Annotated in this window: 44 protein-coding genes and 2 pseudogenes; 24 read left to right on the forward strand and 22 right to left on the reverse strand. The window is 60.5% G+C overall.

The window, feature by feature from the left end; all coding sequences use genetic code 11:
• Positions 1–196: hypothetical protein (locus tag SPHN_RS17415; RefSeq protein WP_248525095.1), on the forward strand; the 196-nt coding region annotated here is incomplete at its 5' end.
• Complete coding sequence (locus tag SPHN_RS17420) at positions 196–1245, forward strand: PepSY-associated TM helix domain-containing protein (protein WP_248525096.1); 1050 nt, start codon at positions 196–198, stop codon at positions 1243–1245. The genes SPHN_RS17415 and SPHN_RS17420, both read left to right, overlap by 1 nt.
• A 215-nt stretch (positions 1246–1460) precedes the next feature.
• On the opposite strand, the gene SPHN_RS17425 is transcribed toward SPHN_RS17420, so the two are convergent.
• Both SPHN_RS17425 and SPHN_RS17430 read right to left on the reverse strand, forming a co-directional pair.
• On the reverse strand, positions 1461–2291 hold the full coding sequence (locus tag SPHN_RS17425) for a 23S rRNA (adenine(2030)-N(6))-methyltransferase RlmJ (RefSeq protein ID WP_248525097.1): 831 nt from the start codon (positions 2289–2291) through the stop codon (positions 1461–1463).
• Positions 2292–3073: 782 nt separating this feature from the next.
• Positions 3074–3438 (reverse strand): annotated as a pseudogene (locus tag SPHN_RS17430) (DDE-type integrase/transposase/recombinase); the annotation flags it as partial.
• A 933-nt stretch (positions 3439–4371) separates the two neighbouring features.
• On the opposite strand from SPHN_RS17430, the gene SPHN_RS17435 reads away from it, so the two are divergent.
• The 4 genes from SPHN_RS17435 to SPHN_RS17450 all read left to right on the forward strand — a co-directional run bounded on the left by SPHN_RS17435 (position 4372) and on the right by SPHN_RS17450 (position 10490).
• Entirely contained in the window at positions 4372–5148 is a 777-nt protein-coding gene (locus tag SPHN_RS17435; protein WP_248525101.1) for a hypothetical protein, read from the forward strand.
• A gap of 452 nt (positions 5149–5600) precedes the next feature.
• Positions 5601–9458 carry a PAS domain S-box protein gene (locus tag SPHN_RS17440; protein WP_248525102.1) on the forward strand — a complete coding sequence of 1286 codons (3858 nt, stop codon included), beginning with the start codon at positions 5601–5603 and terminating at the stop codon, positions 9456–9458.
• Positions 9459–9608: 150 nt separating this feature from the next.
• On the forward strand, positions 9609–10004 hold the full coding sequence (locus SPHN_RS17445; RefSeq protein WP_248525103.1) for a response regulator transcription factor: 396 nt from the start codon (positions 9609–9611) through the stop codon (positions 10002–10004).
• A 54-nt stretch (positions 10005–10058) separates the two neighbouring features.
• On the forward strand, positions 10059–10490 hold the full coding sequence (locus tag SPHN_RS17450) for a response regulator transcription factor (protein ID WP_248525104.1): 432 nt from the start codon (positions 10059–10061) through the stop codon (positions 10488–10490).
• Between the two features lie 172 nt (positions 10491–10662).
• On the opposite strand, the gene SPHN_RS17455 is transcribed toward SPHN_RS17450, so the two are convergent.
• From SPHN_RS17455 to SPHN_RS17475, 6 genes and pseudogenes are all read right to left on the reverse strand, one after another.
• Positions 10663–10932, reverse strand: a complete 270-nt coding sequence (locus SPHN_RS17455) for a hypothetical protein (protein ID WP_248525105.1) — start codon at positions 10930–10932, stop codon at positions 10663–10665.
• A gap of 151 nt (positions 10933–11083) precedes the next feature.
• Positions 11084–11269 carry a hypothetical protein gene (locus SPHN_RS17460; protein ID WP_248525106.1) on the reverse strand — a complete coding sequence of 62 codons (186 nt, stop codon included), beginning with the start codon at positions 11267–11269 and terminating at the stop codon, positions 11084–11086.
• Between the two features lie 14 nt (positions 11270–11283).
• Positions 11284–11511: a hypothetical protein gene (locus tag SPHN_RS17465; protein ID WP_248525107.1), complete on the reverse strand. Its 228-nt coding sequence runs from the start codon at positions 11509–11511 to the stop codon at positions 11284–11286.
• 195 nt (positions 11512–11706) lie between these two features.
• Positions 11707–11865 (reverse strand): annotated as a pseudogene (locus SPHN_RS18635) (IS6 family transposase); the annotation flags it as partial.
• A gap of 146 nt (positions 11866–12011) precedes the next feature.
• A complete protein-coding gene (locus SPHN_RS17470) occupies positions 12012–12821 on the reverse strand; it encodes a hypothetical protein (protein ID WP_248525108.1) in 810 nt (269 codons plus the stop codon).
• 63 nt (positions 12822–12884) lie between these two features.
• Entirely contained in the window at positions 12885–13388 is a 504-nt protein-coding gene (locus tag SPHN_RS17475; protein ID WP_248525110.1) for a TIGR02594 family protein, read from the reverse strand.
• Positions 13389–13692: 304 nt separating this feature from the next.
• Here SPHN_RS17475 and SPHN_RS17480 point away from each other — a divergent pair, with 304 nt between their 5' ends.
• Both SPHN_RS17480 and SPHN_RS17485 read left to right on the forward strand, forming a co-directional pair.
• Entirely contained in the window at positions 13693–13911 is a 219-nt protein-coding gene (locus SPHN_RS17480) for a hypothetical protein (protein WP_248525112.1), read from the forward strand.
• Between the two features lie 108 nt (positions 13912–14019).
• On the forward strand, positions 14020–14469 hold the full coding sequence (locus SPHN_RS17485; protein WP_248525114.1) for a GNAT family N-acetyltransferase: 450 nt from the start codon (positions 14020–14022) through the stop codon (positions 14467–14469).
• Positions 14470–14752: 283 nt separating this feature from the next.
• On the opposite strand, the gene SPHN_RS17490 is transcribed toward SPHN_RS17485, so the two are convergent.
• The 5 genes from SPHN_RS17490 to SPHN_RS17510 all read right to left on the reverse strand — a co-directional run bounded on the left by SPHN_RS17490 (position 14753) and on the right by SPHN_RS17510 (position 17561).
• Positions 14753–14911 (reverse strand): hypothetical protein, encoded by a 159-nt coding sequence (locus SPHN_RS17490; protein ID WP_248525115.1) that lies wholly within the window; start codon positions 14909–14911, stop codon positions 14753–14755.
• A gap of 289 nt (positions 14912–15200) precedes the next feature.
• Complete coding sequence (locus SPHN_RS17495; RefSeq protein ID WP_248525116.1) at positions 15201–15386, reverse strand: hypothetical protein; 186 nt, start codon at positions 15384–15386, stop codon at positions 15201–15203.
• A 127-nt stretch (positions 15387–15513) separates the two neighbouring features.
• Positions 15514–16071 carry a GDSL-type esterase/lipase family protein gene (locus tag SPHN_RS17500; protein WP_248525118.1) on the reverse strand — a complete coding sequence of 186 codons (558 nt, stop codon included), beginning with the start codon at positions 16069–16071 and terminating at the stop codon, positions 15514–15516.
• Between the two features lie 60 nt (positions 16072–16131).
• Positions 16132–16698, reverse strand: a complete 567-nt coding sequence (locus SPHN_RS17505; protein ID WP_248525120.1) for a hypothetical protein — start codon at positions 16696–16698, stop codon at positions 16132–16134.
• A gap of 626 nt (positions 16699–17324) precedes the next feature.
• Positions 17325–17561 carry a YozE family protein gene (locus SPHN_RS17510; protein ID WP_248525122.1) on the reverse strand — a complete coding sequence of 79 codons (237 nt, stop codon included), beginning with the start codon at positions 17559–17561 and terminating at the stop codon, positions 17325–17327.
• Positions 17562–17696: 135 nt separating this feature from the next.
• Here SPHN_RS17510 and SPHN_RS17515 point away from each other — a divergent pair, with 135 nt between their 5' ends.
• Genes SPHN_RS17515 through SPHN_RS17525 form a run of 3 tightly spaced genes read left to right on the forward strand, consistent with a single transcriptional unit; the run spans position 17697 to position 19645 of the window.
• On the forward strand, positions 17697–17900 hold the full coding sequence (locus SPHN_RS17515) for a hypothetical protein (protein ID WP_248525124.1): 204 nt from the start codon (positions 17697–17699) through the stop codon (positions 17898–17900).
• 3 nt (positions 17901–17903) lie between these two features.
• Positions 17904–18380, forward strand: a complete 477-nt coding sequence (locus SPHN_RS17520) for a LexA family protein (RefSeq protein ID WP_248525126.1) — start codon at positions 17904–17906, stop codon at positions 18378–18380.
• Positions 18377–19645, forward strand: a complete 1269-nt coding sequence (locus SPHN_RS17525; RefSeq protein ID WP_248525128.1) for a Y-family DNA polymerase — start codon at positions 18377–18379, stop codon at positions 19643–19645. Before SPHN_RS17520 ends, SPHN_RS17525 begins: the two co-directional genes overlap by 4 nt.
• A gap of 64 nt (positions 19646–19709) precedes the next feature.
• Here the strand turns inward: SPHN_RS17525 and SPHN_RS17530 are convergent, their stop codons facing one another.
• Positions 19710–20369 (reverse strand): SOS response-associated peptidase family protein, encoded by a 660-nt coding sequence (locus SPHN_RS17530; RefSeq protein ID WP_248525130.1) that lies wholly within the window; start codon positions 20367–20369, stop codon positions 19710–19712.
• On the opposite strand from SPHN_RS17530, the gene SPHN_RS17535 reads away from it, so the two are divergent.
• The 6 genes from SPHN_RS17535 (at position 20354) to katG (ending at position 27668) form a co-directional block, all read left to right on the forward strand.
• Entirely contained in the window at positions 20354–20938 is a 585-nt protein-coding gene (locus SPHN_RS17535; protein WP_248525132.1) for a hypothetical protein, read from the forward strand. The genes SPHN_RS17530 and SPHN_RS17535 overlap by 16 nt on opposite strands.
• A 410-nt stretch (positions 20939–21348) precedes the next feature.
• Positions 21349–21864 carry a DUF3489 domain-containing protein gene (locus SPHN_RS17540; protein ID WP_248525134.1) on the forward strand — a complete coding sequence of 172 codons (516 nt, stop codon included), beginning with the start codon at positions 21349–21351 and terminating at the stop codon, positions 21862–21864.
• Positions 21861–22274: a DUF2924 domain-containing protein gene (locus SPHN_RS17545; RefSeq protein ID WP_248525136.1), complete on the forward strand. Its 414-nt coding sequence runs from the start codon at positions 21861–21863 to the stop codon at positions 22272–22274. The genes SPHN_RS17540 and SPHN_RS17545 overlap by 4 nt, the downstream gene beginning before the upstream one ends.
• The gene (locus tag SPHN_RS17550; protein ID WP_248525138.1) at positions 22271–23950 is read left to right on the forward strand and encodes a recombinase family protein; all 1680 of its coding nucleotides are present in this window, start codon (positions 22271–22273) and stop codon (positions 23948–23950) included. The genes SPHN_RS17545 and SPHN_RS17550 overlap by 4 nt, the downstream gene beginning before the upstream one ends.
• 287 nt (positions 23951–24237) lie before the next feature.
• A complete protein-coding gene (locus SPHN_RS17555) occupies positions 24238–25128 on the forward strand; it encodes a hydrogen peroxide-inducible genes activator (protein ID WP_248525140.1) in 891 nt (296 codons plus the stop codon).
• A 314-nt stretch (positions 25129–25442) separates the two neighbouring features.
• A complete protein-coding gene (gene katG / locus SPHN_RS17560) occupies positions 25443–27668 on the forward strand; it encodes a catalase/peroxidase HPI (RefSeq protein WP_432715112.1) in 2226 nt (741 codons plus the stop codon).
• Between the two features lie 623 nt (positions 27669–28291).
• Here katG and SPHN_RS17565 read toward each other — a convergent pair.
• From SPHN_RS17565 to SPHN_RS17580, 4 genes are all read right to left on the reverse strand, one after another.
• Positions 28292–28558, reverse strand: coding sequence for a hypothetical protein (locus SPHN_RS17565; RefSeq protein ID WP_248525141.1), 267 nt, complete (start codon positions 28556–28558; stop codon positions 28292–28294).
• 65 nt (positions 28559–28623) lie between these two features.
• Positions 28624–29139 (reverse strand): ferritin-like domain-containing protein, encoded by a 516-nt coding sequence (locus SPHN_RS17570; RefSeq protein ID WP_248525143.1) that lies wholly within the window; start codon positions 29137–29139, stop codon positions 28624–28626.
• 282 nt (positions 29140–29421) lie between these two features.
• Complete coding sequence (locus tag SPHN_RS17575; protein ID WP_248525145.1) at positions 29422–29913, reverse strand: nucleoside deaminase; 492 nt, start codon at positions 29911–29913, stop codon at positions 29422–29424.
• Positions 29914–30318: 405 nt separating this feature from the next.
• A complete protein-coding gene (locus tag SPHN_RS17580) occupies positions 30319–31296 on the reverse strand; it encodes a bifunctional methionine sulfoxide reductase B/A protein (RefSeq protein WP_248525158.1) in 978 nt (325 codons plus the stop codon).
• 221 nt (positions 31297–31517) lie between these two features.
• Here SPHN_RS17580 and SPHN_RS18640 point away from each other — a divergent pair, with 221 nt between their 5' ends.
• The 4 genes from SPHN_RS18640 to SPHN_RS17595 all read left to right on the forward strand — a co-directional run bounded on the left by SPHN_RS18640 (position 31518) and on the right by SPHN_RS17595 (position 35909).
• A complete protein-coding gene (locus SPHN_RS18640; RefSeq protein ID WP_353461454.1) occupies positions 31518–31874 on the forward strand; it encodes a transposase in 357 nt (118 codons plus the stop codon).
• 257 nt (positions 31875–32131) lie between these two features.
• On the forward strand, positions 32132–32740 hold the full coding sequence (locus SPHN_RS17585; RefSeq protein ID WP_248525147.1) for a (2Fe-2S)-binding protein: 609 nt from the start codon (positions 32132–32134) through the stop codon (positions 32738–32740).
• Positions 32740–33759 (forward strand): FAD binding domain-containing protein, encoded by a 1020-nt coding sequence (locus tag SPHN_RS17590; RefSeq protein ID WP_248525149.1) that lies wholly within the window; start codon positions 32740–32742, stop codon positions 33757–33759. Before SPHN_RS17585 ends, SPHN_RS17590 begins: the two co-directional genes overlap by 1 nt.
• Positions 33756–35909, forward strand: a complete 2154-nt coding sequence (locus SPHN_RS17595; protein ID WP_248525150.1) for a xanthine dehydrogenase family protein molybdopterin-binding subunit — start codon at positions 33756–33758, stop codon at positions 35907–35909. Before SPHN_RS17590 ends, SPHN_RS17595 begins: the two co-directional genes overlap by 4 nt.
• 756 nt (positions 35910–36665) lie before the next feature.
• On the opposite strand, the gene SPHN_RS17600 is transcribed toward SPHN_RS17595, so the two are convergent.
• The gene (locus tag SPHN_RS17600) at positions 36666–38546 is read right to left on the reverse strand and encodes a sensor domain-containing phosphodiesterase (protein WP_248525151.1); all 1881 of its coding nucleotides are present in this window, start codon (positions 38544–38546) and stop codon (positions 36666–36668) included.
• A gap of 651 nt (positions 38547–39197) precedes the next feature.
• Here SPHN_RS17600 and SPHN_RS17605 point away from each other — a divergent pair.
• Both SPHN_RS17605 and SPHN_RS17610 read left to right on the forward strand, forming a co-directional pair.
• A complete protein-coding gene (locus SPHN_RS17605; RefSeq protein ID WP_248525152.1) occupies positions 39198–39515 on the forward strand; it encodes an antibiotic biosynthesis monooxygenase family protein in 318 nt (105 codons plus the stop codon).
• Positions 39512–40978, forward strand: coding sequence for a carotenoid oxygenase family protein (locus tag SPHN_RS17610; protein ID WP_248525153.1), 1467 nt, complete (start codon positions 39512–39514; stop codon positions 40976–40978). The genes SPHN_RS17605 and SPHN_RS17610 overlap by 4 nt, the downstream gene beginning before the upstream one ends.
• 231 nt (positions 40979–41209) lie before the next feature.
• On the opposite strand, the gene SPHN_RS17615 is transcribed toward SPHN_RS17610, so the two are convergent.
• The 3 genes from SPHN_RS17615 to SPHN_RS17625 all read right to left on the reverse strand — a co-directional run bounded on the left by SPHN_RS17615 (position 41210) and on the right by SPHN_RS17625 (position 44732).
• Positions 41210–43240: a putative bifunctional diguanylate cyclase/phosphodiesterase gene (locus tag SPHN_RS17615; RefSeq protein ID WP_248525160.1), complete on the reverse strand. Its 2031-nt coding sequence runs from the start codon at positions 43238–43240 to the stop codon at positions 41210–41212.
• Positions 43241–43505: 265 nt separating this feature from the next.
• Positions 43506–44042, reverse strand: a complete 537-nt coding sequence (locus tag SPHN_RS17620; protein ID WP_248525154.1) for a J domain-containing protein — start codon at positions 44040–44042, stop codon at positions 43506–43508.
• 246 nt (positions 44043–44288) lie between these two features.
• Entirely contained in the window at positions 44289–44732 is a 444-nt protein-coding gene (locus SPHN_RS17625; protein ID WP_248525155.1) for a GNAT family N-acetyltransferase, read from the reverse strand.
• A 936-nt stretch (positions 44733–45668) separates the two neighbouring features.
• On the opposite strand from SPHN_RS17625, the gene SPHN_RS17630 reads away from it, so the two are divergent.
• Complete coding sequence (locus SPHN_RS17630) at positions 45669–46124, forward strand: hypothetical protein (protein ID WP_248525156.1); 456 nt, start codon at positions 45669–45671, stop codon at positions 46122–46124.
• Positions 46125–46383 lie beyond the last annotated feature (259 nt).

Here is a 46383-nt window from a genome sequence, read left to right on the forward strand (position 1 = left end):
GCTCGTGATCGAAAACCATCCGTACCGCCCGCTCGCGGACTTCGGGCGCAAACTTGTTCGTCGTCTTGCTCGTCATGGCTCCACCTTCTCAGGAGTTGGAGCCTCCGACAAACCCGGCGCGGTTCAGACCGACAATGCGCGCTTTTATACCGGGCGGGGCCGCAATTTCACGTTGAGCTGGCAGGCCGGCTTCTGATGCGCATCCTGTCCCTGCTGCATCGCTGGATCGGCGCGATCGGCGGTCTGCTGCTCGCGGTACTGGGGCTCACGGGTACGCTGCTCGTCTGGCGCAACGAGCTGACCTTCGTGGCGCACGTCGGCGATCCAGTACGGGCCGATCCGGTATCGCTGGCCTTGGCGGTCGGCGCAGTAGCGGACGCGTCGTCCCCGATCGACCGCATCACCTTCGCAGGCGACGGTCTGGGCGTTCATCAGGCCATCTTCGCAGACGGCAGCGGTGCCTATATTAGCCAGGCCGGCGTGACGGTCGACCGCTGGTCCTCGTCATGGCAGCGACCGGAATTGTGGGTGTTCGACCTTCATCATCGCCTTCTGGTGGGCGATGCCGGCGAGACAATTACCGGGGGCGCCGGGCTTATAGGCCTGTTTTTCCTCATTACGGGGATGATACTGTGGTGGCGGATGCGCAGCCGCTTTCGGCTGCGGTTATGGCCCGCTACGATGAGGCCCGGCGCAATCGTCCATCACCACCGGGACATGGGCGTCGTGACGGCGCCGTTGCTGCTCGTGTCACTGGTAACGGGCATTCTGATGATTTTTCCCGCGTTGGGTGGTCCCTTGCTTGCCGAAACACGCGCGGTCACACCCAAAGTTCACAGTGTCAGAGAAACGCGATCCGCGCATGACCTGAAGCCGCTTTTCAAGGCTGCTGCCACAATGTTTCCGGGTGCCGAATTTCGCCGTCTGCAAATGCCGCGGAAGGCCGGCACTCCCATCGTCCTGCGCCTCCGCCAATCTTTCGAATGGACCCCGAACGGACGGACGTTCGTGTACGCCGATCCGGTTACGCTGACGATCATGGCCGATGACGATCCGGCGACCCGGGGAAAGGCGGCATCGATCCGCGAGAAACTCTATCCCGTGCACGCTGCCAAGACGGGCGGCATTGCATGGAAGCTCGCCATGACCGTGTCGGGCATCGTACTGACGCTGCTTGGCAGTCTAGCGGTGTACGGCTTCTGGCGGACGAAGTGGAACATGGGACAGAGCAAGCGGAGAAAGTGAAAATTCGTTTAAACCATGACGCTCGCCAGAATGTTTGAGGCTCGAATGACCGGCTGATTACGGCGCTAGAGACCCATAGCCGGACATTCCAGGAATGCCGACCACCGCGGGAATGGCATCGACTACGTCCAGCGCGACCTTTGCGCCCTCGCGAACGAAGATGGCGTGGCGCGACCGATACGGCGTGTCGGCTGGCTGGGCGGTGCGGCTTTACTTTAGCCCCCCAACCAATCGGTTGTGATTTCGCCCCTATGCCCCTCCGGCGCCAGCACGGCGCGCAGGGCTTCCAGCAAAGGCGGTAGCGCCTGTATGAAGGCGTAGGGCGGGTTGACGATATAAAGGCCCGCGCCATTATAGATGCCGAGTTGATCGTCATCGTACAACCAATGCTCCACCACCAGCAATTTCGGGATGCCGAGCTTACGTAACTGCTCCTTCCACCGCCAATGCGTCGCGCGGTCTTTCAGCGGATACCAGATCACCGTCACGCCATGCGCCCATTTGCGGTAAGCAGCCGCGAGGGTGGCCGTGATACGTGCGCGGTCGTCGGGCTGCTCGTACGGCGGGTCGACCACCACCACGCCGCGCGCGGTTCGGGGCGGCACCATCGCCAGCCAAAGCTCGTAGGCGTCGCGCTCGTGCACGGCAGCGGATGTGTCGCGCATCACGCCGCGCAAGGTATAGGCGTCCTCGGGATGTTTTTCGTTCAGGATCAGACAATCCTGCGGGCGCAGAAGCTGCGCCAGGATCCGCGGCGAGCCGGGGTAGAAGAGCGGCTCGGCCCCCGCATTCACCGCTTGTACGATGTCACGGTAGTCGTTCAGCAAGGGGTTCGGGTCGGCAAAGGCCCGCAGCACGCCCTGCGTGGACTCGCCGGTGCGTTGGGCGTCCTCGCCATCAAGATCGTACAGCCCGCAGCCGGCATGGGTGTCGATCAGGGTCAGCGCGCCCTGCTTTTGCTGCAACGCCCGCACGAGGGCGATCAATAGGCTGTGCTTCACGACATCGGCGCTGTTGCCGGCATGGAAGGAATGGCGATAATTCATTGCGACGCAAAATCCCGACGATCTACCTTCGTACCTGGCGCTGGCGCGGTTGCCGAGCGCGAGGCGATTAAAGGCATAAACCCGGTGCTGGTATAAAGTCGGGCGGAAACCTTCAACGCCGTTCTGCGCAAGGCGCCAAGCGCGCGTTGGCGCTCGTCGTCAGCCGCGGAGACACACGGGTTCGGGTACATGGGAATGTTCGATCATCGACGAGCAAGACGCGACTGGCATTCCCGCGATGCGCCCGCCGCGCGCGAACAAGAGGTAACGTAGACTGCGCGATTTCAGACCGTTCGATGGCAGCGGTCGCACGAAACAACTCGGCTTTAGAGAGACCGACACATCGCTATCTGTGGTGCAATGCTAGTATATGTGGTCTTGTATCCATTGAACGCCTCCCGACGAGGTTTATCCCTCGGGAAGATCGCTCACCGATAAGCCGGCTCCAGTCGCAGCTTTGATAAGCCCGTTTCTGGAGGGCCGGACAGTTTCGCGGCATTTCGATCTGAATCCTATATCGAGCACATCCCAATGCCATGATGCGGCAGGCCATTGCGATTGTGCAGCGGAGGGCGAAATGATGAGTGCAGACGCAATGAGACGCAGCGACACCATCTTGCGCCGACAGCAGTGTCCATAGACGAGCTCGGCGGGCGGTAACGCACTCATATCGAACGATATTTTCTTGCTTACTGCAAGCACCGCGGGACGGTGTGGCGGTGCTGTCAGTCTAACGCGAACCGTTCTCCACACGATGCAGTTCGGGCTTTGAGCGCAGCGGCCTAGCTCGCGAGGATCTGCCACTCCGCCAGGGCGGCGGAACGTCGTTCCTTGTAGGTCTGGCGGTCGACGAGGTGGCGTTCGAGATTGAAGTGGTTGTGGACGTTGGCATGGACCGAAGCGAACTTTTGCAGGGTCTTCATTCGCCTGAAACGCAACATCGCGCGCTCCCTTCGCCGGAACGACAGGTGGCTGTTCTCGACCCGGTTGTTGGCCCAGCGTCCAATCTCCTGCTTATCGGTATTGCCCAGTTCCTTCATCGCGGCACCGTACGAGCGCAGTCCGTCAGTGGTGATCGTCTCGGCCCTGCCGTGACGCTTCAGCGCCTTTTCATGAAGGTAAGCGCTGCATGCTTGTCCCTGGTTTTGATGAGCTGCCCCCGTCTGCATTGAGATCGACGTCCACCTTTAAGTCTGTTCCCTCGAAGTGGTACTTGCCCACCAGAAGCTGCCGCTCGGGCACAGGCACTTTTTGGAACGATGCGGGGGCCACAGCCACCAGTCCAGCGAACGCAGAGACACAGATAAAACTCCGCCGCCGCCGTTTCCCTGCAAGAGTGTCGCAAAATGGTGGTGCCGTTTACCTTATCGCTCACGGGATAGCGTAGTTGGTTCCTCGGTGTCATCGTGCCGGCCGCGAAAATTAGGTTCGCCTGCGCCGGCATGGCCGCCAGCCCATTGGCTAAACAGCAAGAAGAACGCGCTCGATCCTTCACGCCGCACTGCGCGAAGTACTTGTTCAGTGCCGTCTGATCAGGTTTGGCACTCACACTCTCGTCCCGCTCGTTTTCAAAACAGCATTAGTCTCGAGCAAATACGGAGTCCGGTTTTTCTCGTGCAGTACGCGCGCCAACTCAAGCACGCGTTCCACGTCGATCGATGAAAGGTCGCGGCTGGCCCCGAACCAATCAGCCCACATCGCGGATCCCGGCCTGCCAAGATACCTGACGAACCTCATGTGACCATCTGCGCACGATTCGGTTAATTATCTTGCTTTCTGTTGAGCTTAGCTACGCACCTCAGATCACTTGAGCTACCTACCACTGTGGGTGTTGAGGTTGGATACCGGGACAATACCGTTTTTCAGAAAGCGCGCCTACACCAACACATCCTCGATGGCCGCCATGCCCACTCAGCGGAGACAGAGGTCGAGTATGCGCGACACGGATCAATCCAATGCCCCCGGCTGCCCCGGTTCGACGTTGATCAACATCGACCACGGCAATCGTGGCCGTCCGCAACCCAATCGACGACGCCTCCTCGGCGTCTCGCACCGGTGATAATCTGAAGGACCTGACGCAATGTTGACGAAGAAACTGGTGCTACTGAGCGGCGTGGTCGCGGTCCTCAGTGCCTGCGGCGACAACCAAACGACGGGCAATACGACAGCAGCGACGACGAACACCACCGCAAGCGCCACCCCATCCGTCAACCGGGTCCGTGGCGTGATCACGACGGTCGGCGCCGACGCGCTGACGGTCCAGACCTATGACGGCAAATCGGTGAACGTGCTGCTCGGCGCCGACACCAAATACGCTTGGGTGGTCGCCTCGAACCTCTCGACCCTCAAGGATGGCGACTTCATCGGCACCGCAACGACCGGCCCCGACAACGCGCTACGCGCGGTCGAGCTGGTCATTTTCCCGGAGGCGATGCGCGGCACCGGCGAGGGCCATTATCCCTGGGACGTTCCTGGTGCGGTCGCGGCCGCCGGTGGCGGCGCGAACGATTCGAGCGCGATGACCAATGGTACCGCCGACGGGCAAAGCGCGATGACCAACGGGACCGTCGATCAGCAGAGCGGGATGACCAACGGTACCGTCGACGGCCAAAGTGCGATGACCAACGGCACAGTGACCGGTGGCGCAGGCACGTCCGGCGAGACCAAACTGAGCATCTCATACAAGGGCGGCAAGGCGCAGGTCGTCGTCCCCGTCGGCACGCCGATCGTCCGCTTCGAGCCGGCCACGCGATCGGTCCTCACCAAGGGCCAGAAGCTATTTGCAGTCGTCTCGACCGATTCCTCGGGCGCCAAGTCTGTCGCAGTCGGCAGAAATGGCCTTACCCCGCCGATGTAATCCCCGCGGTCGTTTCGCACGCAAGGACTGGAACTGAAGCTTGTAGCGATTAGCGCCAGAACGTCCGGACAGGCTCACGTCTAGAAGTTCTGGCGCGGCTTCCCGTCTCTCAAATTCAGGCGTTCGCTCACGTGGGCGATAGGACCGCTTCAATCTCCAACTCCTGCTAGCAATGTCGCGAGCCCGGAGGAGTGCGAACTGCTCGCGCTTGGCAAGGCGGCTGGCGACATCTGACCCTGCACGGCACGATCGGTGCGCGCCGGGGACCGTCGACCCGCATGGCCGATATTGGATGGGGTTCGTGATCAGGCATTAGCGCCCTAGCAGGCGCGACGATAATTTAACGGGTCCGTTGCTACGCCTGCATAATGTCACTCGCTGCCCCTATCGTCGGACATTCGCGCATGCTCCGATTTACCACATCGGGTCGGCTGTTGCTGAGCCTAACGGCAATGGCACTCCTGTTCGGGAGCTTGGCATTACTCGGGATCGAGTTGACCCGCGGTACCGGGCGGATCGCGGCGCTGTGGTTGCCCAATGCGGTACTGGCGGGCGTACTGCTCAGCCGACCGGAACAACGCTCAACGTTGCATCTTTTGGCATGTTTCGTCGCGAACGTTTTAGTAAACCTGATCGTGGGCGACACGGTTTCGAGGGCTGTCGTTCTGTCAGCCGCCAATGGGATTGAAGTTGCAATCCTTGTCGCAAGCATGCGCCGGTTGTGCGGACCTCGCCCAGCGATCGAAGAGATCCGGGCGTTGGGCTGGCTTCTGTTGGTATGCGTGATCGCTCCTTCTGCCGCGGCGACGCTGGATGCCGTCGTCCTTGCGCCGGCTGACAGGTACTTCGACTTTCCGATCTGGCTGACGAAGATGCTCGCCGACGGGCTGAGCCTCCTCATCGTCACTCCGCTAATAATGATCGCAGTGCAGGAATGGCGAAACAGGACCCGGCCGTCCCGCCGAGACTGGTTGGAATGGTTGCTATTCCTGGCGCTCGCGACGGCTGTCACGGCACTGATATTCTGCCAGAGCCGTTTTCCGTTTCTATTCCTCGCGTGCCCGATCGTTATCCTGGCCGCCTTTCACAAAGGGGTGGCCGGCACCGCCGCTGCGATCGCAATCATCTGCGTCGTCGCATCCGGTTTCACCATGGCGGACCTCGGTCCGATCACGTTGGTCAAGGGCGGCAGCGGCGACCAGCTCGTCGCGCTTCAACTGTTTTTGGCGGTAAGCTTCGCCATGGGACTGCCGGTCGCCTCGACGCTCGCAACCCGTGAAGCGTTGCGGCGCGAACTGAAGGACAGCCACGACTTTGCGCAATCCATCCTCGACAACGTCGGCGAAGTCATCTTCAAAACCGACGCAAAGGGCTGTTGGACCTTTCTGAATCCGGCCTGGGAGCAGCTAACGGGCTACCCGGTCGAGCATAGCCTGGGGTGGCCGACAACCAGGTTACTCCACCCGGACGACCTTGCCGCCGCGGCTGAAACCTATCCCAAGATCGTATCGGGCGAGATCGATGCCTGCACGCTTCGTCAGCGCTTTTCGACGGCGGCTGACGATTGCCGATACATCGAAGTCGTGATCCGACGCCTTGCAGGAGCCAATGGCGAATTCCTGGGTACGACTGGCAACATCCGGGATGTGACGTCGAGTGTCCTCCAGCAGGAGGCGCTGCTCGCCAGTGAGCGGATGCATCGTCTGCTCGCCGACCATTCGAGCGATATGATCGTCCGCATCGGTCCGGACGGTGTCCGCAGGTACGTGTCTCCGGCATGCGAGCACCTGTTGGGCTATATGCCCGAGGAAATGGTCGGGGGAGCCCCGGTTTCGGCGATCCATGTCGAGGACCGCATGCGGGTGCTGGATGTGTGCCGGACACTGCTGGCCGGCGCGACCAACCCGATCTGCACATATCGGCAACAGCACCGCGATGGTCACTATGTCTGGCTGGAGGCAGCGTACCGACTTGTCCGGAACGACGCCGGTGAGCCGATCGAGTTCGTGGCGAGCGTGCGCGATGTGAGCCAGCGGCGGGCGGTGGAATTGGCAGCCGCCGAGGCGTCGGCTCGCCTGCAAGAGAATAACAGGCTCTTCGCGATGGCGTCTGCTTTGACGCAGATTGGTCATTGGCGAGTCGACCTGGTGCACAATCACGTCATTTGGTCAGATGAGGTTTGCCGAATTCACGGCGTTGACAACGGCTATTCGCCAGCGCTGGACGCAGCAATCGACGCGTATCACCCCGACGACAGACAGCGCATAGCCGATATCGTCGCGCACACCGTTGAAACCGGTGATGGCTTTGAATTCACTGCCACGCTGTTACTTGCGGATGGCAGTACCAAGCGCGTCACATCGCAGGGCCAGGCCGAGCGCGCGCCCGACGATTCGGTAATTGGCATATTTGGCGTCATTCAGGACATTAGCGGTCAGGCCGCCGCCGAACAGGCCATCCGTCGCAGCGAACAGCAGTACCGCCTGCTGGCCGACAACTCGACCGACGTGGTATTACGTACCGGCGACGACGGTTGCGTCGTCTACGCCTCGCCCTCCTGTATCGAGCTTTCGGGCTACACTCCCGAAGAGCTGACTGGTCGACATTGTGGCGACTTCATCCATCCGGACGATTTGCACGCTGTTCATTCCGCACATGTCGCTCTGATTACGGGCGCGCAGATGGCTCAAACCGTCGAATATCGCCTTCGCCATAGAGATGACGACTGGCGATGGCTGGAGTCACACATGAAGCCCTGGCGCACACCGGACGGCGACACGGGAGCGAAAGGTGGGGTAATCTCGGCCATTCGCGATATCGGCCTTAGAAAAGAACTCGAAAGCGAACTGGTCGGGGCTCGCGACAAGGCCGAAAGCGCCGCTCGCACCAAGGCTGGCTTTCTAGCCAATATGAGCCACGAGATACGCACCCCTATGAACGGGGTGCTGGGCTTCACCGAGCTTGTGTTATCCGGCAACCTGGAAGCCGAACAGCGCCGTCACGTAGAGTTGATTGCGGAGTCAGGCCGCTCGATGATGCGGCTACTCAACGATATTCTCGACGTGTCCAAAATCGACTCCGGCAAGATGCACGTAACGCAAGAGCCGGTCGATATTCGCCATGTCGTCCGGCGTTGCGCAGACCTGATGAGGCCCGTGATCAGCGCCAAGGGCGTGGTGCTGTCCACGAGGGTCGATACCGCCGTTCCACGACATATTTCCGGCGATCCATTACGCGTGCGGCAGGTCGTGCTCAACCTGATCGGCAACGCAGCCAAGTTCACCGAGCGAGGCGCTGTGACGGTCGAGGTTCTGGTCGAGCACGACACGCTACGCATAGACGTGGCGGATACAGGAATCGGCATTCCTGCCGAGCGACTGGCGATGATCTTCGACCAGTTCACACAAGCCGACGATTCGACCGCCAGGCTGTATGGCGGGACGGGTCTTGGGCTCAGCATCAGCGGCGAGCTTACCGCTTTGATGGGTGGCGCCATCACGGTGCGGAGCGTCGTTGGCGAGGGCACGACCTTCACCGTCCGCCTACCGCTTCGGGTCGTCGAGGGTGAAGCGGCCAAGGTCGAAGCGGATCCAACAACAACACCCGTTGCCGCAAAAGTAGTACGAAAACCGCGCGTACTGATTGCGGAGGATCATGACATCAATCAGGAGCTGATCATGGCCATGGCCTATCGCGCCGGGATGGACGCGATGCTCGCCGTAAACGGGGCGGAGGCAATTGCGATGGTCGAGGCTGCCGCAATGTCGGGGCAGCCCTTCGAGCTGGTCCTGATGGACATGCAAATGCCAGAGATCGATGGATTGGAGGCCACCCGTCGGTTGCGCGAGGCAGGTCATACCCTCGAGGCACTGCCGATCGTCGCTCTCACAGCCAACGCGTATGCCGAGGATATTCAATCCTGCCTCGCAGCAGGCATGCAAGCTCACATTGCCAAGCCCGTCCGCGTCCGCGATTTGACGGCCATTCTCGCCAGGTTCTTGGTTGCGGATCCTGCCGTGCCGAGCGACGCGCCAACGGCAAGCACGAAGCTCATCGACCGCTATCGCGCGCGGAAGGCTGACACGCTTCGCGCGCTCGAAGATCTGTCGATGGCCGATGCGCCAACCGAGAAAACCATCATGGACGTTGCGGACCTTCTCCATAAGCTGGCGGGCGTCGCGGCGATGTTCGGAGAGGCCGAACTGGGAGAGTGCGCCAAGCAGCTGGAAGATAGCCTTCTCGCCTGCCCGGCTGAGCAGCAGGCGTCGTTCGGCAAAGCCGCGGCCAGCGCGCTGCGGCAGGCGGCGTGATGGCCGGCCACGGTTCGGATCCTCCATCCGTAATACGATACGTCGATTCAGCGATACGTCGGACGTTCACACGGGCAATTGCGCCCGAGCCCTTACCCATTCATAATCAAGGCGATCATCGGGCAGGACGTACGTTGCAGGGAGACTGAAATGGCTCGGATCATCATGGCAGACGATGACGAGATAGTCGCCGAAATTGCTATCGAGGCTCTCAATGCGGCGGGGCATGCCGTAGGCCTTTTGGCCGACGGTAAGGACATGATGAAGGTCATTCGGGCTAGAAAGCCCGATTTGGTGATACTCGACTGCAACATGCCGGAAAAAAGCGGTATTCTGGTCCTTCGTGAAATGCGCAACACACCCGAGTTTTACGATACGCCAGTCCTCATGTTAACCGGCAGACGTGGCGATCGAGATGTTGAACTCGCTATGTATGAAGGTGCGAATGACTATATGAAAAAGCCCTTTGATCCCGACGAACTGGTTTTTCGCGTTTCTGAAATGCTTGAAAAAAGACGTATTGCGATGGCACGCCCTTCCCGGTGACGCGCCTTACGGCAGGCCTCTGAGAACAAAATATACTAATGTGCTAGGCCCCAGATGAACCAGTCTAATAATGACTTGCCGCCCAAGCCGCTTTTCCGGATTATCTACGTCGAGGATGACGATCTAATCGCGGATATCGTTAAATCCTTGTTGACCGATGCTGGATATCTCATCGGCGTTATCAGTCATGGCACGCTCGCCTATGAAACGATCGCGTTCAAAAAGCCCGATCTGGTAATTCTTGATCGGTCGCTGCCAGGCATGCAGGGGATTGAGATACTTCGGCGACTTCGGGCGACCCCGGATACATACCTCATACCCGTGCTGATGCTTACTGCGACGGGAGGGCATGAGCAGATCGATGAGGGGCTTGGTGCCGGTGCGGACGGCTATCTCGTCAAGCCATTCGAGCCCGATGTGCTGATACGCAAGGTTGAAAGCATTATCGCCAATAGTCTGTTCAAACGTCCAGCTCCCCGGCCTTAGGAGCGACTTTTCCGGCTGCCATCGCAATGTGCTTGTTCTGGTTCAGCGAACTGCGCGAACTCGCAGAATGGATTCGCCATTCGGGCATGTAACGAAAAGGGCGCCCAAGTTGTCCTTGGGCGCCCTTCCAGTTCGAGCTGTGCTTGGGAGCGGCTCGTTCTGTCTCGTGAAATTACATACCGTTCGACAGGTTGGTATCCGGATCATTCGTCCGCATGTCTTCAGCCTGGTTCTGGCCGGTTGCACGAACCGCATCAGCCTCTTTCTCGAGGCTCGCTTCCGCGGCTGGGTTGCTGACGTTGTCGGCAGCGTCTTCCAAATTATCGGCGACTGCCTCGGTATTGGACTCGATGTTGTCGGCCGCCCGCTCGCTTGGGCTAGAGTTGCATGCCGACAGCGAGACGAGCCCAGCCGCCATGGCGATAACAAATGCCTTTTTCATGTTCGTCTCCCCGCTATCATCTCTGATCTAGAAAACGTTCAATCGCCCGTGGGTCAAATCGTTCCAGGTCGCGAGAACGTGTCAATCAGACAACGCCTCGATCAGACCGCGACGATCGAGTGGTCTCGTCGCTTGCCCTTCAAAGCGAACGCTACCCTTCGACAAGCGCCTTTGTTACCGCGCCAAGGTTTCCTTTGACGACGACGTAATTACCCTTCTCGAAGTTCAATGCACTGGCTTCGTTCCCACCTTTGAAGCGACGCACGAAGTTCACCCTGTCCACGTTCACAACGACCGGGTCGCCTTCCGGGCTCTCAAATTCGACATAGCCGTTCATACGTATCTTCCGATTCAACCGTCTTGGGAGGTGGCGGCTGGGTCCGGCGATCGCGCGGCGATAAGCGAGGCAATCTCGGCTTCGTCGATCGTTCGGTTTTCCCACGTGTCTTCCACCGCAATCGACTTTTCGTCGTCGCGCATCGCGATCATCTCGGCGGCGGTGGCGAGTGCCTCGTCGAAGCTGTTCCGATGAATACCCACCGTGGACAGATCGCCGTCTTTACGGATCACATAGCGCATTGAATTGTCTCCCATTGAGTGAGGTTTCTAACTCAGCCGCCGCCTGATCACCATGCGTTTCAAATTGATTATATTCCCGCCCGCGCCCGAAGCCCGCCCTTCAATATGGCGACATGACCGCACGCAGCGAGCAAATTACCGCCCGCAAACACTCGCGGGTCAGCGCGCATGCTGCGTACAGCCTGTCGAGCAATGCTCATGACAGACGTCGATGCCGCGCTCGAACAGCAAATCCTCAACGTTGCGCAGCGAGAGCGGAAAGCGGACGTACATCATGACCACGAGCCGGATCACCTCTGGCGACGAATTGAAACGGCGGAACGGGCTAGGCAGTAGGGCCCTCGATTTTCGCATCATCAACCGCCGGTATCATCCCCCCGCCCCACCTGCCAATTTGGTCTGACAAAGCCAGCCCAAACGATTCCGCGCGCCGCTTAGCATAGCCACGTTCGGTAGCGGAGACTGCGAAGTGTCAGCAGCGGCGAAGAAAGCGCAAGTCATCAATCGCTGATCGTCCACCCAAGGTTGGGCTCGCCGCCACGCACTGGCTGGGCCGCCTTCAATGCCCGCTCGAAACGCTTGCTAATCTGCGCGTCGGTGGAAAGGGAATGTTGAACAGCGGGCTGCCCATACTTCAACGTCGGAGGAGGCACCGGCCGAGTCACCACTTGCGCAGAAACCGTGGGAAGAGCGACCGGGACGAACTCAGGCCGAACTTCCGGAGGGCGCCCGCCGCGAATGCGCAGCCTGCCGTCGACAATCGTCGTCACCTGACTGCGCACCATGCCTGGGACCAACGATGTTACACCCCCGGTCCCATAACCTGACGAGAACACATCTCGGCCGAACTCGTCTCGACCTGCTAAGATAGGCACTCCTGGCTGCGATCCGTTGGGGCCGCCGAGGATCCGCATAATTTCGAGAACGTCTGCAGTGTAGCAGGTCGTCAACTTCTTAGACCGGCAGCCGGTCGGCGGCACAGCTTCATGGCTTGGACGGGCATAGACCGTTGCCATATCTTGGCCTGGCGTCTTCGATCCGTTGCCGCCTAACAGAAATAGATAACGGTAGCCGAGCTCATGGGCACGCTGTGCGGCGCGATACAGGGCCATATCGATCGCATCCGTCCGACCATGTATTGCGGCATCGACGCGCCATGAGCCGTCCTTTTCAGTTCGATCTCTATAGCCGGTTTGAAAGCCGATACCGTACCAGCGCTTCATCGGACCATAGTATGGTGCGTCGTCGCCACCCGCCAGGGCAGGCTGAGCGATTGCCAACAGGGCAAAGTGAGACAAGAAGCGCTTCATCGCAGATCCTTTCGACGGATCTCCGCGCGGTAGCCGCCGATGGTTAAGGTACGGTTGCCTCGGCTATGCCTCGTCGGTGGAGATCGGCTTGCTCGCCGCCATCTGCACCGGCTTACCAATCACAGCGCGACCTGTTGGCCATCGACGTGCGATGCATCGATCCTTGGCAACCCTTGCGATCGTGACCGCATCCCCCTGATTGCCGCCCAAGACATGATACGCTTTCAGATCCTCACCCACATAGAAGCCGACATGGCCGCCGCCGGGACGTTCGAAGACAAGAATGGCACCAGGTGCGAGACGTTCAGGACGTAGCGCTTGACCCCATGTAGACCATGATGTCGCGCGTACGGCGATCGGTGCGGGATCTAGACCGTCTTCCTGCAAGCAGTACGCGACGAACACACCGCACCACGGGACACTGTCTGCGTTGTAGATCATACCTAGCACTTTCGTACCAAGCCGCTTCGCCCAACCGAGGATTGTCGGGCTGTTCGCCGATCCCGCCGCTTCCTTGGTACCCAGCTTGGCCCGTGCCGCTTTCAACCACTTCGGCTCGTTCGCCACTCTGATGTCGCCTTAATTCTACATCGATCGTAGTATCAGCAGCCGCACCGCAGCGGTGGCAGCGCGGCTGCTTACTAAGCAGCTCAGCCTACTGATAACCGCCGTTTTCTTCGCGCTCTTTGGCGGCGTCTTCCTGTACCTTTTCCATTTCCTCTGCCTCCTCAGCCGGGGTCGCGTCGTCGGTTTTCGGATCGTCGATCATGATCATCTCCTCGCCAGTTCAACGCGCGGCGCAGCTTTCGGGTGCGACAGTTCGTTACCCGCTAGAGCGTTCGTGAAACCGGACGCGATATTGGAGATGATTATGCGATTTATTCAGATCGAGATGTTGCCCGCTGGCAAGGCGCTTATAGACATCGACAAGCTGACCCACGCGATACCCGAGGGGCAGGGATCGCGACTGTTCCTGGGAGCGCAGCACATTGACGTACCGCATTCGCTGTCCGAGCTGGAGAACGTGCTGGCTGGTCGCGAGCGGACTGACGATGGCGAGAACAGCAGGGCGGGGTTCGGCGTACGGTAGCTACCTGCCCGCTGCTCGAACAACTCGCGCGAACCGATTGTAAATGATCGCACTTGCCGCTCCTTGGTGCCTGTGCAGAAAGACCGCGAACTGTTTCAAAGGATTCGCATGATAGCCATACGAATTGCGGAACCGTACGATCTGTCCCGGTTGATGGCATTCGATTCTTTCCCCGGTGACCGGATCGCGGAGATCGTCGAGCGTCGCATGCTGGTGGCGGAGATAGGCGACGTCGTCGTTGGTTATGTTGCCTGGCAGCAGGGCGGCTGCATCGGCAAGGATTATGTGAACAAGCTGGTGGTTGACGATGCGCACCGCCGTCGCGGCATCGCGCAGGCGTTGATGCAGACTCTAAATACTGTCTTGAGCGGCAGGGTGTTCATCTCGATCGGGGCGCGCAACGTTGCCGCCGTCTCGTTTCTCCAACGGACCGGTTGGACGCCAGCGGGGCAGATCCTGGGCCTATTGCCGTTGGATGAGCCGGAGCTTTTCTTCCATCAAAACATATGGCCGACATCGCCAGCAACGCTGGAACCGGCAGAGGACCAGCGAACATGAAAGCGCCCCGCATGTCCGTGTGACTGAACTTTGCGGGGCGCTGAGGGCACGCGATACTGGAAGCGAAGGCCTCGAGCGTCTAATACCGCGGCTTGGTTAATTCAGGGTGAAGCATCCCGCCCGCTCCGTGTGACACCTCAGATGCCGCGGGCGGGATACCGAGCATTCGCTGTTGTGGATTCGCGAAGCTCTATGTGCAGTGTTGCTGATGCCTAGCGAGGCGACAACGGGAAAGGTTTGCGTCAATCCCGGAGCGGGACGGTCCAGGTATCGTCGTGCTCCGTCAGATCGCGTCGTTCTGCTCGATGATATATTCGAGAACGCGGTTCGGAAGCGGATGGCTGAAGTCGATCCCGATCGCTTCCGAACTGCTCCAGGCGACCCAGCCGGGCACGTCGGCAAAGTTGGGGATGGCGACGTGAACGAACGTCCCGATAGTCACCGCAAGGCGCGTCTCGATCCTGCAGCCCAATCGCGTGCAGTCGGTAATCCGCACGGCCTGCGTTTCAAACTTGTCCGCACCAACCGTCGCTGCCCAACTAACGGGAATGCGGACGGCTTTTCGTTCGTCCTCGGCCAGCCAAGAGGGGTATTCGGGTTTTGATGATCGACTCGCCATAGGCGGGGAGATAGCCGACCGCCCTCAACATCTGGTTACGAACCTGCGTTGATCCGCGCCCCGATCCCGTCGACCGTGACTAGCGCCTTGGCCGACATGCATTAGCGTTGCATCAACGGCCCGCCTTGGCCGCCGCGTTGACGAGCGCTCGAGCGCTCGTGTCTTCGGTTGCCTCGGCCATTGCGTCCCAAGTTTCTGCGGCCCGCACGTGCATCTCGCGGCGGTTTGCGAGCGATGCCGCTTCGGCGGCTTCGCGTTGAGCGGCGGCATTCGCGCGGTAGGTTTCAGCAGGGGTCATCTAAACAATTCCAGCATCGGTGCAGCAGCGGAAAAATCGACATGTGCGTGGCGATCCCCTTTTGCCGCTGGCGTTGCTCTCGACAAGTGAAGAGCGCTTCGGTCGCGTAATACTCAAACGTACGACGCTACAACATTCGCTCCACAATCGGCCGCATCGCCGCGGTTACCGAACTGATCGCCTTCGCATTCGGATGCACCCTATCCGCTAGTACCATGTCAGCATGCCCCAGGACACCAGGCGGGAAGAACGGCCAAACGGTCGCACCGTGGTCGGCAGCCACTTCAGCATGGATGCCGAGATATGCGGCGGCGCGATCTCGAATGAACGCAGGCGGGTCGACGGTCGTCAGCAGCACGGGGATGCTGCAATTGTTCAAGCTCAGCAGGATCTGCGCGAGTTGTGCGCGGGTCCTGCCGGCCGACGTCTGCCTCAGGACGTCGTTCGGCCCTACCTGAACGATCGCGAGTGCCGGGCGACGGTCGAGGCTGGACAGTAGCCGCGGTAAACGCCGCAGGACGTCAGTAGTCGTGTCACCCGAAACACCAGCGTTTATTACCGACGCGCCGGGGTATTGATGCTGCAACGACGCCTGCAGCTGGGCAGGGAAGCTATCAGCGGCGTGGAGGCCATAGCCGGCAACCAGACTGTCACCGATAGCGAGGATTAGAGGGGATCCTATCATTGAACGTCGCGAGTTAGGACGCCGTTTAAGGATTGTAAGATGGGCATCGGTTGCAACGACCTAGGTGTCGGTCTTCGCCTTTCGCCATTGTCGCAATGCTCCGTCATATGCCTGCCGCGCCTCTACGACGGCCGCCTCTGCCGCGCCAACCTTGTCGTGTTGCTGCTTTTCGAGATCACGTCGCTCTCGCGCCAGCTTCGCCTCCTGATCCGCCAACGCCTTCATCCCGCCGTCGTAATCGGCCGACACTGCTTCCAGCGCAGTCTCCGTTGCCTCGAGCGCGGCGCTGCTGGGCTTCGGCTTTGGCGCAGGCTTTGGTTTCCGCGGCTGCTCGAACACTTCGGTGTAATCTGAGTCACCTCGATGCGTTGTTCTCGGTTCGGGGGCCGGCATAGCCTTGATCTGCTCGGCAGTCGTGCCCCGGGAATGCTTCACGACCACGCCTGGCGACGCCAATGGCTCTGCGGTCAGCGCGGGGTCTGTGACGAGCTCTGCTATTCCTCGCGCGAACAGGTCCCGCTCGCTGCCCCAAGCCTCTAAGGCAGCTTTCTGACTGGGGGCAGCGACATACGCGTCGTTGAAGCCTGCAACCGCCCGATAGACTTTCAGCTTTTTCGCACGTGTCATAACGATCGATACCGCGGTGTCATGAAGAGGGGAAGTTAGCGGCATTCACCCATGCGATACTGACGCCAGTATCGATCCTAACGCACCGCCGCCCCGGACGCGATCGCAGCACAAGACAACGACCATACGTCCGGGAGCGTGCATCGGGCAACAACGCGGCTGTAGCTCTTACCGGTCGCCTCACATGTCAACGTTCTGCGGAGGACCAGACGTTCGGTGATCTGCTGGCTTCGCTGCGCCGCCGCGTTGTCACAACGATAGTTTACCCGCCTCGGGTCTGCCGCGCGACAAGGTGACGCGCTTTCGAAGTCGGGCGCCTGGACGCCGGCAATCCGGACCCTGACGCCGTTCGAGCACCATAGCGGTCCGTCGCCGTCATGTACGCGCGTGACCGTGCAGGAGAACGTCGACGCTGGTGCAAGCGCGATCATCGAACCACTCGCATCAGTGCGTCGTCCGGCTGGCGTCTGCCACAGCGTTCAGGCAGTCGGCTAAAACTTTCCACTGTCGGTACTGCTCTGGCTGCCCTGGTGGCGTCTTCTGCATACCGGACACGACCAACTGGCAGGCACCCAGCTGCCCATGATTAGCCATCAGCACGAAAACCTGCTGCCAAGCGTCCTGCATCAAGCAGACAACCAGTCGGACTCGGCATCGTCGACAGCGGCGAACATATCCCCCTCCGCCTGCATGGCGCTGAGATGCTTACGCACCGCTTCCGGATTCCCGTTGCGGGGAAAGCGGCGATCGGCGACGGCTCCGGCCGCGAGCTGACCGACCAGATCGGTCCGGTCTTTCTGCGTGATAAGCCACTGGCCAAACGCGGGCTTCGGCTCCTGCTGGTCGTCGTCGTAATAGGCCATCATCGTGTCCTTCGAATCGTCGGCCCGCTCATCGCATCAGATTTATGTTCCTGCAATGTTCTTGCGAATCAATCTGGATCAGGCCTAGCTAGGGACACGCCACGACCGGCGACTCGATACTGACGGAGCAACGAAATGCAGCACGATCTGCGGCTGAGGGCGGCTGCCCGCGTGATATACGACAACGTCTATTCACCTGTTGATGCGGTGCAATTCAGCTTCGACGAGGCCGAGCGGTTCGGGACCGTAGAGTACCGCCAAGCCGTTGGCGCAGCCCAGGATGCTCGGTCGGTTCTAGCTGCCCAGCATGATCAGCTCCTCTTCGCGGCAATCCTTTAGACCGTGTCTGCGACAAATCGAGATCGCCCGGTCGTCGTGCCGCTGAACCGCCCTAACGATGCGCTACGGCTTCACGATGTCCCGTTCGAACTGGTGCCGTGCGAGGTGCCTTTCTTCCTCGTCCATACGCAGGCCGGGTTTCCCTCGCCGGCGCAGGACGACATGCAGGAACCGATCGATCTGGGGGCTTGGCTCGTCGAGCATCCAGCCGCGAGCTACATCATGCGGGTCGATGGCCAATCAATGTCTGGCGCTGGGATCAACGATGGCGATCTGATCGTCGTTAATCGTGCCAAGAAGCCGAAGACCGGCGCGATAGTCGTGGCGCTAGTGCATGGCGATCGGACTTTGAAGCGGCTGCGCTATATCGATGGCCGACACTGGCTCGTCCCCGAGGCCGAAGGGTTTTCGGACATCCTCATGGACGAACATGTCGAGATCTGGGGTACGGTCGTCGGCGTTGCGCGCAAAATGGCATGAGCGCACCGATCGCCCTCATCGACTGCAACAACTACTACGTATCCTGCGAACGCGCCTTCGACTCCACTCTTGTCGGCGTGCCGGTCATCGTCCTTTCGAACAATGACGGCTGTGCAATCGCACGATCCGCGGAAGCCAAGGCGCTCGGGATCAAGATGGGCGATCCGATTCACCACCTGCGCGACAAGGTAAAACAGCACGGCATCCAGGTCCGGTCGTCGAACTATGCGCTCTACGGCGACATGCAGCGCAGGGTGATTGCCGCTTGCGAGTCCTTCGCCCGCGACTTTGAGATCTACTCGATCGACGAGACATTCCTCGATCTCGCAGGCTTCGAGGGGCGTGATCTGGTGGCGCACGCAAACGCGATGCGTGCCCAGGTCCAGCTATGGACGACGATACCCACGTGCGTCGGCATCGCGGAAACAAAGACGCTAGCGAAGCTGGCAAACGCTGCGGCGAAGAAGAACCCGCAGTTCGACGGGGTGGCCGATCTTCGTGACGACGGCGTACGGCGCGATGTGATGCATGCGTTCGCCGTCCGCGACGTGTGGGGCGTAGGCGGTGCCACTGCGCGTAAGCTGACCGACCTGGGAATACAATCCGCGGGGGCGTTGCGCGACATGCCTATGAAGCAGGCCCGCGCCGTCGGGACCGTCGTGCTCGAACGATTGGTTGCCGAGCTACGCGGCATCCCGTCGAATGCTGTGGAGGCGGTCGAGCCGCGGCGGAAAGGCATGGCCGTTACCCGGTCGTTTGGAACGCCGATCTGCGACTTCGAGCAGATGATGGGCGCGCTGTCGCAATATGCGCTGCGGGCTGGTGAGAAGCTGCGAGTGCACGGACTGGTCGCTGCCCAGCTGACCACGTTCTTCCACACGAACAAGCATAAGTCCGACCGGCCTCAGTACGGCGCATCACGCATGGTGGCGCTCCATCCGATGACGAACGACAGCCTCGAGCTGATCGCGGCGGCCAGGCGCGGCGCGGAGAAGGCGTGGCGCGATGGTTACGCCTACACGAAGGCGGGCATCATACTCGACGATCTGCTGCCCGAGGAGGATCGACCGCGCACGCTGTTCGAAGCCGACACGGCCAAGCGGGACCGGTTGATGGGCGCGCTCGATGCGATCAATGGCAAGTTCGGCACATGGACAGCGGTCACGGCCACGCAGGGGTTCAAGCGCGAGTGGAAAATGCGGTCGGAGATGCGGTCGCCGGCATGGACGACGGTCATAGCCGAAGTGCCGTCGGTTCGGGCCTAATCGCATTCCCCTCAAGCGCGCGTCCACGACATCGGTGGATCAATGACGCAAACAGCGATACGCTTTAGATCAACCGGGGCGTCGGCGTGCGTGTCGGAAACACTGGCCCGCGTACCGTCATCCGGTCGGCCGGATATGGCCGCTGCAAGGACAGGATGTCGTCGTAGCTACCGGTCAGCCACTGCTCGTGATCATCAGGCTGCAGGATTGTGATCATCGCCTTGGGGTGGATCGGCGTCACCAGTTCGTTCGCGTCGCAAGTGACCATGGCGAAGTAGCGTTGATCGCCGACCTGCCGCCAGAAGCCGGCGATCGCGAACACAGGTTGGTCCTTCACCGCGAACCACATCTCGCCCTTAAGCGGCTTTTTGCCGTCGCCTAGGTCGGTAGGCTCGCGCGCCCATTCGCAGAATTCCGTCAGCGGGATCAGGCATCGGTTGACCGGGTCGCTGACGAGCGAGCGCCACTGGGGGAGATGGAGAGTGCGGACATTGGTCTGCGCAACCTTGCGTCCGGCCTGCTTCGCCTGTCCCGCTAGGACGTCCCATTCCATCACGTCGAGACCACGCCGATCGCCTTCGTTTCGCACGACATACGTCCGGCCGAACGGACGCAACTCCTTCGGGTCGAAACGGTTGTCCATCGGCTTGTCGGCAAGCCATTCCGCACCGAATCGTTCGGTGATGGTCTCCGGCTCGCCGTCGAACCTTGCTCGATTACACATTAGAGGTTCACCCGACCGACAAGCGCGCCAATCGCGATTACGAAGCCAATGATCACCCAGCCTTCCCAGGTTCGAGGGGACCAGCCAATCCCTACAACCTTTGGCTGAAACCATTCGCGCGGATGATTCATGATGGCTCCGAAACTGGCGAGAATGGTCGGCGCTGCCTTCCGCTTCGTGACCCCAAGCAATACATGTCACGAAAGGAGGACGCCAGCATGCCCGCGGACATTATGAAGGTAGATGACCAGGCCAAGATCGACCTCTTTCAGGAGATCATGCCGATCGTGATCAAGTACCTGGCCGCAAACTCGGCAGACCAAGAGCTGATCGCCGACGACATCATCGACTTCTTCGCTCTGTCGATCGCGTCGGTAATCCAGAACGACACAAACCTGACGACCCCACAGCAGCAGCGCAAAGGCGTCGAGACATATCTCGCACTGGGTCCGGCTCTTAAAGCTGGATCACGAACAACGCGGCGCGTCGCTGCTGGCAATGACGATAGGTGCGTTCGCGTCGGACGAAACGCAACAATAGCCGTACGTCTTAAACGGAACGCACGTTGAGTCTCGGTGCGTTCTGATCCGCTTGTCACGGCCGATGCAGCGCTCCACGTTCGGTACTAACAGACTTAAGCCGCGTGCTTCTTAGCGAATTCCGCAAAATACGGATGCATTGTCGGTTCCGCGATTTGAGCTGCTTCCGTTTTCGTGGACACCGGGTTTAGGCGCCTTGGATGAGGCAATGGCCCGGATTTGGCGATTAATGACATCGACTCGGTGGTCGTCGTCACCACTGGGCCATCCTGCGAGTTCGCATTGCGCTCACAAAACCACTCGACTTGTGCTGGTGTCGGAGCGAACACCGGGTCACGGAGCCGCTGGCCGATGAGCCTACGCGGATGCCCGGTCAGCGCGACTGACCGGGCCGCAGGTGGTGGGAGCGGCATGGTGCTGCTCTGCACGGAGACACCACCATGCCCAAGCTATCCGACACACAGTGCCTTCTGCTCTCGGCTGCCTCGCAGCGAGACAGCGGTAGCCTCATTCCTCTACCAGACGGCTATGACCTGGACGACGCTCGCCTTGAGAAGCCGCTCGCCGCGCTGCGTCGCAACAAGCTCATCGAAGAGCGCGAAATTACCGATCTCGCCAGCACGTGGCGCGGTGAAGAGGATTCGCGTACCGGCTTGTTCATTACGCCCGCTGGCTTGCAGGCCATCGGCATTGACGATGGCCCCGCCCCGGTCGTCGCCTCTGGCGACGTGATCAACGAGCTGGCGGCATCCCCGCGCCCGGCGACCAAGTCGGCGCAGGTCGTGGCGCTCCTGCAGCGCGACACCGGCGCTACGCTGCCCGAGATGATTACCGCAACCGGCTGGCTGCCCCATACGACACGGGCGGCACTCACCGGCCTGCGCAAGAAGGGATATGCGATCCTGCGCACGTCGCGCGACGGAGCGACCTGCTACCGCATCGAGGCGGCCGCGTGAGCACGGTCGAAGAGCAGATTTTGAGTCTGGGGGCGATGTCATCGGCTGCATTGCGCGAACGCTGGTCCCGGCTGACCGGCTCGCCCGTACCCCAAGTCAGCCCGAAACTGCTGCGTTTGGCCCTTGCCTGGGAGATCCAAGCAACGGCGTTCGGCGGCATGTCACGGACCGTGACGCGCTCGCTGGACCAGCTCGCCCGGGGCATTACCCGGACGACCGCGGCAAAACCCGGCATGCGGCTGGTCCGCGAATGGCAGGGCGGCGCCCATGTCGTCACCGTTGGTGAAGATGGTGTGATTTCATGGGATGGCCGGACCTGGACTAGTCTGAGCGAAGTTGCCCGAGCGATCACCGGCACGCGCTGGTCGGGTCCTGCCTTCTTCGGATTAAAGAAGAAGGTCGCGGCATGAGGACCGATCCGTCGGCACGCGTTCGCTGTGCAATCTACACGCGCAAATCGAGCGACGAGGGACTGGAGCAGGCATTCAACAGCCTGGACGCGCAGCGTGAGGCCTGTGCCGCCTATATCCTCAGCCAGACGTCGGAAGGGTGGACCGCGCTGCCGGAAATTTATGACGATGGCGGCCTGTCAGGCGGTACGCTTCAGCGCCCTGCCCTGCAGCGCCTGCTCGCCGAAGTCGGGGCCGGCCGTGTCGACATTATCGTTGTGTACAAGGTCGACCGACTGACCCGCTCGCTGCTCGACTTCTCGAAGCTGGTCGAGGCGTTCGATGCGTCGAACACCTCGTTCGTCTCGGTCACCCAGTCGTTCAACACGACGACCAGCATGGGACGACTGACCCTCAACATGCTGCTATCGTTCGCGCAGTTCGAGCGCGAGGTTACCGCCGAGCGGATCCGCGACAAGATCGCGGCGTCCAAGGCCAAGGGCATGTGGATGGGCGGTACGCCGCCGCTTGGCTATGCACCCGATGGCCGCAGCCTTAGCATCATCGACGACCATGCCGCCGTCATTCGTGACATCTACTGGCGCTATCTCGACCTCGGCAATGTCCGAAGCGTTCAGCAGGCGCTGGAGGCCGAGGGCATTCGCACGCCTGTGCGGACCATGACCACGACCGGGCGCATCTTCGGTGGCGTGCCTTTCGGGCGGGGGCAGATCTACTCGATCCTCAAATGCGCGACCTATGTCGGCGACGTCGTCCACCGGGGCCACATCTATGCCGGGCTCCAGCCGGCGATCATCGAACGCGAGACGTGGGACAAGGTGCAAGCGCTGCTCACCGACAACCGACAGGGCGTGAAGACCCGCATCTGCGCAGCACGCCCGAGCCTGCTAGCCGGGCTTCTCGAGGACGGCGCTGGCGCACCGCTCGTTGCCACCCATGCGGTCAAGGGCAAGGTCCGCTACCGCTACTATATCAGCCGTGCTCTTCAGACCGGCACGGCGAGTGCGGGCATGCGAATTCCGGCACGGGAGATCGAGACGGCGGTCACCAGTCGCATCACCGCGCTATTCGTCGATCCGCTGGCGCTTGCCGCCACCGCATGGTTCGATGTTGCTGCTACCGATATCGCCGCGTACGCCGAGCGTTGCACCGACCTTGGCACAATTTTTCAAGGCAACGCTCGCATGCTGCTCCCTGAGTTTGTCGAGCGTGTCCGGGTGCATGACGCGCGCATCGAGATCGTCTGCCGCCCGGTTGCGCTAGCCATCCTGCTCGGGATCCCTACCGCTCAAGATGCGCCGCCAACCGTTTCCATCATCTCCGACGTCCGGCTGACGCGGTCCGGGCATGCCATGCGACTGGTCCACGACAATGGCGCACCGCTCGCGACGGCGGCGCCGGACGGGTCACTTTTCAAGCTCCTCCTCAAAGCCCGCGGCTGGTGGGCGCAGCTCCGTAACGGCGAGATCGATATCAAGCGGCTGGCCGAACAAGAGGGCGTCAATCCGTCTTATGTCACGCGCATCGTGCGGCTGGCGTTTCTCGCGCCGGAGGTGGTCGAGGCGATTCTGGCGGGGCGATGCCGGGTCGCGATCGATGGAACATCGCTCACCGCCACCGGAGCCGTTCCGGCGCTATGGCCGGACCAGGTGCGGATGTTGCTGCCGGCTAGGTAGATGACGACCAGAAGACCCAATTACGGTCATTCAGCGACATGCTCGCGCTTCCCGAAATGAGACATTCATGCATCTTTATGCGGACCGACTTTAGGTGCTGCCCGTGCGGGAAGTGCGGACGCGCTAGAAGACGCAGATGACCAGCATGCTTCTTCAGGTCGCCGTCGAAAAAGACTGACTTCGTAATCTCAATCTCAAGCCGGTCGGGCGCCAAACCACTACGCGCTATCGTGATGTTCGGGCAAATCTCCAAGCATTCCTGCGCAAATTGCTCTAAGACTGTCCTCGTGCCTAATGTCGTAACCCCGTCGCTGCGCCAACTGCGCTACCTGGTAGAGCTTCGTGAGACCGGCCATTTTGGTCGAGCCGCGGCGGCCTTAGGTGTCGGGCAATCGACCTTGTCGTCGGGCATCGCCGAACTCGAACGGCTAATCGGAATGCAGCTCGTCGAGAGAACGCAACGCTCGCTGCGGTTCACCGATATTGGTGAGGCTTTCGTCCTGAGAGCGCGTAGCGTTCTTGACGCTACATCAGCGCTGACCGATTTCGCCATTGCCGCGGCAAAGCCGCTTACTGGCACCCTTCGCCTCGGTATCATTCCAACGGTCGCGCCATTTCTTCTGCCGCGCGCACTTGGCGCGTTGCGGGTGGAGTTCCCGCAGTTGGAGCTACGGGTCCGGGAGATGACGAGCGAACGTGCGTGTGCCGAGCTGTATCGCGGTGTTCTCGACGCGGTGATTCTCGCGCTGCCATATGATTGCGGCAAGGTGGACTATGTCGAGATCATGCAAGACCCATTGTTACTCGCTACCCCGCGGCAGGGGGTCTCACCATTGCTCGACCCACAAACTCTCCTGTTGCTGGAAGACGGGCACTGCCTGAACGATCACGGCTTGATTGGCTGCGGCCTGCCAAAGGCCCGCCCGTCGGCGATGGTAGCGACATCCCTTCATACGCTAGTGGAGCTTGTAGAAGCAGGCTTGGGGACGACCTTCCTGCCCCAAATGGCCGTAGACGCCGGACTGATAGACGGTCGACGCATTGACACGACGCCACTGCCATCAAGGGCGGACCGGAAGGTCGTGCTGGCATGGCGTCTTGGCAGCGGCCGCGGGGACGACATGCGCGCCCTGGCGCAGACGATCCAGAATAGCCTTCCACTCGATAACGACCGATAGGCTCGCCTCCGGAATGGCCATAATAGCAGAAAATCCACGACACCGTGCCTTGGTACCGCGGTAGTTTATGATGTGGTTCCGAGGCAGTATCTCGTCGAAGGTGTCTCGTACGCTGTAACCGCAACATCCATCGGCGTAACTGGTATCACCGCCGATATCATGGCGTATGCACGCGCTGTCCGAGAAATCGTCAGACAGCCGCCTGTGATCGACCGAAGTGATCGATATTTCCCGAATAATCGATTGGACAAATGTCCTTCAGATCCGGCATCATAATCGCAATACGATCGCCCCTATTAAACGAGGACGCCAAAATGGCCGATTATGAACAGCCCAAGAGCAGCGGTTGCCCAATGGACCCCCAAGGCGGCGGAGAGGTGAAGGCCCGCTCGCTGCTCGGTCGTACGAACAAGGATTGGTGGCCCGATGCTCTGCCGATCGACATGCTGCACCAGCACGGAGTCTCTCCTGACCCGATGGGCGAAGAGTTCGACTATGCTGCGTCGTTCAAGCAACTCGACTATGCCGCGCTGAAGGCGGACCTGACGGCCTTGATGACCGATAGCAAGGCGTGGTGGCCTGCCGACTATGGTCACTACGGCCCGTTCATGATCCGCATGGCGTGGCATGCCGCCGGTACATACCGGGTCACTGACGGCCGTGGTGGGTCGTCGTCGGGTCAGCAGCGCTTCGAGCCGCTCAACTCGTGGCCGGACAACGGCAACCTCGACAAGGCACGTCGCCTGTTGTGGCCGCTGAAGCAGAAGTACGGCAAAAACATCAGCTGGGCTGATTTGTTCATCCTCGCCGGCAACGTCGCGATCGAAAGCATGGGCGGACCCGTTTTCGGATTCGCCGGCGGTCGCAAGGATGTCTTTGCCTCCGAGGGCGACACGTTTTGGGGTGCCGAAGAAATCTGGGTCAACGAGGGCGCGCAGACGCGCATCAGCGAGGATATGCCTGAGCTTGAAGGACCGCTCGCCGCAATCCAGATGGGTCTGATCTACGTCAATCCCGAAGGCCCGGGTGGTGATCCGAACCCCCTCCTGTCCGCGCGCGATATGAAGGCGACGTTCCTGCGGATGGCGATGAACTCTGAGGAAACTGTGGCGCTGACCGCGGGCGGTCATGCCTTCGGAAAAGCGCACGGTGCTAAGCCGGCGCCGCATTTCAAAGCCCCGTCTTCGGAGGCCGTGCACATGCAGGGCCTCGGCTGGCTGACCGACAGCGAGGAGATTGGCCAAGGCCATATCACCACCTCGGGTGTCGAGGGCGCATGGTCGAACAATCCGACCAAGTGGACCGGCGATTATCTGCGCCTGCTGTTCAAGTACGACTATGAGCTGACCGAGAGCCCGGCCGGTGCAAAGCAGTGGCAGCCGGTCAACCCTGAGCCGGAGGACATGGCCCCCGACGCGCGCGACCCCAGCAGGCGTGTGCCGACGATGATGACCACCGCCGACATGGCGCTGAAGATAGACCCCGAGTTCCGCGAGATCGCGCTGCGTTTCCGTGACGATCAGTCGGCGCTCGACGACGCGTTCGCCCGCGCCTGGTTCAAGCTGACGCACCGCGACATGGGGCCACGGGTTCGCTACCTCGGGCCTGAGGTTCCGGAAGAGACGCTGATCTGGCAGGATCCGGTTCCCGAGGGCCCCGTGCCCTCGGACGCGGCCGTCGCTGCGTTCAAGGACGCCGTATTGTCGAGTGGGCTGACCATCGGCCAGCTGGTCAAGACCGCCTGGGCGTCGGCATCGACCTATCGCCGGTCGGATCACCGCGGTGGTGCCAACGGCGCACGCATCGCGCTCGCACCGCAGAAGGACTGGCCGGTCAACGAGCCAGAGCAGCTGAGCAAGGTCATGGCCAAGCTGAACGAGCTGCGCGGCGACATGTCGCTGGCCGACGCGATCGTGCTGGCGGGTTCGGCAGCGGTTGAGAAGGCGGCACGCGATGCCGGTCATGACGTATCGGTGCCGTTCCTCGGCGGACGCGGCGATGCGACGCAGGACTGGACCGACGTCGACAGCTTCGTCTGGATGGAGCCGCAGGCCGACGGCTTCCGCAACTACCTGAAGACGCGTCACCCGGTGAAGACCGAAGAGCTGTTGCTCGACAAGGCTTCGCTGCTCGGCCTTTCCGCTCCGGAGATGACCGTGCTGGTCGGTGGGCTACGCGTACTCGGCGCGAACTTCGGCGATGCGCCCGACGGCGCACTCACCGAGCGTAAGGGCCAACTGACCAACGACTTCTTCGTCAACCTGCTCGACAACGACACGTTCTGGGATCTCGTCGACACGTCGAGCGATGAGAAGTTCATCGGCTACGATCGTGGCGGTCGCGAAAAGAAGTGGGAGGCGACTCGCACTGACCTGATCTTCGGCTCAAACTCGCAGCTGCGTGCGACCGCCGAAGTCTATGCCGAGAACGGTCATGAACAGAAGTTCGTTCGCGACTTCGTTCGTGCCTGGGTCAAGGTCATGAATGCCGACCGTTTCGACGTCACGGCAAAGCCCGTATCGTCCAACCAAGCGACTTAAACTATGTTGGTGTGCGGATAGGCCGTGGTCATCTGGCCAAGGACTCAGAAAACCACAGCTTATCCGCCCTGACCTCAGTTACACGATATAAGCTCTAATCGCCTCAATGTCTGGTGCCATTGGCTTCAACGTCCGTGCCCGAGTAAATATTGCTACGGCCAGTGCTGGGTTACGTCCTAAGCAATACAGAAAGACCTTAAGATACGTGCACATACCCCGCCGGGCAGGGTATATGACCCACTTGGTAACGTTGACCCGGCCTCTAGCGCTGCTGAAAACCTGCCATCTGTTCAGCGTCCGTTTCGGCTTGGGATCGCCTGAATGGCATGGCGTCTGTTCCCCTGAACTGAGCAGAGGCAGGCGTCGAGCAGTACCGGCGCTGTCGTGACTGTTCCAAGCGACCGGTGTGTCGGAAGCTATTAAAGCTTCTTAAAGCGATACCGTAGGAAAGTGGCGGCGGTACGCGCAGTGACAAGGCGTGATGGAAAGCCGCGCCAGCGTATTGCGGATATTATCAGGACCGGTCGGACGCTCGACGCGAGCTCGGTGGGAGCGCTTACGACAGCAACCTATGCCCCCTCCCCATGGCAGGGGGCGCAATCACTGATCTGGTAGGAGCTGCTTCAATGCTCGTTGGAGTGTCGGTCTTCGGCCGGCGTGTAGTAGCGCGCGATATCTGCTTCGGTTAGCGTATGACCGCTCGATTCTTCGACAAGCGCGGCGATTTCGCCATCGGTCCTGCCAGCGTCGCGCAACTGCTCGATCTCGTCGCTTACCATGTTGATGAAGGCGGGCACCGGGAACCGTTCCTCGCCTAGGCCCAGCGCGTCGCGCATGTGCTTTTGAGCACGTAAGGCTTCGGGAAGCGTGAACGCGATATCGTTAGCCATTGAACGTGCCTTTCATAGAAGCTGGATAATGGTCGGGGAGCATCGGCCCCCCGACGCCGAAACGCTTAGGCGGTAACTGCTTCCGCCTTGGCGTTCACGCTTGACGTTGCCATCGCCGTCAGCTTGTCGTCGGTCGCATATTCCTCATCGAGCGTCTCTTTCAGGATCGCTGCAATATCGGTGCGGCCGAGCTGGTTCGCCCAAGCGATTAGCGTACCGTACCGGGTGATCTCGTAATGCTCGACCGCCTGTGCCGACGCGATCAGCGCGGCGTCGAGCACTGCCTTGTCCTCGATCTCACCGGCGACTTCGTTGGCTTCCTTGATGATGCCGTCGATCGCAGGGCAGGTCACAGCCTTCGCCTTCTCGCCGAGCAGGTCGAAGATGCTCTCGAGGCGCGTGATTTGCCCTTCCGTCTCACGCAGATGGGTTTCGAAACCCTGCTTCAGGGCTGGCGCCGTTGCCTTGTCGACCATCTTCGGCAACGCCTTGGTAATCTGGTTTTCCGCGTAATATACGTCCTGCAGCTGGTGCAGGAACAGGTCGTCGAACGTCACGATGTCTTTGGAAAACAGGCCCATGATTGTGTCCTCGCTGAGCGGATAGCGCCGAAACAGACTGCTCCGGCACCGCCGCAACGCGCCGACTATAGGGTAAGTTTCGTTCGGTTCAGTGCAGCCTTTATGCACGTCCGATCGGTGCCGGCTTCACTATTCTTGATGCCGATCCGGTCATGGATCGGCTTGACCAGGCCGGCATTCGAAACAGGTGCAGATCACAGCGATCACGCGCTTCGCTGTTTGCAGAAGTGGTGGCGAGTACCCCCTGCCGGCTATGCACTCGCTTGCAGAGAAGTCAGCGGGCTATAGATTTGCCTGCTCGGCGACCGGCAGCTCTGCGTCCGGACCATAATAGAGCTTGGCGCAGTCGTCGCGAAGGCACCCTCCCTCGATGACTATGTCGTCACGGCAGGCGTCGCCGGTGAACGCCAGCGTGTCGACGTGCTGTGCTTTGAAATACATCTCGTGAACATCATCACGACCTGCCCCGTAAACGACGCGGCCGACCTTCGACCAGATCGACGCCATCGTGCACATGCCGCAGGGCTGCAGCGTAGAATAGAGCGTCGCACCACGCAGTTCCAAATCCCCAGTGCTTTCACACGCCCGTCGGATTGCCATCATTTCCGCATGCGCCGTCGCGTCCGGCAATTCCTTCGTCTGGTTGCGCTCGCCCGCGATAACCTTGCCGTCGAGCACAATCACGCAACCCAGCGGCGAGGTCGAGGGATCGGATCCCTTCGATCGGGCGATCGCGATGGCTTCGTGCATCCAGTGTTCGTCATCTTGGGTCATCGTCATGGCTCCCGGTTACGGTCGCACAACGCGTAGCAGACACAATGGATCGTTCGGCGCGGTCGTCCTCGAATACCATGGATAGCCGAACGCTACCGTTCATTGCTACGGGTCGTGAAGACGAGCCCACGCCGTTGACCACCGCGGTCCTGTCCTCGGTCGACAAGCACAAACCGGAACCGCCTCAGGGTTCAACAGCGCGATAGCGCGGACGGCCGGGGTGATCGTGACCGCGCTTGCAGGAGCGGTGATCGCGCAGACCGGCGCGGCTCTTGTCGAGAGGTTCCGGTGGGCGGCGATTCCTAGCAGTGGCGCTGGCCGTCGCTTCGAGTTGCGTCGCGTTCGCTACCCTTGGATCGCTGCGTCCCGCGCGGGGGGCTTGATAGCGGACGCCTGATATCGAAATCAGGTCGCCGCGACCTCGTTGCCGGGCGCCGGCGCCCGCCTCGGCAACTTCCAGTTCGGCCTCACGAAGTGACAGGTGTATCCGTTGGGCCGTCTCTCCAAATAATCTTGATGCTCCGGCTCCGCTTCCCAGAACTCGCCCACGGGAGCCAGTTCGGAGACGACTTTGCCCGGCCAGAGCCCGGACGCTTGGATGTCCGCAATGGTGTCCTCGGCAATCGCCTTCTGCGCGTCGTTCGTATAGAAGATGGCAGACCGGTAACTTACGCCGCGATCGTTCCCTTGGCGATCGACTGTAGTCGGATCATGGATCTGAAAGAAAAACTCGAGCAGCGTTCGGAAATTCGTGCGGGCGGGGTCGAAGATGATCTCGATCGCCTCTGCATGACTGCCGTGTCTGCGGTACGTAGCTTTCGCCACGTTGCCGCCCGAATAGCCGACCCGCGTTGAGACGACACCGGGCAGCTTCCGCATCAGGTCCTGCATGCCCCAGAAGCAGCCGCCGGCTAGGACCGCGCGCTGCGTGGTCGCGGGGGGCGCCTCGATCTGGTCCAGATAGTCGCCATAGCCCTGCTCGGCCATCTCCACGCGTGGCACGAAGCGCAGCGCCGCCGAGTTGATGCAGTAGCGCAGGCCGCCCCGGTAACGCGGTCCATCGTTGAAGACATGGCCGAGATGGCTATCACCGTGAGCCGAGCGCACCTCGGTGCGGGGAATGAGCATAGACCAGTCCCGTTTCGTTTTCACGCTTGCAGTGTCGATCGGCCTGGTGAAGCTGGGCCATCCGCAGCCGGACTCGTACTTGTCGGCGCTGGCGAAAAGTGGCTCGCCAGAGACGATGTCGACATAGACTCCCGCTTCCTTGTTCTTCAGCAGCGGGCCGGTGCCCGGGCGCTCCGTTCCATTCTGCTGGGTGACCCGGAACTGCTCGGGCGTTAGGGCGGCGACGGCCTCATCGGTCTTTGCATAGCTGTTCATGAGTCTGATGTGGTGCGCTGCCAGGCAGCTGTCGAGGGCGGCCAGCCCCTTCAACAACAGCGATGGTCCGAGATTCCGGCTCTCGATGACCCGCGGACTCTGACACCTTTTGGGCGGGCTTCAGAACGCACGCCGTCTTGCTTAAAAGACTCATAGTCGGTCATTCCCGGCGCCAATGTCACCATCCAAGATCGGACACTCGTTAAGGCGCCGCTGCGTGCCTGAGACTCGTCGGTTGCCGACCCGCATGCCGACCCACAGGCGACAACCGACCCTACTTGGAGGGCATCGTGTGGATGGCGCGAATAGGCACGCAGTGGCGGCATTTGCCGGATGAATACCGCAAGTGGAACATCGTGTTCCGGCGGTATAGTCGCTGGATCGTGACGGGTGTGTTCGGAGCCATTCTGGATACCCTCGCCGCTTTCGTCGAGCGGGATGCCAGTGTGGACATGATCGATAGAACTGTAGTCCGGGCCTGTCATTGCGCCGCCGGAATAAAAAAGGGATCAGGAATTGGAGGGACTCGTTCGCTGGCGAGGCGACTTTGCGACCCAGCCGCACGCGCGCTGCGATAGCTAAGGAAGACCGCTATGTTTCATCCTGACACCGGGGCAAGCCCATTATTTGAAGGGGTTCAGGCCCCTGTTCGGGATGATAGCTGACCGAATAGAGCCTCCGCTTGCCGATCAGGGACTGATGAAAAGTTCAACCTTGCGGCGTCTACGCGCTTCGAAGACGGCAACCGCTTATTGGCCGATCTAAGTGCTTTGGCTAAGCATCTGTTTCGGCTACAAATGTCTAATACGGCGAGTGCCCGTCCGGAGACTTTCTGATGCCTGATATGGAGCACTTGCTGGGCGTGCCTTTGACACGGCGCACCGCGCTCGGGGGTACCGCCGCGCTTACAGCGTCCGGCCTTATTTCCGAGAGCGATCCGGCGGTTGCCGCACCGCTCCGCAAGCCTGTGGGCACCCGCTTGGCGATCCGGACAACGGTCAACGGCAAGGCGGTACCGGTAGAGATCGATGTGCGGACATCGTTGCTTGACCTGTTGCGGGAGCAACTGCACCTGACTGGCGCCAAGAAAGGCTGTGACCATGGCCAATGCGGCGCGTGTACCGTTCACGTCGACGGTCAGCGCGTAGCATCCTGCTTAACGCTAGCGGCCAAGGTCGACGGACGTGCGGTGACGACGATCGAAGGGCTTGCCGATGGCGAGACGCTGCATCCAATGCAGCAGGCCTTCATCGACCACGACGCACTGCAATGCGGCTATTGTACGCCGGGGCAGATCATGGCGGCAGTCGCATGCGTTCGCGAAGGCAACGCCACATCGAAGGACCGCATTCGCGAATATATGAGCGGCAACATCTGCCGCTGCGGCGCCTATGTCGGCATCGTCGCGGCGATCGAGCAGGTTGCGGGAAGGGGGAAAGCCTGATGCGCCCCTTCACCTATGCACGACCCAAAAGCGCCGTAGCGGCAGTCCGGGCCTTCACAGCAGCGGGAGCCGGTGCGCGTTACATCGCTGGCGGCACTTCCCTCTATGACCTAATGAAGCTCGACATCGAGAAGCCTCAGCATCTTATCGACGTCACCGCGATCCGAGGGCTCGACGCGATCGAAACAGGAGGCGAGCGGCTCCGCTTCGAGGCGCTAGCACCGATGAGCGCGGTCGCCACCGACAAGGTCGTTCTAAGCGATTACCCCGTCCTTGCCGAGGCGTTGTGGAAGGCTGCCTCGCAGCAGTTGCGCAACATGGCGACGGTCGGTGGTAACCTGCTCCAGCGGACCCGCTGTCTGTATTTCCGAAACGGTGCGGGCGGAACGTCGGTTGGCAACACCTACCCGTGCAACAAGCGCGAACCGGGTTCGGGCTGCGCGGCGATCGGCGGGCTCGACCGCGGTCAGGCGGTGCTAGGCCAGAGTTCGTCGTGCACCGCCGTCTCGCCTGGCGACTGGCCTGTCGCGCTTGTCGCGCTCGACGCCTATGTCGAAGTGCTGGGCGCCAGCGGTAGCCGCGCGATCCCGATTGCCGAACTCTATCGCCTACCGGGTAGCACGCCGAACCTGGAGTTCACGCTGCAACCGGGCGAGATGATCACGGCGATCGTCGTACCAAAGACGAAGGCCGGCCGGCATTCGACGTATCACAAGATTCGCGACCGCGAGAGCTACGCCTTCGCGCTCGCGTCAGCAGCGGTCGCGTTGGAGATGGATGGTGACACAGTGACGCGCGCCCGGATCGCACTTGGCGGGGTGGCGACCAAGCCATGGCGGGCGACCACGGCAGAAGCGCTGCTGGCTGGTAAGCCTCTGACCCCGGCGACCGCACTGGCGGCAGGGCATGCTGCGTTTGCCGATGCCAAAGCTGGCAAACAGAACGGCTTCAAGATCGATCTTGGTGCGCGAACCGTGGCCGACGCCCTGACTATTGCCGCAGCGAGGAACCGGTCATGACCGCCCCCTTCCCCAACCGTCCCCGTGCCGATGCCCGCGAGAAGGTGATGGGCGCTGCGCGCTATGGAGCCGACCATCAGGTCGCTGGACTGCTGTACGCCATGCAGGTCCCGGCAACCATTGCGAAGGGGCGGATTGCCTCGCTGTCGGTCAATGCAGCGATGCAGGTACCAGGCGTTATTCGCGTGCTGACTTCAACCGACTTTCTGCCGCCCCCACCTGCGGCCCCTGGCGCACCGCCCCCGCCTGCAACGCTCACGACAGACATTGCCTATCGCGGCCAGCCGGTCGCACTTGTCGTTGCCGAGACGCTCGAGGCCGCGATCGAGGGCGCCGAGGCCATTCGTCCGACCTACACAGTCGCACCCGCGTTCACCTCGCTCATCGAGCAGCCGGGGATGGTGCGCGAAGCCGTCAAGTCGGTGACGGCGGGCGATGCGACGCGGGCGATGGCGCGCGCTGTCACTCGACACAAGGCGGACTATGTCTCACCGCCACAGCATCATAACCCGATCGAGATGCTGTCGACGACGGCAGTATGGGAGAACGGGCAACTCACCATCTTCGAAAGCACGCAGAGCAGCAGCAATACGAAGGGTGCCGTAATGCGTAGCATGCGCCTAACGCCCGAGCAGGTGACGGTAAAAAGCCCACAGATTGGCGGGGGCTTCGGCCAGCGTGGTGGGGCACAGCGCCAGACTGCCCTTGTCGCCCGCGCCGCGATGCTGCTCGGCCGACCGGTCAAACTCGTCCTGCCGCGCGGGCAGATCTTCCACAACGCGACCTTCCGGCCAAAGAACCGTCACCGGATCGAGATCGGTGCGGACGCCAGCGGCAAGATGATCGCCGTGCGCTACGATGCCGATCAGCAGCAGTCGCGCGAAGGCCAGTTTCCGCCTGACTACCATGAGTCCGTACCCATGCTGTACGGCATCGAGAATTACCACGGGACCGCCGCCAATCTGCGGATCGACACGCAGGCGCCAGGCTATATGCGGTCGCCGACACCGCATCCGTCGTGCTTCGCCTTCGAAAGCGCGGTGGACGAACTTGCCCTCAAGCTCGGCGTCGATCCGGTCGCCTTCCGACTACGCCACCGCGCGACGACCGACCCGATCCACGGCCACAAACTCTCGTCCTGCTATCTGTCGGAATGCCTGACGGAGGGCGCACGTCGGTTTGGTTGGGAACGGCGCAGTCTCCAGCCGGGATCGATGACGCTGCCCGACGGCACGCAGGTCGGCTGGGGCGTAGCATCGGGCGCCTATCCGGGCTCCGCCCATCCTAACATCGTCACTCTGCGCGTGAATGCAGACGGTACGACCCGATTTGCGGCTGCGGGGCATGAGATGGGCCAAGGTATTCGCTCGACCATCGAACAGGTTCTCGTACGCGAACTGGCGATCGATCCTTTGAAACTGGAGATCGCGATCGGCGACACCAGCGTAGCGCCACAGCATACGACAGCGGGATCCTGGGGCACTGCAAGCGTCGTGCCGGCAGCGGCAGAGGCGGCCGCAAACCTCAACGCTGCCATGGCGGAGCTGTTGGCCGGGCGTCAGGTGGCAGGAAACCTACACAGACAGCTTGCGACCGTGCGACGTCCCTCGCTTCAGGTTAAGGTCGAGCATGTCGCGGTCGATCAGGGCCCAAAGGATCTGGCGACACTGCGCAAGGGCGGCATGGCGCTGGTCGGGCCGGATTATTCGACCTTCACGACCTACAGCTACATTGCTCACTTCGTTGAAGTTCATGTCGAACCCGGCACGCGCCGCGTCCGCGTGCCACGCGTCGTCAGCATTGCGGATTGCGGGCGGGTGATCTCGCCGCGCACGGCAGAGAGTCAGGTTCGGGGTGGCGTGATCTGGGGCATTGGTGCGGCGCTCCGCGAAGCGACCGAAGTGGACCCGCGCTATGGCGGGTGGCTGAACAACGATCTTGCTGACTATGTCGTGCCCGTGAATGCCGACATCGGTTCGATAGATGTTGGCTTCATCGATCGACCGGATCCTCTCATAAATGCCCTTGGCGCGAAGGGGCTTGGCGAAGTTGCCATGACGGGCTGTGCCGGCGCTATTGCCAATGCCATTCATCATGCGACGGGTAAGCGGCTGCGCGAGATGCCGTTCAGGATCGAGGATCTTCTGTAATCAACCGATTCGAAATACCGGGGCGGAGACGGGAAATCACATGCCTCCGACGTGCCGAGCTACATCAAATAGCCTTTTAAAAAAGCATCGGATCTTGTCGGATGTACGCTCTTCCTCTCGCTGCGGTCGCAGCCCTCATGCAATCGCCGGTTGCCACGACCGCGGTCAGGCCCGGCACGATAGCGATCGTAGCTGCTGATAATCCGACCACGTCTCCCGCTATCACGAAAACGTTCACGGACGCCGTTCAGCGTACCCTCCTTCGAACACCTTTCCTCCCCCTGCCCGACCCGAGCCACAGCCTTTACGTTGCCAAGGTTAAGGTATCGCAGACACAGCGTGGCGTTGTCCGGTCCGGCAACGACCGATCGGATCGGCCGGGCATGACGGCTGGACTTGGAGGTCTGTCGCTGAGTTTGCCCTCGGGGAAGGATCAGTTGCACGGTCTGATAGTGACCAGTCTCGAGGTGACCGTGTCGCTGCGCCGAGACAATCACGTCGTGTGGACGGGGCAGGCGACCACGGTGCGCGGTAGTGGCACACGAACAGGCGATCCCTCCGTTGTCGCTACGGCGCTGTCAGATGCCCTCCTGACGTGGTTCCCTCGGCAGTTGCCGGGACCGCTGTCTATTCCATGAGTCCTGATAAACACGGTGATCATCAGCCGACGATCCGCGACAATACGCCACTGCAGCAATGCATCGATCCGACATACTGCCGGTGAGCGCTCCATTCCTTTCAGCGCTGGATCGGCAATCAGGCCACGCCCGAGCGCGTCGTAATCGGCGGTCGTGAGATGCCCTGCGCATGCCCAAGGAGAAGGGCGGTTGTCGTCTCGCGATTGACTGCGGGCGAGAAGATGTACCCCTGCCCTAACGTACAACCGATCGTGCGAAGCTGCTCGACTTGTTCTTCGGTTTCTATCCCCTCGGCTACGATCCTGATGCCCATCTTTTTTGCGGTACGGATAAGGCCTTCAACGATGGTCACGCTGACACCATCGGGTTCCAGATGATCAACGAACAACTTGTCGATCTTGATAATATCAACGGGAACAGTGAGCAGGTGCGTCAGCGACGCAAAGCCCGTTCCGAAATCGTCCAGCGCGACACGTATGCCATCAGCGCGTAGTGCCCTGATCGCTTGCTGGATCGCTTGGTCGCCACGTCCCATGTACACCGTTTCAGTGACCTCGAGAATGACGTGATCGAGAGGGACCCGTTCGCGTTCCAGTGCTGCAGCCAGGACCTGCCCGACGGCGCCGCCAATCAAATCAGCAGATGAGACGTTGATACCGACGTGTTGGAACGGAATACCCAAATCTAGCCACCGGCGCAGGTCAGCAGCGACAAGGCTCATCATTCTTGCAGTAAGCGAGGTTGCAACCTGCGCGTCGGCAGTTGCCTCGTGAAAAGAGGCGGCCGAGACCATATTGTTGCCAATGCGCATGCGGCAAAGCGCTTCCAGTCCTACGATCTCCCGCGTGTCCAGTCGGAAGATCGGTTGATAATGCGCCTCGATCCGATCTTCTCGCAAAGCCGCGCTAAGGTCCCTGATCGCGCCCATGCGCCGCGTCATGTTCGAGCGGAGCCCTGCCCAGTATCGTACAAAACCACCACGACCGGTTTCCTTGGCGTGGTAGAGGGCAAAGTCGGCATTCTGCCGAACACTCCCAACCCCGGCGTCGTCCGATAAGAACGTAGCGCCTCCGATGGTAGCGCGAGGGACGATGCTATGCCCGCCGCAGTCGGCAGCAACGGAGAGCGTGGCTAGAACCTCATCAGCGATCTTTTCCAGATCACGGAGAGCTTCAGAAGCCTGGAGAATTACGGCAAACTCGTCGCCCCCGACGCGAAATGTTCGCCCGGGGCTGACCGCTGCCGAAATCCTGTCGCTGGCAATCTGCAGAAGTTCGTCACCCGCATGATGGCCGAAAGTGTCATTCACGACCTTGAGATTATCGAGATCCAACACGAACAGTGCCCAACTACCGACCGCAGCACCTTCGAGTTTCGAAAGTGCGGCATGATAGGCGGCCCGATTGGGGCAACCGGTCAAGGCGTCAGTAAAAGCTCGGCGCTGGTGCTCGAGGACACGCTCATGTCGCTCGATAGCGATTTGTGTGAGGTGAACGCAGTTAGCCACCACCTCGCGTTCGAAGGCCGTAGGTCCTCGGGCGCTGCGATAGTAGAAAGCAAATGTAGCGATTGCGCGACCTTCTGCATCACATATCGGACTAGACCAGCATGCGCGGAGCCCGTGCGGAAGTGCAAGGTGTTTGAACTGCGCCCAGCGGGCATCGGTCTCGATATCAACGACCGCAATATCTGTTTTCAGATATGCAGCAGTTCCGCAAGAACCGGCGAGCGGGCCGACGGACAATCCATCTAGTGCTTTGGAATATGCTTCCGGAAGGCTCGGGCCAGCTAGCGGATGGAGCACGCCTGCGAAATCGACAGTTAGAACTGAACAGATCACCTCAGGGAGAATCCGCTCTACTTCTGCACACAGCGTAGTGCACGTTGGCGCAAGGCCGGCGCCCCTAGCGATCATCTTCAAAATAGCATTCTGCAGATGAAGCAGGACGCTTACTGTATCATCACCTCCTTCATTTTGATGTGTTTCAGCAGACTCCATAGGAAGGATGCCTATCAAATGGCTGGTTTAGATTCCTTTAAACCTCAAATCTAAGCAAGATTTTAAATAATCCATTTTGATTTCAATTTGGTTTTAGTTCGATTCTTTATCAATATGCGGTCAGCATTTTAATCAATAAGCACCAATTTTCTCATCGAATCTCAAGTGGCACACTCACGAGATTTGACGAATGAAACAGCGTGCCAAATATGTCGTCAAGAAACAATACGCGCGCCGCGATTGCTTCTGGCTGTCCGCTTACGCACAAAGCGCAGCGCTATGGGGGAGAAGACCCGCACAGCGCCAGCGCAATCTCGAGACCGTCCTTCCTGGCCGCAAACAGATTTTTGCGTGAGTCCTGCCCGTAGCGCGCGTCTCGATCGTGCCCTCGCTTCCTCTTCAACCTTGGCGATCGGCATCTACACCCGCCCCGAATCGAACGCACTCAGCGCCATCCGCCGATAGATACCGTTGACGCTCTGCGGGCTAGATACTCGACTCAATCCGCCGTTCAGCTCAACTTGATCACCATCCCCCTTTCGGACATTCGTTCAGATCAGACTTTCAACTTTTATAGGGCGTCATCGCCCTCGCATCCCGTCCTGCTCCACCCCACCTTAGGCCTGCCTAGTCGAAGCAGGAGCTTGCCCCATGTTCATCGCCATGAACCGATTTCAGGTGATCCCCGGTGCGGAGGAGGCGTTCGAGCAGGCCTGGCTGTCGCGCGACTCTTACCTTGCCGGCGTCCCGGGGTTCGTCGAGTTCCACATGCTGCGCGGGCCGGCGGCCGACGATCACGTCCTCTATTCGTCGCATACTGTGTGGCTGTCGCGCGGGGACTTCGAGAATTGGACCAGGTCCGAGGAGTTTCGCGCAGCCCATCGCGGCGCGGGCAACCACAAGCCGTTGTACCTGGCGCCGCCTCGCTTCGAAGGCTTCGACGTCATCCAGACCGTGACGCCATCGTGACGGTCAATCGACGTCCGACGTTCGCCAGCCGGGTCGAGCAGTCGATCGACAACGTCGTCGGCGCAATCGCCTCGCCGATCGTTACAGGCATCGCCGCGTTCAACAAGCGCCGCCTGCCGCCCCGCGATGCGCCGCATCCGCTACTTACCGGCATCCACGAGCCGATGACTGACGAGCTGACCCTCACCGACCTCGCCGTCGAGGGTATCATCCCGCCCGAGCTCGACGGCCGCTACGTTCGCATCGGACCAAACCCCGCCGACGCCGATCCGCGCTCTTACCACTTCTTTACCGGCGACGGGATGCTGCACGGCATTCGCCTCCAGGACGGGCAAGCCCGGTGGTACCGAAATCGCTGGATCCGCTCGACCGATGTCGCGGCAGCCAGGCACGTGCCGGCGGCTCCAGGGCCACGGCACATCTTCGACACCGTCAACACTAGCGTACTGGACCATGCCGGCAGTGGCTGGGCGCTGGTCGAGGCCGGCAGCACGCCGGTCCGCTTCGACGAGCATTTGGAGACGCAGCGCTACGACGATTTCGGCGGCACCCTGCCCGGCTCGTTCACCGCCCATCCGCGCCGCGACCCGGCGACCGGCGAGTTGCACGCGCTGTGTTACGAGGCGACCGATCCCAAGCGCATTCGGTACAACGTCGTCGATGTCGCCGGCCGGGTGCGACGATCGGTGACGATCCCGGTGTCGCACGGGCCGCTGATCCACGACTGCGCGATCACGCAGCGCTACGTCGTCGTCATGGACCTGCCGCTTACCCTGTCGATGCGCACGGTGCTGGCGGGGCACGGCTTTCCCTACCGGTGGAACGAGAAGCACCCGGCCCGGATCGGGCTGCTGCCGCGCGACAGCGAGGCGGAGGATATCCGGTGGTTCTCTCTCGATCCCTGCTTCGTGTTCCACACCGCCAACGCTCATGATCTGCCGGACGGAAGCGTGGCGCTCGACGTGGTCGCGTACGACCGCATGTTCGCCGGCGACAACCTGGCACCGGACGAGCAGCCGCGCGGCCTCGAGCGATGGAGGATCGACCCTTTGACCGGATCGGTGGACCAGCGCGCGATCGATTCCTCGCCGCAGGAACTGCCGACGATAGACGAGCGTCGGACCGGCCGCCCCTACCGCCATATCTATGCGCTCGGGTTGCCCGAACAGATGACGGAAACGCTGGTTGGCGAGGCGCCGCTCATCAAGCACGATTTGGAAGGAGACACGCGACGATTGCACGAATTCGGACCGGGACGCATCGCGGGCGAGTTCGTGTTCGTGCCGCGCTCGTTGGATGCTGGCGAGGATGATGGCTGGCTCATTGGGCTCGTGATCGACGCCGGGGGGCAAACCACCGCGCTGGAGATACTGGATGCCCAGAACTTTGAGGCACCGCCCGTGGCATCCGTCCGCATCCCGCATCGCGTGCCGCCCGGCATCCATGGCGCATGGCTGAAGTAAACTCGTTCACGCAGCAGCCGTGCATTTTCCAGCCCGACACTCGACCCAGTTGCAGCCGTGTGGGACACTAGGCCCCTTTCCCAGTTTTGGGCGCTCGTTCGGTTTAAATATATTATTGAGCGTCTTGGAGCCTCGATGCTTGCCTTTTGCGTTTCATCGACAGGTAAATAACATCCTCACACAATGAAGCGTTATGTATTGCAGATTTACCCAATAACTATGTCATAAATCTTATTCTTTACCAAACGCAAGGAAAGAGTCAGCCTTTTCCAGATACTCAGCTGGTTTTCCGATCAGAAACCCTTGAACCTGATCGCAACCCCATCGACGTAAAGCTGACAGTTGCTCCTCGGTCTCAACTCCTTCAGCAACGATGGTTAAACCAAGGCTCTTGCCTAGACCGATCGTAGCCTTAACGATCGATGCCGACGACGCGTGACTGTGCATCGTGGCCACGAAACTTCGATCGATCTTGATCTTGTCGAAGGTAAAGTCTTTCAGATTGCTGAGCGAAGAATGCCCTGTTCCGAAATCGTCCATCACAACCTTGGCGCCGTACTCGCGGAGCTTCTCCAGCGTTGCCAGAACGTCGTCCCGTTGAAAACCGAGCAGCGTCGCGCTCTCGGTGACTTCGAGTTCTAATCGGTCGAACGCGACATGCCAGTGCAGTGCTGCATCGCATATCTCAGTCGCGAGGCTGACCGAGCGAAACTGTATCGGCGACAGGTTTATCGCCAGTGATACCTTCGAGTCCCAGGTCGATGCCGCGCGAAGAGCCCGATCGATCATCCACGATCCAATAGTTCCGATGAGTCCGCTGGACTCGGCTATAGGTATGAACACGTCCGGTGGTATTTCGCCCAGGCCGGGATGCCGCCAGCGAAGTAGAGCCTCGTACGCGACGATTTTCAGCGACACCGTATCGGCGATCGGCTGGAACACCAGACGAAGCTCTTTCGCCGAAACGGCATTCTCGAGGTCCCTGGCCAGCCGGACGCGCTGACTTTCCTCGTCCTTCAAATGCTTGTTGTAGATCCTTGCCGTATTTTTCCCATCGGCCTTGGCGCGATACAATGCGAGGTCCGCGAGTTCGTGAAGTTCGTCTCCGCTCTTCCCGGGTTCCGAGAGGGCAACTCCAACGCTCATTTTGATCGCCACGCCCTCGTCCGACGGTGTCGAAGCCATCTTAAAGATGCGCGAGATTAGCGCTTCTGTAGCTGCGGGTTGGGAGCGCGCTACCTGGATGACAGCGAATTCGTCACCGCCGATGCGCGCCACAAGATCATCGCTGCGCACGCAGGAGGACAGAAGCTGCGCCGTACGCTTCAGGACACGATCTCCGCCCGCATGACCCAGTCGATCATTGATGGCCTTGAACGCGTCCAGATCAATGGCAAGCACCGCTACGACGTCACCTGTTCGCGCGCTACGAGCGAGCTCGTGCGAGAGACGATTTTCGAACAGAAGGCGGTTAGCTAAACCGGTCAACATGTCGTGGTTGGCAAGGAACTCGGCGCGGCGCTCGGCGGCACGGCGGCTCTCCACGGCATTGCGGTATTCGTTCAAGCCCCGAGCCAAGTCGCCAAGTTCGTCGGCCCGCTTCAGCCCAGGTATGTCCCCGTGGTTTTCGCCGACATGGAATTCGCGTAGGCGAGCGGCCATGGTGCTTATCGGTAACACCAGCCTTCGATGAAGCCAGATGGTCATGCCGAATACGATCGCCACGATGACCAGCCCGCCAAGCAGCACCGAAATGATATCCCGTCGGCTCTCACGTCGATTCTTGTCCGCCGCCTTCCAAATCGCCAAGGTCAGTTCCTGACGCGCTTGACTACGGCTCGTCTCCAAGACCGTTAGCGCGCCCAAGAAACGCGGCATGGCAGCCTTAATGCCGGAGGGGTTGGACCGGCTCGTTTCGATCAGTTGGTAGGAGGCCATGACAAAAACTGCGGAGGCTCGCTGCTCGTCCTGGGCAGCCTCCGATCCCAGTTCCGACCTGTAGTCGGGTGATCGGGCCGTTTGTCGCGAACGGTTTTTAAACTCCGCGATGCGCTTGTGCAGGTCCTTCCAGCTTGCATCAGGTACCTTCGTGCCGCGTTCGGCGTCGCGGGTCAGGCGACCAATTTCCTGGCGCAATTGACGTTGTGTCTGCTCCAGCCGGTCCTCCCGGCCGAGTGCGAAAGTGAGAAATGTGATGCGCAGATCGGCTTGATGGATTTTATTGCTAACCGAAAGACCGACTGCCAATACTGCTAGCGCCATCACGATGACAGACGCGCAGGCTATGGATACGCGCGCTGATATTGATAACCGCACAGGCTTCTCCCCAAACCCTGCATGACGCCAATGCGTTACATTATGGTTAGAAGACGCACGGACACGGTCTGCCAAACGCTTATCACGACCCATAATCAGGCGTTCCTGCCCCCTTCCTAGCTTCCCAGCTTCGGCCGCTCGTTCATCCCCGCGTTACGACCGCTTTCGGCGCCTGACCCTGCGAACTCGAATGTAGCGACTGGGCAATAGCTTAGGAAGCAGGCTGTCCAAGTCCGAGTTTTGTGGCCGATGAGCCGCGGACGGCTTTTGCGGGGGTCTCAGGCACGGGATTGGCGGCGACGCTACGTCGAACCGTAGGTGCCAATCCGGATTCCTCGTTATACAGAACCAGGATTGTAGCGATCGGTGCGGCGGTGAGGATCAGCAGGAAAAGGCCCATCAGCCATTCGTTGGTCTCTAGCGGCTGCGAGAAGCTACCGCTGGGCTGCATCGACGGGCTAGGTCGCATCGGGCGCCTGCCGGCTTTCCTGGGGTGAAACGGGCGGTCTGCGGTCGCTCGGTGCGCAGACGGCCTGATCTGCGACCGATCATAGGCGGCGCGTGCTTCCTTCTTTCCCAAAACGGAATACGCCTCGTTGATCTCTTTCGCACGAGCAGAAACATCCACACCATGATTGGCATCGGGGTGATATTGACGGAGCAGCGCTTTCCACGCGGCGTGGATAGTCTCGTGACTTGCCGTCGAAGGCACCCCTAAAACAGAATAATAGTCGGGTGAGAGAGCCATCGAGCCGATACTTGCGGCTAAAACGCGAAAAAGGAAAGTCCGCTTGGAGCGTGATCTTAACCTGGTCGTGAGCTACCGCGTCTCCACGACCCACAAGTGGACGTTCAGGCGCACTTCCCTGCCTCCCAATTTCGGACGCTGGTTCATCCTTGAGAATGACCGATTTTGAAGCCCGGCTACCGGCTCGCGAATGTCGTGATGGGGAAAAGGTTGACCGACCGTCCGCTCCTGGGAAGGTGGGTGGCGTTAGCGGACGCCGTCTGACGCTGCTGGGAAGCGCTTGCGAAGGAAGAACTTCTTTTGACCTATGGGATGGTCGTCCAACGTGCCGAATACCTCAAAGCCTAACTTCTCATAAAACCCGCGAGCCTGAAACTCGAAGGTGTCGAGCCACATTCCAACGCAGTCGTTGGCGCGAGCAATCTCTTCGGCGCGTTCCATGAGAGTCTTTCCATAGTTCCCACCACGATATTCGTCCGGGACGGCGAGAAGGTCTACGAAGAGCCAATCGTAAGCGCACTTGCCCCATAGCCCGCCAACATGATTGCCAGCCTCGTCAGCCAAAAGCAGGGCAAAAGGGCGGAAACGCGGATCCCCTGCCCGATCCGTGTTATAAGCGAGCAATGGCTGAAGAACCGCCTCGCGGTCAGTCTCCGAAGGGTTCTCGGGTATCACAATGTGCAAAGTCATGATGCGACCATAGGGTGCATTTGCTCGACTTCAACGGCAGCTTTTGGCGCAGATCATGGCATGGCCGAGTTTGGCATCATGGTCATCAACAGATGTCTGCCTTAAAGACCGCAAGTTGCCCACCAGAACTTCCGGCTTGGAGCGAAGGCACCCTACCCTACAGCTTCCGGCCAGACCCAGAACCGGACGTTCACGCCCCTTCCCTCGCTTCCCAACTTCGGACGCTGGTTCATCTTTGCGAGTAGCCGATTTTCAAGCCATCCGCTCGCGAATGTCGTGATGGGGGAGGAAAGCGGAACGTCCGCTTGGGGTCGACATCCGATGAAACCGACCATTGAAAGGGTATCCCAGACGCATCGGTGTTTTGCATCGCCGGTGCCCTCGATTTCCTGCCGTTTTTGGGCTGATGCGAAATCCTTGATTTTTTTGCATCACGAACGACCGGTTTTCTTAGTGCCAATCAATGATCGGCCATGCGGCTCCGCGCTGAACGACGCGTCCAAAAAATCGTGATGGCTACTGCTATTGCTCGAAATGGGATGTTCTCAATGGCCTCAGTCCTACCCCGAAAGGCAGTCTCAACCACGAACGCAGCGCTCACGACGAGAAGCCAAATGACGAGTGGATGGGCAAGGAATCGACGTGACACCTCTTCTGCTAACACGCCGCCCCCGCGTGCGCTATTGAACGAAGCGGTATGGCCGGAATGGAAAGGAAAGCGGAACGGCTGCTTTTGGGGCCGCACCCCGGGAAATCAGCCACTGAATGGACGTCCCAAATGCACGCTTTTGCATCGGCGGAACCCGAGGTTTCCTGCCGTTAGTTGGTCGATGTAAAACCCGTGAATTGGCTCATGGCTCTGATCGCGATTACTGTTGGCTAAGCGGCATTCGATGATAGTCTCCATGCTGCTGCGTCACTGCAAAGGACCTGTTCATGATTGCCGTCCTCGCCACTCTCCTGCTTCCGATTATGCCTCTCGAAGGCTCGGCGAAGTGGGATATTGCAGGAATGACCCCAACCCGTCCTGCGATCAGTTATTACGAGAAAGGCAAACCAAGCTTCGTTCTGACGTGCAGCGGTACGCAAACCACCGTTCAGGTTAGAGGATTCACGGCAGCGCAAAAATGGCCTCAGCCTGCGATGTCCTTGAAGTTTGGTACCGCAACGCGTTCTGCCAATCCCGATCTACGAATGATCGGAGATCAAACGGCCTTCGAATTCCAGTTTGCGATCAGCGATCCCGTACTGTTGGCACTAAAGAACGGCGCGCCACTAGTTGCGACGTACAACGGCAATTCGCGCACTTTTCCAGTAGCACCTGCCGCATTCCGCCAAGAATTTGCAGAGAAGTGTTCCGCCCTAGTACCGCCGGCAATGCGCGTCGGCTGATAGCATCACGATCACGGACGTTGCGTGCGCGATCATCGTGATGAACGGATGTCCGCTTTCGAGACTGCGAGTTTCCCACTGGAACGTCCTACTCTGGGCGAAACTGCCCGGCAGCGCGGGGCCGATAGGACCTGACGTGACCCCCGCCTTTCATCCAGCTGCGACCAGAGACCGACCGTTGTTGTCGCGCAGGAGCGCGGGTGAAGCAACGGTCAGGTTTAAACCCGACCGTTGCTTTTCGAGTTCTGCGGCGAAGGCG

The organism is Sphingomonas faeni, from assembly GCF_023195535.1.
GTDB lineage: Bacteria > Pseudomonadota > Alphaproteobacteria > Sphingomonadales > Sphingomonadaceae > Sphingomonas > Sphingomonas faeni_B.

Excerpts from the sequence above, each read along its gene's own strand:
- SPHN_RS17590 (WP_248525149.1), top strand. The coding sequence starts at position 32,740 with ATGCGCCCCTTCACCTATGCACGACCCAAAAGCGCCGTAGCGGCAGTC.
- SPHN_RS17625 (WP_248525155.1), bottom strand. The coding sequence starts at position 44,732 with ATGACTTTGCACATTGTGATACCCGAGAACCCTTCGGAGACTGACCGC.
- SPHN_RS17485 (WP_248525114.1), top strand. The coding sequence starts at position 14,020 with ATGATAGCCATACGAATTGCGGAACCGTACGATCTGTCCCGGTTGATG.
- SPHN_RS17595 (WP_248525150.1), top strand. The coding sequence starts at position 33,756 with ATGACCGCCCCCTTCCCCAACCGTCCCCGTGCCGATGCCCGCGAGAAG.
- SPHN_RS17615 (WP_248525160.1), bottom strand. The coding sequence starts at position 43,240 with ATGGCGCTAGCAGTATTGGCAGTCGGTCTTTCGGTTAGCAATAAAATC.
- SPHN_RS17460 (WP_248525106.1), bottom strand. The coding sequence starts at position 11,269 with ATGAACGGCTATGTCGAATTTGAGAGCCCGGAAGGCGACCCGGTCGTT.
- SPHN_RS17480 (WP_248525112.1), top strand. The coding sequence starts at position 13,693 with ATGCGATTTATTCAGATCGAGATGTTGCCCGCTGGCAAGGCGCTTATA.
- SPHN_RS17510 (WP_248525122.1), bottom strand. The coding sequence starts at position 17,561 with ATGGCCTATTACGACGACGACCAGCAGGAGCCGAAGCCCGCGTTTGGC.
- SPHN_RS17450 (WP_248525104.1), top strand. The coding sequence starts at position 10,059 with ATGAACCAGTCTAATAATGACTTGCCGCCCAAGCCGCTTTTCCGGATT.
- SPHN_RS17540 (WP_248525134.1), top strand. The coding sequence starts at position 21,349 with ATGCCCAAGCTATCCGACACACAGTGCCTTCTGCTCTCGGCTGCCTCG.
- SPHN_RS17470 (WP_248525108.1), bottom strand. The coding sequence starts at position 12,821 with ATGAAGCGCTTCTTGTCTCACTTTGCCCTGTTGGCAATCGCTCAGCCT.
- SPHN_RS17500 (WP_248525118.1), bottom strand. The coding sequence starts at position 16,071 with ATGATAGGATCCCCTCTAATCCTCGCTATCGGTGACAGTCTGGTTGCC.
- SPHN_RS17580 (WP_248525158.1), bottom strand. The coding sequence starts at position 31,296 with ATGAACAGCTATGCAAAGACCGATGAGGCCGTCGCCGCCCTAACGCCC.
- SPHN_RS17630 (WP_248525156.1), top strand. The coding sequence starts at position 45,669 with ATGATTGCCGTCCTCGCCACTCTCCTGCTTCCGATTATGCCTCTCGAA.
- SPHN_RS17515 (WP_248525124.1), top strand. The coding sequence starts at position 17,697 with ATGCAGCACGATCTGCGGCTGAGGGCGGCTGCCCGCGTGATATACGAC.
- SPHN_RS17435 (WP_248525101.1), top strand. The coding sequence starts at position 4,372 with ATGTTGACGAAGAAACTGGTGCTACTGAGCGGCGTGGTCGCGGTCCTC.
- SPHN_RS17575 (WP_248525145.1), bottom strand. The coding sequence starts at position 29,913 with ATGACCCAAGATGACGAACACTGGATGCACGAAGCCATCGCGATCGCC.
- SPHN_RS17530 (WP_248525130.1), bottom strand. The coding sequence starts at position 20,369 with ATGTGTAATCGAGCAAGGTTCGACGGCGAGCCGGAGACCATCACCGAA.
- SPHN_RS17600 (WP_248525151.1), bottom strand. The coding sequence starts at position 38,546 with ATGGAGTCTGCTGAAACACATCAAAATGAAGGAGGTGATGATACAGTA.
- SPHN_RS17445 (WP_248525103.1), top strand. The coding sequence starts at position 9,609 with ATGGCTCGGATCATCATGGCAGACGATGACGAGATAGTCGCCGAAATT.
- SPHN_RS17605 (WP_248525152.1), top strand. The coding sequence starts at position 39,198 with ATGTTCATCGCCATGAACCGATTTCAGGTGATCCCCGGTGCGGAGGAG.
- SPHN_RS17620 (WP_248525154.1), bottom strand. The coding sequence starts at position 44,042 with ATGGCTCTCTCACCCGACTATTATTCTGTTTTAGGGGTGCCTTCGACG.
- SPHN_RS17565 (WP_248525141.1), bottom strand. The coding sequence starts at position 28,558 with ATGGCTAACGATATCGCGTTCACGCTTCCCGAAGCCTTACGTGCTCAA.
- SPHN_RS17455 (WP_248525105.1), bottom strand. The coding sequence starts at position 10,932 with ATGAAAAAGGCATTTGTTATCGCCATGGCGGCTGGGCTCGTCTCGCTG.
- SPHN_RS17550 (WP_248525138.1), top strand. The coding sequence starts at position 22,271 with ATGAGGACCGATCCGTCGGCACGCGTTCGCTGTGCAATCTACACGCGC.
- SPHN_RS17525 (WP_248525128.1), top strand. The coding sequence starts at position 18,377 with ATGAGCGCACCGATCGCCCTCATCGACTGCAACAACTACTACGTATCC.
- SPHN_RS17505 (WP_248525120.1), bottom strand. The coding sequence starts at position 16,698 with ATGACACGTGCGAAAAAGCTGAAAGTCTATCGGGCGGTTGCAGGCTTC.
- SPHN_RS17495 (WP_248525116.1), bottom strand. The coding sequence starts at position 15,386 with ATGACCCCTGCTGAAACCTACCGCGCGAATGCCGCCGCTCAACGCGAA.
- SPHN_RS17440 (WP_248525102.1), top strand. The coding sequence starts at position 5,601 with ATGGCACTCCTGTTCGGGAGCTTGGCATTACTCGGGATCGAGTTGACC.
- SPHN_RS17570 (WP_248525143.1), bottom strand. The coding sequence starts at position 29,139 with ATGGGCCTGTTTTCCAAAGACATCGTGACGTTCGACGACCTGTTCCTG.
- SPHN_RS17465 (WP_248525107.1), bottom strand. The coding sequence starts at position 11,511 with ATGCGCTATGTGATCCGTAAAGACGGCGATCTGTCCACGGTGGGTATT.
- SPHN_RS17420 (WP_248525096.1), top strand. The coding sequence starts at position 196 with ATGCGCATCCTGTCCCTGCTGCATCGCTGGATCGGCGCGATCGGCGGT.
- SPHN_RS17585 (WP_248525147.1), top strand. The coding sequence starts at position 32,132 with ATGCCTGATATGGAGCACTTGCTGGGCGTGCCTTTGACACGGCGCACC.
- SPHN_RS17425 (WP_248525097.1), bottom strand. The coding sequence starts at position 2,291 with ATGAATTATCGCCATTCCTTCCATGCCGGCAACAGCGCCGATGTCGTG.
- katG (WP_432715112.1), top strand. The coding sequence starts at position 25,443 with ATGGCCGATTATGAACAGCCCAAGAGCAGCGGTTGCCCAATGGACCCC.